This is a genomic window from Nocardioides hungaricus, assembly GCF_054782915.1.
Genome location: NZ_BAAGRO010000064.1, coordinates 1 through 56,885 on the forward strand (window position 1 = coordinate 1; position 56,885 = coordinate 56,885).

50 protein-coding genes, 2 tRNA genes and 1 rRNA gene (1 of these 53 running past the window's edge) are annotated in these 56,885 nt (G+C 72.9%); 19 read left to right on the top strand and 34 right to left on the bottom strand.

The window, feature by feature from the left end:
• From ACYVKX_RS21655 to tyrS, 3 genes are all read right to left on the bottom strand, one after another.
• Nucleotides 1-59 (bottom strand): 16S ribosomal RNA (locus ACYVKX_RS21655); the annotation flags it as partial.
• A 461-nt stretch (nt 60-520) separates the two neighbouring features.
• Nucleotides 521-1,567: an alpha-hydroxy acid oxidase gene (locus tag ACYVKX_RS21660; protein ID WP_460835770.1), complete on the bottom strand. Its 1,047-nt coding sequence runs from the start codon at nt 1,565-1,567 to the stop codon at nt 521-523.
• The gene (tyrS, locus tag ACYVKX_RS21665; RefSeq protein WP_460835771.1) at nt 1,564-2,835 is read right to left on the bottom strand and encodes a tyrosine--tRNA ligase; all 1,272 of its coding nucleotides are present in this window, start codon (nt 2,833-2,835) and stop codon (nt 1,564-1,566) included. Before tyrS ends, ACYVKX_RS21660 begins: the two co-directional genes overlap by 4 nt.
• A 62-nt stretch (nt 2,836-2,897) precedes the next feature.
• On the opposite strand from tyrS, the gene ACYVKX_RS21670 reads away from it, so the two are divergent.
• From ACYVKX_RS21670 to ACYVKX_RS21680, 3 genes are read left to right on the top strand one after another with little or no spacing between them, the layout of a single operon-like run.
• Nucleotides 2,898-4,253, top strand: a complete 1,356-nt coding sequence (locus ACYVKX_RS21670; RefSeq protein WP_460835772.1) for a serine/threonine-protein kinase — start codon at nt 2,898-2,900, stop codon at nt 4,251-4,253.
• A 46-nt stretch (nt 4,254-4,299) separates the two neighbouring features.
• Nucleotides 4,300-7,512, top strand: a complete 3,213-nt coding sequence (locus tag ACYVKX_RS21675) for a response regulator (RefSeq protein WP_460835773.1) — start codon at nt 4,300-4,302, stop codon at nt 7,510-7,512.
• Nucleotides 7,509-7,718: a hypothetical protein gene (locus tag ACYVKX_RS21680; protein ID WP_460835774.1), complete on the top strand. Its 210-nt coding sequence runs from the start codon at nt 7,509-7,511 to the stop codon at nt 7,716-7,718. Before ACYVKX_RS21675 ends, ACYVKX_RS21680 begins: the two co-directional genes overlap by 4 nt.
• A 31-nt stretch (nt 7,719-7,749) precedes the next feature.
• On the opposite strand, the gene ACYVKX_RS21685 is transcribed toward ACYVKX_RS21680, so the two are convergent.
• From ACYVKX_RS21685 to ACYVKX_RS21755, 15 genes are all read right to left on the bottom strand, one after another.
• Nucleotides 7,750-9,384 (bottom strand): PucR family transcriptional regulator, encoded by a 1,635-nt coding sequence (locus ACYVKX_RS21685; protein WP_460835775.1) that lies wholly within the window; start codon nt 9,382-9,384, stop codon nt 7,750-7,752.
• 119 nt (nt 9,385-9,503) lie between these two features.
• Nucleotides 9,504-10,610, bottom strand: a complete 1,107-nt coding sequence (menC, locus tag ACYVKX_RS21690) for an o-succinylbenzoate synthase (RefSeq protein ID WP_460835776.1) — start codon at nt 10,608-10,610, stop codon at nt 9,504-9,506.
• Entirely contained in the window at nt 10,607-11,512 is a 906-nt protein-coding gene (locus tag ACYVKX_RS21695; RefSeq protein ID WP_460835777.1) for a GNAT family N-acetyltransferase, read from the bottom strand. The genes menC and ACYVKX_RS21695 overlap by 4 nt, the downstream gene beginning before the upstream one ends.
• Complete coding sequence (locus tag ACYVKX_RS21700; protein WP_460835778.1) at nt 11,509-12,627, bottom strand: M20/M25/M40 family metallo-hydrolase; 1,119 nt, start codon at nt 12,625-12,627, stop codon at nt 11,509-11,511. Before ACYVKX_RS21700 ends, ACYVKX_RS21695 begins: the two co-directional genes overlap by 4 nt.
• Nucleotides 12,627-15,929 (bottom strand): serine hydrolase, encoded by a 3,303-nt coding sequence (locus tag ACYVKX_RS21705; RefSeq protein ID WP_460835779.1) that lies wholly within the window; start codon nt 15,927-15,929, stop codon nt 12,627-12,629. Before ACYVKX_RS21705 ends, ACYVKX_RS21700 begins: the two co-directional genes overlap by 1 nt.
• Entirely contained in the window at nt 15,926-16,678 is a 753-nt protein-coding gene (locus tag ACYVKX_RS21710; protein WP_460835780.1) for an ABC transporter ATP-binding protein, read from the bottom strand. Before ACYVKX_RS21710 ends, ACYVKX_RS21705 begins: the two co-directional genes overlap by 4 nt.
• On the bottom strand, nt 16,675-18,603 hold the full coding sequence (locus ACYVKX_RS21715) for a dipeptide/oligopeptide/nickel ABC transporter permease/ATP-binding protein (protein WP_460835781.1): 1,929 nt from the start codon (nt 18,601-18,603) through the stop codon (nt 16,675-16,677). The genes ACYVKX_RS21710 and ACYVKX_RS21715 overlap by 4 nt, the downstream gene beginning before the upstream one ends.
• A 6-nt stretch (nt 18,604-18,609) precedes the next feature.
• Nucleotides 18,610-19,611, bottom strand: a complete 1,002-nt coding sequence (locus ACYVKX_RS21720) for an ABC transporter permease (protein WP_460835782.1) — start codon at nt 19,609-19,611, stop codon at nt 18,610-18,612.
• Nucleotides 19,611-21,164 (bottom strand): ABC transporter substrate-binding protein, encoded by a 1,554-nt coding sequence (locus ACYVKX_RS21725; protein ID WP_460835783.1) that lies wholly within the window; start codon nt 21,162-21,164, stop codon nt 19,611-19,613. Before ACYVKX_RS21725 ends, ACYVKX_RS21720 begins: the two co-directional genes overlap by 1 nt.
• 20 nt (nt 21,165-21,184) lie before the next feature.
• A complete protein-coding gene (locus tag ACYVKX_RS21730) occupies nt 21,185-22,576 on the bottom strand; it encodes a serine hydrolase domain-containing protein (RefSeq protein ID WP_460835784.1) in 1,392 nt (463 codons plus the stop codon).
• A 186-nt stretch (nt 22,577-22,762) separates the two neighbouring features.
• Nucleotides 22,763-22,836 (bottom strand) — tRNA-Ile (locus ACYVKX_RS21735).
• 30 nt (nt 22,837-22,866) lie between these two features.
• Entirely contained in the window at nt 22,867-23,229 is a 363-nt protein-coding gene (locus tag ACYVKX_RS21740) for an SIP domain-containing protein (RefSeq protein ID WP_460835785.1), read from the bottom strand.
• Nucleotides 23,230-23,286: 57 nt separating this feature from the next.
• Nucleotides 23,287-23,775: a Dps family protein gene (locus ACYVKX_RS21745; RefSeq protein WP_460835786.1), complete on the bottom strand. Its 489-nt coding sequence runs from the start codon at nt 23,773-23,775 to the stop codon at nt 23,287-23,289.
• Nucleotides 23,776-23,896: 121 nt separating this feature from the next.
• Nucleotides 23,897-24,268: a hypothetical protein gene (locus ACYVKX_RS21750; RefSeq protein WP_460835787.1), complete on the bottom strand. Its 372-nt coding sequence runs from the start codon at nt 24,266-24,268 to the stop codon at nt 23,897-23,899.
• A gap of 29 nt (nt 24,269-24,297) precedes the next feature.
• A complete protein-coding gene (locus ACYVKX_RS21755) occupies nt 24,298-25,257 on the bottom strand; it encodes a phosphotransferase (RefSeq protein WP_460835788.1) in 960 nt (319 codons plus the stop codon).
• Between the two features lie 25 nt (nt 25,258-25,282).
• On the opposite strand from ACYVKX_RS21755, the gene ACYVKX_RS21760 reads away from it, so the two are divergent.
• The 6 genes from ACYVKX_RS21760 (at nt 25,283) to ACYVKX_RS21785 (ending at nt 31,117) form a co-directional block, all read left to right on the top strand.
• Nucleotides 25,283-26,017, top strand: a complete 735-nt coding sequence (locus tag ACYVKX_RS21760; protein WP_460835789.1) for a PIG-L deacetylase family protein — start codon at nt 25,283-25,285, stop codon at nt 26,015-26,017.
• 24 nt (nt 26,018-26,041) lie between these two features.
• On the top strand, nt 26,042-26,449 hold the full coding sequence (locus ACYVKX_RS21765; protein WP_460835790.1) for an ArsR/SmtB family transcription factor: 408 nt from the start codon (nt 26,042-26,044) through the stop codon (nt 26,447-26,449).
• Complete coding sequence (locus ACYVKX_RS21770) at nt 26,446-27,459, top strand: cation diffusion facilitator family transporter (protein ID WP_460835791.1); 1,014 nt, start codon at nt 26,446-26,448, stop codon at nt 27,457-27,459. Before ACYVKX_RS21765 ends, ACYVKX_RS21770 begins: the two co-directional genes overlap by 4 nt.
• Nucleotides 27,460-27,617: 158 nt before the next feature.
• Nucleotides 27,618-28,649, top strand: a complete 1,032-nt coding sequence (locus ACYVKX_RS21775; protein WP_460835792.1) for a bile acid:sodium symporter — start codon at nt 27,618-27,620, stop codon at nt 28,647-28,649.
• Nucleotides 28,650-28,778: 129 nt separating this feature from the next.
• Nucleotides 28,779-29,138: a Cd(II)/Pb(II)-sensing metalloregulatory transcriptional regulator CmtR gene (cmtR, locus tag ACYVKX_RS21780; protein WP_460835793.1), complete on the top strand. Its 360-nt coding sequence runs from the start codon at nt 28,779-28,781 to the stop codon at nt 29,136-29,138.
• Nucleotides 29,139-29,167: 29 nt separating this feature from the next.
• The gene (locus ACYVKX_RS21785) at nt 29,168-31,117 is read left to right on the top strand and encodes a heavy metal translocating P-type ATPase (RefSeq protein ID WP_460835794.1); all 1,950 of its coding nucleotides are present in this window, start codon (nt 29,168-29,170) and stop codon (nt 31,115-31,117) included.
• A 677-nt stretch (nt 31,118-31,794) separates the two neighbouring features.
• Here ACYVKX_RS21785 and ACYVKX_RS21790 read toward each other — a convergent pair.
• From ACYVKX_RS21790 to ACYVKX_RS21810, 5 genes are all read right to left on the bottom strand, one after another.
• Nucleotides 31,795-31,870, bottom strand: a tRNA-Asn gene (locus tag ACYVKX_RS21790).
• Between the two features lie 37 nt (nt 31,871-31,907).
• On the bottom strand, nt 31,908-32,396 hold the full coding sequence (locus ACYVKX_RS21795) for a hypothetical protein (RefSeq protein WP_460835795.1): 489 nt from the start codon (nt 32,394-32,396) through the stop codon (nt 31,908-31,910).
• A gap of 20 nt (nt 32,397-32,416) precedes the next feature.
• Nucleotides 32,417-34,264, bottom strand: a complete 1,848-nt coding sequence (gene dnaG, locus ACYVKX_RS21800; protein ID WP_460835796.1) for a DNA primase — start codon at nt 34,262-34,264, stop codon at nt 32,417-32,419.
• 20 nt (nt 34,265-34,284) lie between these two features.
• Nucleotides 34,285-35,199, bottom strand: coding sequence for a 2-hydroxyacid dehydrogenase (locus ACYVKX_RS21805; RefSeq protein ID WP_460835797.1), 915 nt, complete (start codon nt 35,197-35,199; stop codon nt 34,285-34,287).
• A complete protein-coding gene (locus ACYVKX_RS21810) occupies nt 35,196-36,431 on the bottom strand; it encodes a deoxyguanosinetriphosphate triphosphohydrolase (protein ID WP_460835798.1) in 1,236 nt (411 codons plus the stop codon). The genes ACYVKX_RS21805 and ACYVKX_RS21810 overlap by 4 nt, the downstream gene beginning before the upstream one ends.
• A gap of 56 nt (nt 36,432-36,487) precedes the next feature.
• Here ACYVKX_RS21810 and ACYVKX_RS21815 point away from each other — a divergent pair, with 56 nt between their 5' ends.
• From ACYVKX_RS21815 to ACYVKX_RS21835, 5 genes are all read left to right on the top strand, one after another.
• Entirely contained in the window at nt 36,488-36,991 is a 504-nt protein-coding gene (locus ACYVKX_RS21815) for a SigE family RNA polymerase sigma factor (protein ID WP_460835799.1), read from the top strand.
• Nucleotides 36,988-38,196, top strand: coding sequence for a PASTA domain-containing protein (locus tag ACYVKX_RS21820; RefSeq protein WP_460835800.1), 1,209 nt, complete (start codon nt 36,988-36,990; stop codon nt 38,194-38,196). The genes ACYVKX_RS21815 and ACYVKX_RS21820 overlap by 4 nt, the downstream gene beginning before the upstream one ends.
• 45 nt (nt 38,197-38,241) lie before the next feature.
• On the top strand, nt 38,242-38,688 hold the full coding sequence (locus tag ACYVKX_RS21825) for a protein-tyrosine phosphatase family protein (RefSeq protein WP_460835801.1): 447 nt from the start codon (nt 38,242-38,244) through the stop codon (nt 38,686-38,688).
• Between the two features lie 142 nt (nt 38,689-38,830).
• The gene (locus tag ACYVKX_RS21830) at nt 38,831-39,331 is read left to right on the top strand and encodes a SigE family RNA polymerase sigma factor (protein ID WP_460835802.1); all 501 of its coding nucleotides are present in this window, start codon (nt 38,831-38,833) and stop codon (nt 39,329-39,331) included.
• Entirely contained in the window at nt 39,328-40,416 is a 1,089-nt protein-coding gene (locus tag ACYVKX_RS21835) for a hypothetical protein (protein WP_460835803.1), read from the top strand. The genes ACYVKX_RS21830 and ACYVKX_RS21835 overlap by 4 nt, the downstream gene beginning before the upstream one ends.
• Before the next feature lie 312 nt (nt 40,417-40,728).
• On the opposite strand, the gene ACYVKX_RS21840 is transcribed toward ACYVKX_RS21835, so the two are convergent.
• On the bottom strand, nt 40,729-41,652 hold the full coding sequence (locus tag ACYVKX_RS21840) for a hypothetical protein (RefSeq protein WP_460835804.1): 924 nt from the start codon (nt 41,650-41,652) through the stop codon (nt 40,729-40,731).
• The gene (locus ACYVKX_RS21845) at nt 41,649-42,176 is read right to left on the bottom strand and encodes a SigE family RNA polymerase sigma factor (RefSeq protein ID WP_460835805.1); all 528 of its coding nucleotides are present in this window, start codon (nt 42,174-42,176) and stop codon (nt 41,649-41,651) included. The genes ACYVKX_RS21840 and ACYVKX_RS21845 overlap by 4 nt, the downstream gene beginning before the upstream one ends.
• 296 nt (nt 42,177-42,472) lie before the next feature.
• Between ACYVKX_RS21845 and ACYVKX_RS21850 the strand changes: the two genes are divergently transcribed.
• Nucleotides 42,473-43,285 carry a hypothetical protein gene (locus ACYVKX_RS21850; protein ID WP_460835806.1) on the top strand — a complete coding sequence of 271 codons (813 nt, stop codon included), beginning with the start codon at nt 42,473-42,475 and terminating at the stop codon, nt 43,283-43,285.
• Nucleotides 43,285-43,806: an RNA polymerase sigma factor gene (locus ACYVKX_RS21855; RefSeq protein ID WP_460835807.1), complete on the top strand. Its 522-nt coding sequence runs from the start codon at nt 43,285-43,287 to the stop codon at nt 43,804-43,806. Before ACYVKX_RS21850 ends, ACYVKX_RS21855 begins: the two co-directional genes overlap by 1 nt.
• Nucleotides 43,807-43,869: 63 nt before the next feature.
• On the opposite strand, the gene ACYVKX_RS21860 is transcribed toward ACYVKX_RS21855, so the two are convergent.
• The 7 genes from ACYVKX_RS21860 to recO all read right to left on the bottom strand — a co-directional run bounded on the left by ACYVKX_RS21860 (nt 43,870) and on the right by recO (nt 50,225).
• Nucleotides 43,870-44,748 (bottom strand): hypothetical protein, encoded by an 879-nt coding sequence (locus ACYVKX_RS21860; RefSeq protein ID WP_460835808.1) that lies wholly within the window; start codon nt 44,746-44,748, stop codon nt 43,870-43,872.
• Nucleotides 44,749-44,895: 147 nt separating this feature from the next.
• A complete protein-coding gene (dusB, locus tag ACYVKX_RS21865; RefSeq protein WP_460835809.1) occupies nt 44,896-46,074 on the bottom strand; it encodes a tRNA dihydrouridine synthase DusB in 1,179 nt (392 codons plus the stop codon).
• Between the two features lie 95 nt (nt 46,075-46,169).
• Complete coding sequence (locus ACYVKX_RS21870; protein WP_460835810.1) at nt 46,170-46,817, bottom strand: hypothetical protein; 648 nt, start codon at nt 46,815-46,817, stop codon at nt 46,170-46,172.
• Between the two features lie 26 nt (nt 46,818-46,843).
• A complete protein-coding gene (locus tag ACYVKX_RS21875; RefSeq protein WP_460835811.1) occupies nt 46,844-48,256 on the bottom strand; it encodes a glycine--tRNA ligase in 1,413 nt (470 codons plus the stop codon).
• Between the two features lie 40 nt (nt 48,257-48,296).
• Nucleotides 48,297-48,617 carry an antibiotic biosynthesis monooxygenase family protein gene (locus tag ACYVKX_RS21880; RefSeq protein ID WP_460835812.1) on the bottom strand — a complete coding sequence of 107 codons (321 nt, stop codon included), beginning with the start codon at nt 48,615-48,617 and terminating at the stop codon, nt 48,297-48,299.
• A 109-nt stretch (nt 48,618-48,726) separates the two neighbouring features.
• Nucleotides 48,727-49,491 (bottom strand): isoprenyl transferase, encoded by a 765-nt coding sequence (locus tag ACYVKX_RS21885; protein ID WP_460835813.1) that lies wholly within the window; start codon nt 49,489-49,491, stop codon nt 48,727-48,729.
• Nucleotides 49,491-50,225, bottom strand: a complete 735-nt coding sequence (recO, locus tag ACYVKX_RS21890) for a DNA repair protein RecO (protein ID WP_460835814.1) — start codon at nt 50,223-50,225, stop codon at nt 49,491-49,493. Before recO ends, ACYVKX_RS21885 begins: the two co-directional genes overlap by 1 nt.
• A 165-nt stretch (nt 50,226-50,390) precedes the next feature.
• On the opposite strand from recO, the gene ACYVKX_RS21895 reads away from it, so the two are divergent.
• Nucleotides 50,391-53,138 (top strand): ATP-binding protein, encoded by a 2,748-nt coding sequence (locus tag ACYVKX_RS21895; RefSeq protein ID WP_460835815.1) that lies wholly within the window; start codon nt 50,391-50,393, stop codon nt 53,136-53,138.
• Here the strand turns inward: ACYVKX_RS21895 and leuA are convergent.
• A complete protein-coding gene (gene leuA, locus ACYVKX_RS21900; RefSeq protein WP_460835816.1) occupies nt 53,127-54,872 on the bottom strand; it encodes a 2-isopropylmalate synthase in 1,746 nt (581 codons plus the stop codon). The genes ACYVKX_RS21895 and leuA overlap by 12 nt on opposite strands.
• Before the next feature lie 156 nt (nt 54,873-55,028).
• Between leuA and ACYVKX_RS21905 the strand changes: the two genes are divergently transcribed.
• Nucleotides 55,029-55,514 carry a flavodoxin family protein gene (locus ACYVKX_RS21905; protein ID WP_460835817.1) on the top strand — a complete coding sequence of 162 codons (486 nt, stop codon included), beginning with the start codon at nt 55,029-55,031 and terminating at the stop codon, nt 55,512-55,514.
• A gap of 18 nt (nt 55,515-55,532) precedes the next feature.
• On the opposite strand, the gene ACYVKX_RS21910 is transcribed toward ACYVKX_RS21905, so the two are convergent.
• A complete protein-coding gene (locus tag ACYVKX_RS21910) occupies nt 55,533-56,753 on the bottom strand; it encodes a glucose-1-phosphate adenylyltransferase family protein (RefSeq protein WP_460835818.1) in 1,221 nt (406 codons plus the stop codon).
• A 95-nt stretch (nt 56,754-56,848) separates the two neighbouring features.
• On the opposite strand from ACYVKX_RS21910, the gene ACYVKX_RS21915 reads away from it, so the two are divergent.
• Nucleotides 56,849-56,885: the 5' portion of a septum formation family protein gene (locus ACYVKX_RS21915; protein ID WP_460835819.1), read on the top strand. 743 nt of this gene lie beyond the right edge of the window; 37 of the gene's 780 nt are visible here — the first part of the coding sequence; the start codon lies at nt 56,849-56,851; the stop codon falls past the right edge of the window.

Genomic DNA, 56,885 nt, shown 5'->3' on the forward strand with positions numbered 1-56,885 from the left:
TGCATGTGTTAAGCACGCCGCCAGCGTTCGTCCTGAGCCAGGATCAAACTCTCCATCAAAAAACCAAAAGAGCCATTCCCCAACAAGACAACACTAACAAAAAATGTCAGAATCATTGCCAAAGAAACCCATCAACCAACCCCCACAAACAAAAGGGACCAGCCAACAGGACATACAAACCAATTCATCGACTATTGACACACTGTTGAGTTCTCAAAAATCAGACACACGCGAAGTCTCGCATTTCTGCGACCCATCCGGGCGACTCGTAAAACTTAGCGGTTGAATACCGGCGGTGCAAATCCGCCCGTAACCGCTCCCGTGCACACGAAGAACGACCGAATTCTCGGCGATCCGATGTGAGCGGGTGGCCGCTTCGGGGCCGGAGGCCCGACCTGACCGGCCTTGCCTCCCGCCGCACCCTGGCGACCCGGAGAACAGTAGGGGACCGGACGCACGAGTTCAAATCGACTCGACGCGACCCTCGGCGCGACCCGGGGCCCGACCGCGTCTGCGCTGGTCAGGGCAGGTGCCGGGCGTCTGTGGGAGCGCGGCATCCGGCGAGTCGCAGCGCCTCGACGGTCTGCGCGAGGAGCTCGCGATGGAGGGCGGCGACACCGTCGGCCCCCTCGGCCAGCGCGAGGAGCGGCAGCCGCCCGAGGAAGACGGCGTCCGCGCCGAGGGCCAGCGCGGCCAGCACGTCGAGTCCGGAGCGGATGCCGCCGTCGACGTACACCTGGGCACGGTCTCCGACCGCCGCGACCACGTCGGGCAGACACGCGGCGGTGGACGCCGCGCGGTCGAGCTGGCGGCCGCCGTGGTTGGACACCCACACCGCGGCCGCGCCGGCCTGGACGCTGCGCTCGGCGTCCTCGCCGCGCAGCACGCCCTTGACGACGACCGGCAGCCCCGTGCGGGCGGCGAGCCAGCCCAGGTCGTGGGGCCCGAGGTCGAGCGCCTTCTCGGCGCCGGGCTGGTCGTCGTACCCGGGGGCGAAGTTCACGCGGAGCAGGTCGGGGTCGGCGGTGTCCCAGACGAGGGGGACGTCGGGGCTGGCGTACTTGGTGCCGACGACCGGGGTGTCGACGGTGAGGACGACGGCGCTCGCGCCCGCCGCGACCGCGGCCTCGAGCAGCGGCTCGGCGAGGGTCCGGTCGGCGGGCAGGTAGGCCTGGAGCCACCAGCGGACCCCGGTCGCCGCGATCTCGGCGAAGGAGGTGCCCGCGTTGCTGGAGACCACCAGCACTCCCCCGGCCTCGGCGGTGGCGCGAGCCATCGCGACCTCGCCCTCGGGGTGCACCGCACGCTGGAGGGTGGTGGGCGCGACGCCGAACGGCAGCTCGGAGCGGTGGCCGAGCAGCGTCACGCCCGGGTCGACGTGGGTGACGTCGTGCAGCACCCGCGGCCGGAACCGCACCGAGCGCCAGGCGGCGACGGCCTCGCCGGTGGTGACGCCCTCGCGGGCGCCCTGCAGGAGGTACTCGAGGACGGAGGCGGCGAGCGACTCGCGGGCGCGCTCCTCCAGGGCAGCGAGCCAGCGCGCCTCTGCCGTCCTCGGAGCCGTCATCGGACCTCGACGCCGGCGAAGCTCTTCTTGCCGCGACGCAGCACCAGCAGCCGGTCCTCGATCAGGTCGGCGTCGCCGGGGACGTACTCGGGGTCCTCGACCCGCTCGTTGTTGAGGTAGGCGCCGCCCTCGGCGACGGCCCGCCGGGCCTCGCCCTTGCTCCTCACCAGCTCGGCCTCGACCAGCAGGTCGACGATCGTCGGGACGTCGTCGGCCGGGACGGTGACCAGCGGCCGCGCGGTGGCGAGCGCGGCGTGCAGGGTGCGCCACCCGACCGACCGGAGGTCGCCGGTGCCGAAGAGCGCGGCCGACGCCTCCCTGATCCGCTCGGTCTCGTCGGCACCGTGCACGAGCGCGGTGACGTGCTCGGCCAGCGCGCGCTGCGCCGCCCGGAGGAACGGCTTCTCGGCGTGCCGCGCCTCGAGCTCCTCGATCTCCGTGCGCGACAGGAACGTGAACACCCGCAGCAGCTCGCCGACCTTCTCGTCCTCGACGTTGAGCCAGAACTGGTAGAAGGCGTACGGCGACATCATCTCCGGGTCGAGCCAGAGCGCGCCGCCCTCGGTCTTGCCGTACTTGGTGCCGTCGGCCTTGGTCAGCAGCGGTGTCGCGAACGCGTGCGCCCTGCCGCCGTCCGAGCGGCGAATCAGCTCGACACCGGCCGTGAGGTTGCCCCATTGGTCGGAGCCGCCGAACTGCAGCGTCACGCCGTGGTCGCGGTACAGGTTGAGGAAGTCCAGCGACTGGAGCAGCACGTAGCTGAACTCGGTGTAGCTGATGCCGCTCTCGAGGCGACGGCTGACGACGTCGCGGGCCAGCATCCGGTTCACGGGGAAGTGCTTGCCGATGTCGCGCAGGAAGTCGATCGTCGACAGGCTCGCAGTCCAGTCGTAGTTGTCGACCATGGTCGCGGCGTTCTCGCCCTCGAAGGACAGGAACGGCTCGATCTGGCCGCGCACGCGCTCGACCCACTCCTTGACGGTGTCCAGGGAGTTCAGCGTGCGCTCGCCGGACTCGCGCGGGTCGCCGATCATGCCGGTGGCGCCGCCGACGAGGGCGTACGGGGTGTGCCCGGCAAGCTGCAGCCGCCGGGCCGTCAGCACCTGGACCAGATGACCCATGTGCAGGCTCGGCGCGGTCGGGTCGAAGCCGACATAGAACCGGACGCTCCCGGACGCCAGGGCCTCGCGCAGGGCGTCGAGGTCCGTCGAGTGCGCGATCAGGCCGCGCCACTCGAGGTCGTCGAGGAGGTTCGGGTCGACGGTCACGGGCCCAAGACTGCCATGTGCGTCACTGACTAGGCTCGTCGGATTGTGGGAAGGGGCGCGGAGTGATCGCAGGCAGGTACGCGCTCGACCGGGAGATCGGGCGCGGCGGCATGGGCGCGGTGTGGCTCGGCCGCGATGAGGTACTCGGGCGCGACGTCGCGCTCAAGCGGCTCGGGCTCGCGCCCGGGGGCACGACGCCCGACCTCGCCCGCGCCGAGCGGGAGGCGCGACTGGCCGCCCGGCTCAACCACCCGCACGTGGTCGCGGTCTACGACCTGGTGACCGAGGCCGACGAGCAGTGGCTCGTCATGGAGTACGTCGAGGGCACGACTCTCGCCGCGCTGGTGCAGCGCGAGGGGGCGCTGCCGCCCGAGGCCGCGGCGCGCATCCTCCAGCAGGCGGCGGACGCGCTCGCCGCCGCCCACGGCGCCGGGATCGTGCACCGCGACGTGAAGCCGTCGAACATCCTGGTCACGCCCGACGGGCAGGTGAAGCTCTCCGACTTCGGCATCGCCCGCGCCGAGGCCGACGCGTCGCTCACCCGGACCGGGCTGGTGACGGGCTCGCCGGCGTACCTCTCCCCCGAGGTCGCCTCCGGCCAGCAGGCGACGCCGGCCAGCGACGTCTGGTCGCTCGGCGCGACGCTCTTCTTCACGCTGGCCGGGCACCCGCCGTACGACACCCGCGACAACGTGCTCGGCGCGCTCTACCGGATCGTGCACGAGGACCCGCCGCGGCTCCCGAACGCCGGCTGGCTGGCGCCGCTGCTCGCGGCGACGATGACGCCGGAACCGGCCGACCGCTGGCCGATGGCGCGGGTGCGCGACTTCCTCGCGGGCGGCCCGCGGCTCGAGGAGACGCGCACGCTGGCCGCCGTACCGCCGCCGCCCCCGGCGCCTGCGGCCGTGCAGGCACAAGCACCCGCGCCTGCGCGCCGCTCCCGCGGCGGCCCGCTGGCCGTGGCGCTCGCGGTGGCCGCGATCGTCGTGCTCGCCGTGGTCGCCTGGAGGCTCGGGATGACCGGCGACGGCGAGCCGGGCGCGGACCCGGGCCCGTCGCGAACCGGCGGGCAGCAGTCCTCGCCACCGCCCACCTCGCAGACTCCGCGGGAGGTGACCGCGGACGGGATGGAGGGCTTCGTCGAGCAGTACCTGGCGACGGTCACGACCGACCAGCAGGCGTCCTGGGAGATGCTGACGCCGGAGTTCCAGGACACGAGCGGTGGGTTCGGGCGGTACCAGAGGTTCTGGCGCGGCTTCTCGACCGCCGACCTGCTGGCGGCGGAGGCCGATCCGGGGAGCATGACGATCGGCTACACGGTCGAGTACCAGCGCACGGACGGCTCGAAGTTCCAGGACGACGTGACGCTCACGCTCGAGGGCACCGACGACGCGTTCCTGATCGCGGGCGAGAGCTGACGTCCGAAATCCCGCCGGAGCCCTATCGTGGGGCTCGGGAGGTCAGATGGAGCTGGCGACGCTGTACCGGGACATCGTCGAGACGTCACCGGACGCGATCTGGGTGTTCGACCTGGACGGCCGCATCCGGTACGCGAACCCAGCGCTGCGCGTGCTCTTCGGCGCCGCCGAGCCCGCGACCGTCTTCGACACCCTCGACGAGGTCGGGAAGGCGCAGTTCGCCGAGCACCTCGACGTGCTCCGGTCGGGGGTCACCAACGATGCCGACGTCGAGATCCAGTTCGTCCGCCATGACGGCAGCGTGGCGTGGGTGATCACGAGCGAGAGCCTCCTGCACGACGCCGACGGCGAGCTCGTCGGCGTACTGCACCGGATGTCCGACTACAGCGAGCGGCGCCGGGCGGTCGACGAGCTCACCGTCGGCCAGGCTCGGCTCTCCGAGGCGCAGCGGATCGCCCGGATCGGCAGCTGGGAGTGGGACCTCGGCGCCAACAGGATCTCGGCGTCCGACGAGCTGCGCGAGCTGTTCCGGCTGCCGGACGACATGGAGACCGGGACGTTCGAGGAGTTCCTCGAGGGCGTCCACGAGGACGACCGCGACGCGGTCGACTCGGCCGTGCGCGGGGCGCTCGAGACCGGTGGCAGCTTCGTCTTCGTGGCCCAGGTGCTGCGCGCGGACGGCACCTGGATGTGGACCCGCGGCCGCGGCGTCGCCCACCTCGACGACGCCGGCCGGGTCACCCACATGTACGGCACCCACCAGGACGTCACCGAGACCAAGCTCGCCGAGATCGCGCTCGAGGACCAGGTCCGGCAGAACACCCTGATGCAGGCGGTGGCCAGCGCCGCGAACGAGGCGGCGACGCTGGCCGACGTGCTCGGCCAGGCGCGCCTGCTGGTGCTGCTCCACGACGACTGGGAGCGGGGCCGCGCGTTCCTGCCGAACGACGAGCGCACCGGCGTCGTGCCCCTCTACATCACCGACGCAGACCGCGCCGACGACCTCGCGACCCCCGAGGTCACGGCGATGGAGCTGGCCCTGGCCGACCGGGCGTTCCGCGAGCGGAGGTCGGTGTGGGACGACGCCCACCTGACGATCGCGTTCACCGTCGAGTACGCCGGCGAGGTGGTCGCCGTCCTGACGATCACCTCGGCGCCGCCGCTCTACCGCTTCGAGATGATCGAGTCGATGGTGGAGCAGGTCGCGGTGCAGCTCGGCCGGGTCGCCGAGCGCGAGCGGGCGCAGCGCGAGCTGGCCGACGCGCGCGACGGCGCCCTCGCGGCGTCCCGGCAGAAGTCGGAGTTCCTCGCGACGATGAGCCACGAGATCCGCACCCCGCTCAACGGCGTGATCGGGCTCAACGACCTGCTGCTGCGCTCCGAGCTGGACGCCGACCAGCTGCGCCTGGCCTCGGGGGTGCAGGTCGCGAGCCGGGCACTGCTGGCCGTGATCAACGACGTCCTCGACTTCTCCAAGATCGAGGCCGGGAAGCTGGAGCTGGAGCGGCTCGACTTCGAGGTGCGCCCGGTCTTCGAGCAGGTCGCGAGCGTGCTGGGCGAGATGGCGCGCGCCAAGGACCTGGAGTTGATGGTCTCCTGCCACCCCGACGTACCCGAGGTGCTCGCCGGCGACCCCACCCGGCTCGCGCAGGTGCTCACCAACCTCGGGTCGAACGCGGTGAAGTTCACCGCCGAGGGCCAGGTCGTGGTGCGCGCGACCGCGGAGCCGGCGCCGGACGGCGACACCGTGCTGCGCGTCGCCGTCTCCGACACCGGCGTGGGCGTGCCCGAGGTCGACGTCGACATGCTCTTCGAGGCGTTCACGCAGGCCGACGCCTCGACCACGCGGCGCTTCGGCGGCACCGGCCTGGGCCTGGCGATCTCGAAGGAGATCGTGGAGGCGCTGGGCGGCGAGATCGGCCTGGACGCGAACCCCGGCGGCGGCAGCGTCTTCTGGTTCACCGCCCGCTTCGGTGCGCCGGCCGGGCCGAGCGTGGACGCGGACGACGAGTACGCCCGCAGCTGGCTGGCCGGCCGGCGGGTGCTGGTCGTCGACGACAACGACCACAACCGGCTGATCCTCGAGGAGCAGCTGGCCTGGTGGAGGCTGCGCACCGCGGCCGCGGTCGACGCCGACTCCGCGGAGTCGGCGATCGCCGGGGCGCTCGCGGCCGGGGACCCGTTCGAGGGCGTGCTCATGGACCTGTCGATGCCGGACCGCGACGGGCTCGACCTGGCTCGCGCACTGGCCCGTACGCCGGCGTACGACTCGATCCTGCGGCTGATGCTCACCTCGGCGACGTCGCCCGAGGCCGAGGACCTCGAGGCGTGCCGGATCGCGGAGTGCCTCACGAAGCCGGTGCTGGCCGGGGACCTCCGGCGGTCGCTGCTGCGCCACCTGGCCGGCGTCGAGCCGCGTGCCCTGGCCGAGCCGCCGGCGTCCGGGGACGGGCCCCGGCTGCGCGTGCTCGTCGTCGAGGACAACCCGGTGAACCAGCTGGTCGCCGTGGGGCTGCTCGAGGCGCTCGGCTATGTGGCGCGGACCGCGGACGACGGCGTGGTCGCGCTGGAGGTGCTGCGGGACGCCGCCTTCGACCTGGTGCTGATGGACGTGCAGATGCCGCGGCTGGACGGCTACGAGACCACCCGCGCGATCCGCGCGGTCGAGCCGCCCGGGGTGCGGGTGCCGGTGATCGCGATGACCGCGGCGGCCGTCGAGGGCGAGCGGGAGCGCTGCCTCGAGGCGGGCATGGACGACTTCCTCACCAAGCCCGTCGACCCGGCCGCGCTGGCGGGTGTCCTGGACCTCTGGGCCGGAGGCGCCGGGCCCCGCGAGCGGGGTAGCGTGCGGGCCGTGACCGAGGATCGCGACGCCGCCCTGGCCGGGCTGGAGCTGGATCGTCTCGACGAGCTGCGCGACCTGGACCCGGGCAACACCGCCTACCTGGACCGGGCGATCGGCAACTTCGTCGGCAGCACCCCGGGGACCTACGCGGCCATCGCCGCCGCCGTCGAGGCCGGTGACGCGCCCGCCCTGAAGCAGGTCGTGCACAAGCTCGCCGGCGGCGCCCTCAACCTCGGCGTGGTCGGGGCGGGTCGGCTCGCGCAGGAGATCGAGCTGGTCGCCGACACCGGCAGCACCGAGGCCGCGGAGGAGCTGATCCCGCGCCTCGGAGAGGAGCTGGAGAAGGGGCGTACGGCGCTGCTGGCCTACCAGGCGGCGTACTCGGGTTCCGGAACGGGTATGACGCCGGCATGAAGACCATCATCGGCCTCGTGGTCGTGCTCTGGCTGGTCATCGGCGCGGCGGCGGCGTGGCAGCGCGGCTACTTCGGCGATAACCGCGAGGTCAGCTGCAAGACCGCCGGCGACACCGGGCTCACGATCCTCGCCGGACCGCTCAACTATCTCGGCGCGAACCCCACGGTGGACTGCAAGGTGAAGGTGCCGCAGCCCTCGAAGTGACGCCTGCCGGCATCCCGGGTCCGGCGGCCGGTCAGCGCGGGCCGAGCACCCGCAGCTGGAGCATCGCGACGAACCGCTGGTCCGGGTCGGTCAGGTCGATCTCGCCGACCTCGGCGAGCCGGCGCAGCCGGTAGCGGAACGTGTTGGGGTGGACGTAGAGCGCCTCGGCGGCGGCGGTGACGTCGCCGAACGCGTCCAGCCACGCCTGGAGGGTCTCGACCAGGGTGGCGTGGTGGCGCTCGTCGTAGGCCAGCAGCTTCGCGAGCGAGCCGGTGGGGCGATCGCCGCGGGCGGCGGCCAGGTCGCGCAGCTCGAGCATCAGCGCCTCGACCTGGATGTCGTCGAGGCGGGCGACCCGGCGCTCGCCACGGCCGTCGCGGAGCACTCGCAGGATCCGGTCGGTCGAGGAGCGGGCGTTGGCGAGGCCGGCCAGGTCGCCGGCGACCGGGCCGACGCCGATCAGCGGGCGGGTGCGGTCGCCCACCCGGTCCAGGAAGTCGTGGGCGATGCGGACCGCCCGCTCCTCCCCCTCCTCGGCCGCGCCGGAGAGGGGCACCAGGCCGTAGGTGACGCCGCCGACGAGGGCGGCCGCGGAGCGCGGGTGGACGGCGGAGAGGTGCAGCGCGAACGCGTCGCTGAGCCGCTGCCGCTCGTGGACGGCGGTGGCGGCGTCCTCCTCCCCCGACGACGCGCCGGACGTCGCGACGCCGAGCACCATCAGCGACCGGCCGGCGAGGCCGAGCCGGTCGAGCGCCTCGCGGGCACCGGCGCCGCCCTCGAGCGCCGAGCTGAGCAGGTCGGCGCGCAGCCGACGCTGGACGTCGGCGCCCGCGCGGACGCGGAGCAGGTGGAGGGCGACCAGCTTGGCGGCGTCCCGAAGAGCCTGGTCGCGCTCCTCGCTGAGCGGACCGGGTACGGCGGCCCAGATCGACCCGAGCACCTCGTCGCCCGCCCGCACGGCGATGGCCACGCGGGGCATCGAGAAGTCGTCGGGCCCGTCGGCGACCGGGCTGATGAAGACCGGCCGGTCGCTGCGGTGCAGCTCGCGGAAGACGCCGCGCTCGTTGAGGATCCGCCAGTAGCGCTCGGGCACCTGGCGGCCCAGGATGGTCTCGACGCGGGACGGGTCCGCCTCGTCCTGACGGCCGGAGAACGCGAGCACGCGCGAGCTGCGGTCCTCGATGGTGATGGGGGCGTCGAGCAGCGACGCGACGGCGTTGGCGACCGCGAACAGGTCGCCGGACGGCAGCCCGCCGAGCGACTCCTGCTCCGTGACGCCGACGTCGCCCTCGGCGAGCAGCGAGCGCAGCATCGCGGCCAGGTGCGCCCACGGGGCGCCGCGGCTCAGGCCGAGCAGCGCGACGCCGGCGGCGTCGGCGGCGGCGCGGACCTCGGGCGTGGCGGGCACCGGAGCCCGCAGCACGAGTCCCTCGGTGCCGGCGGCGCCGAGCTCCTTCAGCAGCGCGACGACGTCGTCCGGCTCCTCCACGCCGACGCCCAGCACGAGCGCATGCGGCGGCAGCACCGGGGTGTCGACCGGGTCGTGGATGACCACGCCGCCGATCTCGTCCGCGCGCTCGGCGTCGCCGTGCACCAGGTCGAGCAGGGTCGCGCCGAGGTCGTCGAGGACTCGGCCGAGGCTGGCGCGCGGGCGTGGGCTGGTCATGGCGGGCGCCAGCCTACGACTCGGTCTCGATACGCCGGTCGCGAGCTCGTGCCTCGCTCGTGCGGCTACTCGACCTGGCTGCTGGTTCCCGGTCCTCACGAGTTCGGCCCCGGGGCAGCTCACACGGGCAGCCACTCGGACGCGGTCGTGACGGCGGCCAGCTCGTCCTCCAGCGGCACCACGCCCAGGCCCGGGCCGCTCGGCACCGCGAGGTGGCCGTCGTCGAGCACGAACGGCGGGGTGATGTCGGTGCGGTAGTAGCGCCCCGACCCGCTCGTGTCGCCCGGCAGCGCGAACCCCGGGAGCGCGGCGAGCGCCACGTTCGCGGCCCGGCCGAGGCCGGTCTCGAGCATGCCGCCGCACCACACCGGGACGCCGCTCGCGACGCACACGTCGTGGATCCGGCGCGCCTCGAGGTAGCCGCCGACCCGGCCCGGCTTGATGTTCACGATCGCGGCCGCGCCCAGCCGGATCGCCGCCGCGGCGGACCGCGCCGACACGATCGACTCATCGAGGCAGACCGGCGTCCGGATCAGCTTCGCGAGGTCGGCATGGCCCAGCACGTCCTCCTCCTCGAGCGGCTGCTCGATGAGCAGCAGGTCGAAGGGGTCGAGCCGCGCGAGGTGGCGGGCGTCGGCGAGGGTGTACGCCGTGTTGGCGTCGACCTGGAGGAGCACGTCGTCGCCGTACCTCTCCCGGACGGCGCGGACCGGCTCGACGTCCCAGCCCGGCTCGATCTTGAGCTTGATCCGGACGTAGCCCTCGTCGAGGTAGCCGCCGACGGCGTCCAGCAGCGCCGCGACACTGTCCATGATCCCGACCGAGACGCCGCACGGCACCCGGTCGCGGACGGCGCCGAGCTCGCGCGCGAACGAGCGGCCCTGGCTGCGCAGCTCGGCGTCGAGGACGCCCATCTCCAGCGCGGCCTTGGCCATCCGGTGGCCCTTGAAGGGCTCCAGCACGCGCGCGACCGCGTGGGCGTCGAGCGGTCCGGACGCGGCGAGCGCGGGCACCAGGAACCGGCGCAGCACGTCGGCGGCGGCCTCGTTGTACTCCGAGGAGTAGAGCGGGTCGGCCATCGCCACGCACTCGCCCCAGCCCTCGGCCTCGTCGGTGACGACGCGCAGCAGCATCAACTCGCGGGCGGTCTGGGTCCCGAACGACGTGCGGAACGGCGCCACCAGCGGCATCGTCACGCGCCGCAGCTCGACTCCGGTCAGCTTCACTGCTCTCTCCTCACGACGTACCACCCGTTGCGGTCGAACCCGGTCACCCGCCCGCCGTCCGCGACCAGCGCGGTGAGCGCCTCGCGGACCGCGACGCGCCAGCGCTGGGCGAGTGCCGGGTCGGCGAGGCGCAGCGCCTCGATGTCGTGGGGTACGGCGACGAGCACGATCGGGCCGGCCAGCCGGCCGGCCTCCGGCCCCCCGTCGGCGCCGACGCCGACGCCGACCACGGCACCGGCCGCGACCTCCTCGTCGACCAGCGCCGGCGCCGTACGACCGGAGCAGGCGGCGACGACGTCCGGGGCGCGCAGGTCCCAGCGGACGAGCAGCCGGTCCGACTCGTCGTCGCCGTTGAGATCGTCGAGCATCGGGCCGTAGAAGTTCGGGAGGTACTCGACCGGGCGGGCGGACAGCTTGACCAGGTTGAAGTAGGCGTTGCGGCTCACGAGCGGGTCGAAGGTCCACGCGATCGTCGAGACGCCGCGCAGCATCGCCCACGCGCGCTGGTGCAGCTTGAGCGCGAAGCCGACGTGCCGGCCGCCGACGTCGGCGTGCACGCCCGCGATGTGGCTGTGCAGCGCGTCCTCGGACGGCGCGTGGAAGAAGCCGACGCAGGCGCCGACCAGCCGCTCGCCGTCGAACGCGCCGCCGACGTAGTTGCCGGCCTTGCCGAGCGCGCGGAGCAGCTCCACCGAGAGCGGCGGGCTGTCGGCGCGGCCCCAGATGCTCGCGTAGAGGTCCACGGCCGCAGCCAGCTCGGCCAGGTCGCCGATCTCGCGCACCGACACGCCCGCGGCGAGCGCGGCGGCGTCGGCCGCCTGCACGGCGCGGTCCAGGTCGGCGTCGATCGCGGCCAGGTTCGTCACGACGCCCATGCTGCTGCGGTTCTCCGGGCTCGTCATGGTCGGTCTGCACCAGTCGCGAGCAGGTCGTTCGTCGGCAGCGCCAGCAGGTCGGCGACCAGGGCGCCGAGCAGTTGCGTGCGACCGGGCAACTCGTCGACGAGCACGTGCTCGTCGTCGGCGTGCGCCCCTCCCCCGACGGCGCCGAGGCCGTCGAGCGTGGGGCAGCCGACGCCCGCGGTGAGGTTGCCGTCGGACGCGCCGCCGACCGCGGCCGCGGGCGGCACCGGCAGCCCGAGACGTACGGCGAGCGAGCGGGCCCGCTCGTAGAGCGCCTGTGACGAGGCGGCGTCGAGCGGCGGGCGGTTCGGCCCGCCGGTCACCTCGATCACGGCGCCCGGCAGCACGGGTCGCAGCGCGCGCATCGCGGCGTCCACCCGGTCCTGCTCCTCGATCGTGCGCACCCGCACGTCGACGGCGAACGAGCCCTCGGCGGGCACGGTGTTCGTCGTGGTGCCGGCGGTCGCCGCCGTCGGGGTGACGGTGGTGCCGAGGCCGGGGCGGGCCAGCCCGGCGACGGCGAGCGCCTGGTGGGCGAGCTCGAGCGTGGCGTTGACCCCGCGCTCCGGCTCCAGGCCGGCGTGCGCGGCCCGGCCGACCACCCGCACGCCGTACAGGGAGACGCCCTTGCGCTCGGTCTTGAGCGCGCCGCCGTCGGCGGACGCCTCCAGCACGAGCGCCGCCTCGGCCAGGCGCGCCTCCTGCTCGATCAGCCCGCGCGAGCTCGGCGAGCCGAGCTCCTCGTCGCCGGTGACCAGGATGGTGACGCCGTCCTTCCCCGCCGCCGCGTGGAGCATCATCGCGACCCCGGCCAGCATGTCGAAGCAGCCGGGGCCGCGCAGCACGCCGTCCTCGATCGAGAACGGGTGCGTCGCGAGCGAGCCGATCGGCCACACCGTGTCGTGGTGGCCGAGCAGCAGCACCCGCGACGGCCCGTCGCCCAGCCGCCAGCGCAGGTGGGTGCGGCCGTCGATCACGATCCGCTCGGGCGGTACGCCGAGACGGCGCTCGCCCACGCGGGCGACGACGTCCGCGGACCGGGCGACGGCCGCCAGGTCCGCGGACGGCGACTCGCACTCGACCAGCTCGCGGATGTCGGCGAGAAGCTGCTCCATCAGTCCACCCGCGGGGTCGCGCGCACGCCGAAGTGCACGTAGCGCTCGCCGGTCGGCAGCTCGTAGAAGGTCACCGGCGCCCAGGTGTCGGCCTCGGGCGGCTTGACCGCGAACAGCGCGGGGCCGACCGGCACCATCGGGTACTCCTCCACCGGGTCCGGCACCATCTCGGCCAGCGGGCCGAGGATGGTGGTGCGCAGGGTCGGCCCCGCTGCCGATCCCTGGGCGAGCACCTCCATCCGCACCGACGAGCGCGCGTAGGTGCCGACGTACGGCGCGATGTCGACCTCGACCGGCTCGGCCGGCGGCGCGAACGGGGTGGACATCTCGACACCGGCCACCTCGCGGAAGATCTCGCGGTAGAGGTCCTCGTAGAGGTCGCGGGTGTTGCCGCCGTTGGCGAGCAGCGCGACGGCCATCCCCGGCCGATCGGCGGCAGCGGGCAGCAGTCGCAGGAAGCCGGCCTGGCCGAGGGTGTTGCCGTCGTGGCCGATCAGCCGCGCGCCGTTCCAGCCGAAGCGGATCCAGCCCAGGCCCCAGGAGTCGCCGAGGACGAGCTTGTCGGGCAGGTCGGCCTCGTGGCGGGTCATCGCCTCGGTCGACGCGGGCGAGAGCACCTGCGTGCCGTCGGGTGCGCGTCCTCCGGAGAGGTGCATCCGGGCGAAGCCGAGCACGTCGCGGACCGTCGACTTGATCAGGCCGGCCGGACCGACCGAGCGCGGCAGATCCCAGACGGGCGTGGGCTCCTGGCCGCTCTCGCCGTCCACGTGGCCGACGGCGGCGGCGAACAGGATCGCCTCCTCGGCCAGCGTGCAGGTGTGGTCGAGGCCGAGCGGGGTGAACAGCCGCTCCTTCATCGCCTGGTCCCACGTCTGGTCGGTGAGCCTCTCGATCACGCGGCCGAGCAGCGACCAGCCGGAGTTGCAGTAGGACCAGGTCGCGCCGAGCGGGTGGTTCTGGGCGACGTCGGCGAGCAGCTCGGTGTACCTCTCCAGGCAGTCGTCGCCCCGGCCGGTGTCGGTGAAGACGTCGCCGTCGATGCCGCTGGTGTGCGTGAGCAGGTGCCGGATCGTCAGCCGCTTGGTCACGTCCGGGTCGGAGAGCCGGAGCTCCGGGACCACCTCGACGACCGGGGTGTCGAGCGCGACCTTCCCCTCGTCGACGAGCTGCATGACGACCGTGGCCGTCCACACCTTGCTGATCGAGCCGATCTGGAAGACCGAGTCGGTGGTGGCCGGCTGGCCGGTGCGGCTGTTGAGGACGCCGTACGCCGCCTCGACCACGTCGCCATCGGGGCCGGCCCCGTCGAGGATGCCGAGCTGGGCGCCGGGCACCCGGTGCCTGCGCGCGAGCACCTCCAGGCGGCGCTGCCAGTGGGCGGCGTCGACGCGCGGGCGGCCGCCGCGCTCGACGTACTGCTCGAGCCAGGCGACCACGCGGCGGCTGTAGTCCATCCGCTGCGACGGCCTGCCGAGCAGGACGAAGACGTGCGAGGCGTCGGGATAGAGGACCAGCTCGGTCGGGACGCCGCGCTCGCGCAGCGAGGTGTGCCACTGCTGGGCCTGGCCGACCGGGCAGGTCAGGTCGTCCCGGCCGTGCAGCACCAGCGTCGGGGTGGTGACCTTGTCGACGCGGGTGAGCGGCGACATCGCGGCGTACCGCTCGACCTCGGCCCACGGGGTGCCGCCGAGCTCGTAGCGGCCCAGGAGCGCGCCGTCGTCGCTGTGGCCGTACATGCTGACCAGGTCGCTGACGACGCCGCCCGCGACGGCCGCACGGAACCGGTCGGTGTGGCCGGTGAGCCAGCAGGTCATGAACCCGCCGTAGCTGTAGCCGGTCACGGCGAGCCGCTCGGGGTCGGCGAGCCCCTCGGCGACGAGCGCGTCGACGGGCTCGAGGAAGTCGTCGACGTCGGCGACGCCCCAGGCGCCCTGCACGCCATCGTGGAACGCCGCGCCGTAGCCGTCGCTGCCGCGCGGGTTGACCAGCAGCACCGCCCAGCCCCGCGCGGCGAGCGCCTGGTGGTAGACGTGCATCTCGTCGGCGGCGGCGTTCCACGCGTTGTGCGGGCCGCCGTGGATGTCGAGCAGCAGCGGCAGCGGACCGTCGACGGCGGGGTCGCGGACCAGCCAGGCCTGCACCTCGGTGCCGTCGGAGATCGCGAACGTGCGCTCCTCGCGGACGAACAGCTCGATGCCATCAGGGTCGCCGGCGCCGTGGTCGGTCAGCACGGTCTCGGCGCCGCTCGCGAGGTCGACGGCGACGATCTCGCCGTACGACGTGGGCGTGGCGAGCGCGACGACGGCCGTGCCGCCGGCGACCGAGAGGCCCGAGACGACGCGGCCGGCGCCGGCGAGGACCGGGCCGTTCGCATCGTAGAGGTGGCTGCAGCCGCGGTCGCGGACCGCGAACAGCACCCGGCCGTCGGCGGTCTCGACCGGCAGCGCGCCGGGGTAGGCCGGGCCGCCGGGCATCACGTTGCGGTCCAGATGACCGGAGAGGTCGGTGGGCGCACCGCCGTCGAGCGGGACGCGGAGCAGGTGCGCGTGGCCGAGCGCGAGCCCCTCATGGCCGACGACCAGCAGGCTGGCGCCGTCGCTGCCGAACGACACGGTGGCGGCGATGCCGTCCTCCAGCGCGACCACCCGCGGCCGCGCCTTGGGGTCGTCGACGTCGAGCAGGTGCACGGCGGTGCGGAGCGTGAGGTCGCTGTCGTCGCCGACCTTGCGGGTGAACGCGAGCGTGCGGCCGTCGGCCGACCAGTCGGGCCGGCCGGCGTGGTCGCCGTCGGTGAGCTGACGGATGTCCCTCGAGGCGAGGTCGACGACGTGCAGCTGGCTGCGGACCGCGCCGAACATGCCGGCGCCGTCGGCCTGGTAGTCCACCCGCCTCGTGACCAGCGGGCCGGTCCCGCCCTCGTCACCGGCCGGGTCGACCGGCGCGGTGAACGCGAGCCGCGCGCCGTCCGGGCACCACACCGGGGCGCCCGCGCCGAGCGCGAGGTCGGTGACCCGCTCCGGCTCGCCGCCGTCGGCCGCCAGCACGTGCACCTGGCCGTCGCGCAGGAACGCCAGCCGCGTGCCGTCCGGCGACCAGGCCGGGGCGGTGTCGGTGGTCCCGGACGTCAGGCGGCGCGGCGTACCGCCGGTGGCCGGGACGGTCCAGAGCCGGTCCACGTTGCGGTCGTCCTCCTCGTCGAGCGTGCGGAGCACGTAGACGACGCGGCTGCCGTCGGGCGAGAGCGCGGGCTGGGACGGGACCGCGATCGCGGTGAGGTCGTCGATCGTCATGCGGCGGGTCATCGGGAGTTCCTGCTTCCTGGTACGGCGGCGAGCAGCTCGCGCGTGTAGTCGTGGTCGGGCGCGGCCAGCACCTCGGCCGTGGGGCCCTGCTCGACGATCCGGCCGCGGTGCATGACCGCGACGTGGGTCGCGACGTAGCGGACGACAGCGAGGTTGTGGGAGATGAACAGCATCGAGAGGCCGAGCTCGCGCTGGAGCTCGCGCACCAGGTTGAGCACGGCGCCCTGGATGGAGACGTCGAGCGCGGAGGTGATCTCGTCGGCGATCACGACGCTCGGTCGGCCGGCGAGCGCGCGAGCCAGCGCGACCCGCTGGCGTTGGCCGCCGGAGAGCTCGGAGGGCCGGGCGCCCGCGCGGCTCGGGTCGAGGTGAACCAGCTCGAGCAGCCGCCCCACCTCGGTCCGGCGCTCGGCGCGGCCCCTCCCCGAGGACAGGGCGCCACGCGGGAGCGCCTCGGCCACGCTCTCGCCGATGCTCATCCGCGGGTCGAGCGAGGAGTACGGGTCCTGGAAGACCATCTGCAGCGGGCGGTTGCGGCCCCTGGTCGACACCGGCTCCCCGTCGAGCAGGATCCGCCCCCCGTGCACCGGCGCGAGGCCGACCGCGGCGCGGGCGAGGGTGGACTTGCCGGAGCCGGACTCCCCCACCAGGCCGACGACCTGACCGGCCGGCACGGTGAGGCTGACGGCGTCGACCGCGGTCAGGTGGCCGTAGCGGACGGTCACCGCGTCGAAGACCAGCGCGCTCACGGGACCTCCACCTCCTCGAGGTCGCGGTCCTCGACTTCCAGGCGCAGCCGCTCGCCGGCATGCCAGCAGGCGACCCGGCGGCCGGCCGGGTCGTCGGGGTCGGCGAGCAGCGGCGGCTGCTCGGCGCGGCACCGCTCGGTGGCGAGCGGGCAGCGGGCGGCGTACGCGCACCCGGGCGGTACGTCGGCGGGGTCGACCGGCCGGCCGGGGATGACCGCGAGCGGCCGGTCGAGGTCGGTGTCCATGTCGGGGACGGCCGCGACCAGCGCCCGGGTGTAGGGGTGCCGCGCGGCGGTGGCCAGGTCGGCGGCGGGCAGGTCCTCGACGATCGTGCCGGCGTACATGACGAGCACTCGGTCGCAGACCTCGCCGACGACGGTGACGTCGTGGCTGATCAGCACCAGTGCGACGTCCTCGGCCGCGCGGATCGCCGCGAGCAGGTCGAGCACCTGCTGCTGGACGGTGACGTCGAGCGCGGTGGTCGGCTCGTCGGCGACGATGAGCGACGGCGTGCCCATCAGGCCCATGCCGATCATCGCGCGCTGGCGCATGCCGCCCGAGAACTCGTGCGGGTACTGGTGCGCCCGCCTCTCCGGCTCGGCGATCCGGACCGCGCCCAGCCGGTCGATCGCCCGCGCGAGAGCCGCCTTGCGGCTCATGCCCTGATGATGGCGGGCCGACTCGGCGAGCTGGCCGCCCATCCGCTGCGTCGGGTTGAACGAGGTCATCGGGTCCTGGAACACCATCGACAGCGAGGTGCCGAGCAGCCGTCGCTGGGCCTTCGTGTGGGGCTCGCGCAGGTCGGTGCCGAGCAGCTCGAGCCGGCTCGCCTCGACCCGGCCCGGGTCGCCGACCAGGCGTGAGATCGCCAGCGCGGTCAGGGACTTGCCGGAGCCGGACTCGCCGACGACGCCGACCGCCTCGCCCCGCCGTACGGCGAAGGAGATGCCGCGCACCGGGCGGATCGGCCCGGCCGGACCGGGGAACGTGACGACGAGGTCCCGGACGTCGAGCACCACGTCGCCGGCCGTCGTGCCGGGCACCTCGTCGGCCGGCTCCTCGGCCGCGAGGGCCGTCTCGGCCGGCGGCAGCTTCACGCCACCGACGACGCCGACACCGAGGGCCTTGGCGACGGACTCGCCGAACAGGTTGAACGCGAGGCCGGCCACCAGCACCGCGGCGCCCGGCCCGAGCGCCGCGGCGGGGTTGACGTAGATCGAGGCGACGCCGTCCATGAGCAGCCGGCCCCAGTCGTAGCGGGGCTGCTGGACGCCGAGGCCGAGGAACGACAGGCCCGCGAACGCCAGCAGCGCCCCACCGGCGCCGATGGTGGCGTTGACGACGAGCGGCTCCGAGATGTTGGGCAGCACGTGCCGCAGGAGGATGCGGAGCCGGCCGACACCGGCGACGCGGGCGGCCGCGACGTAGTCACGGGCGGCCACGCCGGCCACGAGGGTCTGGGTGAGGCGGCCGAACCCGGGTGCGCCCGCGAGACCGATCGCCAGGACGGCGCCCTTGGCTCCCACGCCGAAGATCACCGCGAAGAACAGCGCGAGCAGGATGCCCGGGAACGCCACGGCGATGTTGATGCCGGCGTTGACCAGCCGGCCGGACCGGCGGCCGAGCAGGAACGACGCCGTCCCGAGGACCAGCCCGGCGACGACGGCGATCAGCGTCGCCGTCAGGGCCAGGGACACCGACAGGCGGGTGGCGACGAGCGTCCGGTAGAAGATGTCGCGGCCGAGGTTGTCCGTGCCCGCCCAGTGCTCCGCGGACGGGCCGGCGAGGATGTCGGCGGTGTCGACGGCGTTCGCCTCGTCGGTCCAGAGGATCGGCGCCACGACCGCGAGCACCAGGACCGCGACCGTCAGGGCCGCCGCGGTCAGGCCCAGCGGCGTCCGGAGGACGCTCAGCCAGCGCTTCATCGGGTCTCAGTCCTCCCGGATCATGGATCGGGGGTCGAGGAGGGCGAGCGCCACGTCGACGACGGTGTTGACGAGCAGCACCCCGGCGCCGTACACGAGCACCACGGCCTGCACGACCTGGTAGTCCTTGTTGAGGATCGACGACACGATGGTGCTGCCCAGCCCGGGCCAGGCGAAGACGTTCTCGACCAGCACCGTGCCGGCGACCATCGCGCTCAGGATCAGCCCGCCCAGGGTGAGTGAGGCGGTGAGCGCGTTGGGCAGCGCGTGGCGCAGGTAGACGGTGCGGTCCGGCACCCGCTTCGAGCGGGCCGTACGGACGAAGTCGGCCTCGAGCACGGCGACCATCTCGACCCGGACGATCCGGGACAGGATCGCGGCCGGGCCGACCGCCAGGGCGATCACCGGCAGGACGTACGCCGAGGGCGTGTCGTTGCCCGCCACGGGCAGCCAGCCGAGGTCGACGCCGAAGACGTAGACGAGGCCGACGGCGACGAGGAAGTCGGGGATGGTCCCGAGGATCACGCTGGTGGTGGTGAAGGCGAGCTCGGTGCGCCGGCCGTGGCCGCGGCGGGTGAGCACGCCCATGGTGACGCCGAGCGGCACCGCGACCGCCACCGCGACCAGGAACGCCAGGAGCGCGAGCTGGAGCGTGGCCGGCAGCCGCTGGGCGACGATCTCCGACACTGGCAGCTGGGAGACCAGCGAGGTGCCGAAGTCACCGGTGAACAGGTTCTGCAGGTAGTGCCAGTACTGCACGAGCGGCGGGTCGTCGAGGCCCATCTCCTCGCGCTTCGCGGCGACCAGTGCGGCCGGCGCGGTCGGTCCGAGGGCCGCCCGCACCGGGTCGCCCGGGATCAGGTGGATCATGAGGAACGACGCCGTCACCAGCACCCACAGGGAGACCAGCAGGCGGCCGAGACGCCGTACCGCGAACCGGACCCACGGGTGGGAGGCGACTCCCACCCGTGCGGCCGGCGGCGGGGCGACCGAGCTCGCCAGGGACATCAGTTCGCGAGCATCCGGATACTGGTGGGCATCAGGGTGCCGGGGTAGTCGAACTCCGCGCCGTTGCCGTAGGTCTTCACCGCGTTGTTGGCGAAGGGCACGATGTCGGCGGCGGCCACGAGCTTCGACTCGGCGTCGAGCCAGGTCGAGCAGCCCTCGGTGCCGTTCGTCTTGGCGGCCGCGGCGACGCCGTCGGCGTACTCCTGGTTGTCGATGCCGGAGAAGTTGGTGCCGCCATCGGCCAGGCCCGGGCCGGACAGGAACGGGACCAGCTGGTCGGGGCTGCTCACGTTGAGCGGGACCCAGGCGACGTCCCAGTCGCCGGTGCCGAAGATCGCGCCCTGGAGCGCGGTCTCGTCGACGCCCTTGGCGGTCACGGTGGCGCCCGCGGCCTCCCACTGCTGGACGGCGAGCTCCGCCGCGCCGGCGACGGCCGGCCCGGCGGCGCTGGAGTAGAGGAAGGTGAGCTTCTTGCCCTCGAGGACCGCCTTGGCCGCCTCGACGTCCTGGGCCGGGAGCGCGGGGCCGACGGAGTCGCCCGGGCAGGAGGACGGGTCGAGAGAGGCGAACGTCGTCGCCAGGGTGCCCTCTCCCCCGGTGGCGACCGAGGCGAGCTCCTTGAAGTCGACGGCCTGGGTGAGCGCCATCCGGACGTCGGCGTCGGCGGTCGTGCGGCCGTCGTTGTGGTTGTACCACTGCTCGCCCACCATCGCCGTCGTGCTGACGCTGAACAGGTTGGCGCCCTCGGCCCTCTTGGCGTCCGGGCCCTGGATCGTGGCGGCGTTCACGTCGCCGGAGAGCAGCAGGTTCGCGGCCGTGCCCTCGTTCTGGACGACCTTCATGACGACCGTGTCGGGCATGCCCTTCTCGGCCGTGGTGGCGCCGTCGGGGCCCCAGGTGTAGCCCTCGCGGATCTGGTAGGTGTAGCTGTCGCCCGGCACCGCCTCGGTGAGCTCGTAGGGACCGGTGCCGGCCGTCGAGTCGGCCAGCGACCTGCGGTCCTGCATGCCGGACGCACACACCATCGGGAGGCTGGCGAGCCCGTTGAGCACGAACGGCGCCGGCTGCGCCAGCGTGATCGTCACCGTGCCCGCCGCGTCGTCGGCCTTCGCGGTCGCACCCACCGGCAGGAAGGTGCCGAGGTAGGGGCTCTTGTTCTTCGGGTCGCCCACGTAGGCGATGTTGTCGGCCGCCATCGTCGCGGTGAAGTCGCTGCCGTCGGAGCAGGTGGCGCCCTCGGCGAGGGTGAGGGTGACGGTCGTGCCGTCGACCTGCCAGTCCGTGGCGAGCTGGGACTTGACCTCGCCGGTCTTCCCGTCGATGAAGAGCAGGTTGTCGTAGGCGAGCTGGTTGACGGTGAACAGCTGGGTGCTCGCCGACGACTGCGGGTCGAGCTTGCCCGGGTCACCGGCGATCGACATGGTGAACGTGCCGCCGTCGGCGTACTCGCTGTCACCTCCCCCGCCAGCGGAGTTGTCGCCGCCTCCCCCGCCGCCGCAACCGGCGAGGAGGACGGTGGTCGCGCAGATGGCGAGCGATGCCTTCAGCTTCATGGGCGGATCCTTGCTCTCGGTCAGGCGCCGGCGCGCCGGACGGCGCGACCGATGTGGAGGTACCGGGCGTGTCCGTCGCCGTCGTCGCCGACGAAGGCGTGCGGGATGTGGACGCCCTGCTGGGGCTCCACGTTGATCAGGCTGTCGCCGCGGAAGTGCACCAGCTCGCGGCGCTCCGGCTGCTCGCCGAGCTCCTCGAAGAGGCCCTTGGGGCGCTGGTCGATCCAGATCCGGCCGTCCTCGTCCTGGCTGACGACCAGGTCGGCGACCTGCGAGGAGTAGGTGCCGACGTACCGGCTCGCGTCGATCCTCTCCGGGTCGGCGGGCGGCTTCGGGAGCGCCGGCAGCTCGGTGTCGCTGAGCTCGGCGATCACGTGGCCGGCGACGTCGTGGTAGAGGGAGAGGGTGTCGCCGCCGTTGGTGAGGAGTACGACGACCAGGCCCGCGTCGGGGACCATCCGCAGGAACGCGTTCTGGCCGATGGTGCTGCCGTCGTGGCCGATGATCTCGCCGTTGGCGGTGTCGAAGCGCTCGAAGCCCAGGCCCCACGAGTCGCCCATCACGCCGAGGTAGGGCAGCTCGACCTGCTTGGCGTGCATCCGCGCGGCGGTGCCGGGCGCGAGCACCGCGGTGCCGTCGGCGGCCCGGCCGTCGTCGAGGTGCATCTTCGCGAAGGCGACCAGGTCGCGCGGACGCATCGCGAGCATCGCGCCGGCGGGCGCGTTGGAGCGGGCCAGCGCCCAGACCGGGGCGGGGTGGTAGCCGGCGCCCGGCTCGAGCTCGATGTGGCCCTGCGCGACGCGGAACATGATCGCGTCGTACGGGCTGGTCGCGGCATGGGTGAGGCCGAGCGGCGCGAAGAGATGCTCGCGCAGGCACTCGTCGTAGGTCTTCTCGCGCAGCACCTCGACGAGGCGGCCCAGCACGCAGTAGCCGGCGTTGTTGTAGGAGAACTGCTCCCCCACCGGGAACAGCTGCGGCACGTCGTGGAGCACGCCGAGGTACTTCTCGACGCAGTCGTCGCCGACCCCGGTGTCGGTGAAGATGTCGCCCTCGAAGCCGCTGGTGTGGTCGAGCAGCTGGCGGGTGGTGATCGCCGCGGCGGCGTCCTCGTCGCCGATGCGGAACTCCGGCAGGTAGGTGCGGACCGGGACGTCCAGGTCGACCACGCCCTCGTCGACCAGCTGCATCACCAGCGTGGCGGTCCACAGCTTGGTGATCGAGCCGATCTGGAACAGCGAGTCCGTCGTCGCCTCCACGCCGGTGCCCTGGTGCAGGATCCCGGCCGCGGCGTCCACGACCTCGCCGTCCTTCAGGACGGCCACGGCGGCGCCGGGCACGTCGTACTTCTCGATCAGGGCAGGCAACTGCTCGCCGATCCACGTCTGCACCTCGGACAGAGTGCTTCTCATGGCGCCCCACCGTAGGAACCGGCCCGGCCGCTGTGTTCGTCGAGCCGGACAAGGCTCGCCGGTCCGACTGTCCGGGCCGACCAGGGTCGGTCCCGGACGGGTGGCGGTCGCGTCCGGTCGGTCGGTCGACGTACCTGACGCATCTGTCGTGGAGGTCGCCCGATCCACGTTCGAGCGTCAGGTGCGTGGGGCGTGTCGGGCTTGAACCGACGACCGAGCCATTATGAGTGGCTTGCTCTAACCGACTGAGCTAACGCCCCGGGGCGCCGGTGAGCCTAGCCGCCACGGTTTCAGAGTCGCTCGAGCAGGCCCGAGACCGGGGCGGCGTCCCAGCGGACCGTGGCGCCGACCCACACGGACACCTCGCGCGTGGGGTCGGGCTCGGCCACCATCCACTCCTCGGCCCAGGTCGCGACGGCTGCGCTGAGCCGCGCTCCGGGCCGGTCCGCCTCGTCGGGCACCAGCACGGTGAGCGCGACACGGGCCGGCCGGGGCAGGTCCGGGAGTGCGGCGTCCGTGTCGGCCTCGACGTACACCTGGCCGTAGGCGTCCTCCGGGAGCAGGCAGAGCAGCGCGCGGACGGCCTCGATCTCGGAGGCGTCGACGGCGACCAGGACGTGGGCGAGCGGGCCGGTACGGCGGCGGGACCTCATGGAGCGAGTATAAGGCTAGCCTTACCTACATCCCAACGGCAGGTCCGCCGATCGGGATCAGCCGGCGACGTGCGCCTGGAGCAGCCAGCGGTCCTTGGTCAGGCCGCGCTCGATCTCGATCGCGACGTCCTGGCTGCTCAGGTCGATCTCGTCGAGGCCGGTGACGGCGGCACGGACGGTGACCAGGGCGGCGTCGATCTGGGCGACCACGGCGGCCACCGTCTCGGGCCACTGCTGGAAGCCGTCGGCCAGCTCGGGGAGCGTGCTCTTCGCCGCGACGGTCGCGAGCCGCGAGTCCAGGGGCAGCCCGAGCGCCACAACGCGCTCGGCCGCGGTGTCGGCGTACTCCTGGGCATGGTCGACCACGCTGTCGAGCAGCTCGTGGACGCCGATGAAGCTGCCGCCCCGGACGTGCCAGTGGGCCTGCTTGCCGTTCACCACCAGCGCCTCGAGATCGATCACCACCGGGGTGAGGAACTGGGCGGCGGCCGCGGCGACCTCGGGGGTCGTCGCGAGGTCGGAGGGCGTGTGGATGGCCGAGCTCATCAGCATCTCCTTCGGATCGGGGTGTGCTTACTTGAATGATTCAAGTCAACGCCGATTCTTGCGCGCTGCCTCCCGCCGCGCAACGAAGCCGAGGCTCCCCTAAACGAGTCCGAAGCGGACCTCACCCATCGGCCCGGCGGCTGTCGATCGCCAGGGCGAGCGCGTTGAGGCCGGCCCAGCCGAGCGTGATCGCGGCGACCTTCTGTCGCACCCCGTCGTCGTCGGCCTTCGCCGTCAGCAGCGCGCAGTCGCCGAGGTCCATCGCGATCCGCAGCAGCATCGCGGTCCGCACCGTCCCGGGCCGGCGGCCGAGCATGCCGAGGCCGCCGATGGCCAGGTCGCGCACGCCGTAGGTCCGGGCGAGCAGCTCGAGCCCCTCGCGGTCCTTGCGGTCGGCCCGCAGCGCCTGCCAGAGGTGCGCGGGCTGGGCCAGGGCGTAGCCGCCGTAGGCGGCGGTCGCGGCGGACAGGAGCCGGCTCAGGGGGTAGCTCATGGCGATGTCGTACCCGCGCCGGACCGACCTCACGCGCCGGGCGCCGGCTCCCCCAGCGAGGCGAGCCAGGCCGCGGCGGAGCCGCCCCACTCCGCGCGCTCGGCGTCGTCCATCGCCGCGGTGCAGCGGACCCACGACTCGACCCGGGCCAGCCGTGCCAGCTGCAGCGCGGCGGGCAGTACGGCGCGCAGCTCGGTCGTCGGCGCGTAGTCGCTCCAGACCTCGAGGCCGGCGTCGGCCACCCGGCGCAGCCGCGGGTCGCCGGGCGCGCAGTCGAGCTGGTGGCGCAGCACGGTGAGCGGCACCAGGAGCGCCGCCAGCGGCTCGGCGACCAGCGCGTCGGCGAAGTCGAAGAACCGGAGCTCGCCGGCGCGGTCGAAGACGTTCCGGCCGTGCAGGTCGTTGTGGCACAGCGTGAGCGGCAGCCCGAGCGCGCCGACCCGGTCGGCCCAGCGCTCGACGTCGACGAGCGTGGCCCGGGGCTGCTCGGGCGGCGCCAGCTCGGCGAGCCGCCGCGCGGCATACTCCGGGCAGTCGGCCGGCGCGAGCACGGTGAGGCCGGCGTCGACCAGGCGGCCGGCGTACCGCGACACCTCGAGCTGGAGCTGGGCGCCGGCCGCGACCACCCGGCACCAGTCGTCGATCGTGCCGTCGCCGAGCGGCTCGCCCTGGTCGGGCGTGAGGAACTGCCCGCGGCCGAGGTCGACCGCGGCCAGCGGGACGACGTGGCGGGCAGCGAGGTCGTTGAGCGCGACGACGAGCGCCGCCTCGTGGGCCTGGGTCGCGCAGTTCTGCTTGGCGTAGAACACGCCGCTCGCGGTCTCCGTCCGCCAGACCGTCGCCCACGCCCGCACCTTGACCGGGTCGAGCGCGGTCGGCTCCCCCGCCACGCCCGCGACCCAGCGCCAGAGCTCCTCGCGGAAGGCGGCGCCGCGCCAGCGCGCACTCGCCGACGGGAGACGGAGCCCGGCGTCGGCGTACCCAACCATGCCCGCACCCTGCCATGCTCGGGACATGGAGCCGCTCGAAGTGCTGCCGGAGGACTGGGAACGGGCGCTGTGCGTGGTCGCGCACCCCGACGACATGGAGTTCGGCGCCGCGGCCGCGGTCGCACGCTGGACCGGCCAGGGCAAGGAGGTCGTCTACTGCATGGTGACCAGCGGCGAGGCCGGCATCGACGCGCTCGACCCCGACGAGTGCCGTCGCGTCCGCGAGGCCGAGCAGGTCGAGTCCGCGCGCATCGTCGGGGTGCCGGCGGTGGAGTTCCTGCGCCAGCCCGACGGCGTGCTGGAGTACGGCGTGCCGCTGCGTCGCGCGATCGCCGAGGTCGTCCGCCGGCACCGTCCCGAGGTCGTCGTCACCGGCAACTTCCGCGACACCTGGGGCGGGGTGAGCCTCAACCAGGCCGACCACGTCGCGACCGGCCGGGCCGTCGTCGACGCGGTCCGCGACGCCGGGAACCGCTGGGTCTTCCGCGAGCAGCTCGTCGACGGGCTGGAGCCGTGGGGCGGCGTACGCGCGGTGTGGGCGTTCGGGTCGCCGCAGGCCACGCACGCGGTCGACACCACCGCCACCTTCGGCGCCGGCGTCGACTCCCTCGAGGCGCACCGCGCCTACATCGACGGGCTGGGCTGGGAGAACTGGGACGCCCGCGAGTTCCTCGAGGGCTCCGCCCGGCAGACCGGGCAGCGCCTGGGCGTCGCGTTCGCGGCGGCGTTCGAGGTCTTCCCGATGGGCTGGGGCGAGTAGCGCGACGGCAGGTATCGTATGCGCATGCGCGCAGATACGAATGTGGCAGGTACGAATGTGGTGGCGCCTCCGCCGGACGAGCAGGTCGACCTCGCGGTCGAGGTCTTCCGGATGCTGGCCGATGCGACCCGGATCAAGCTGCTGCACCAGCTGCTGCACGAAGAGCGGTCGGTCAACGAGCTCGCCGATGCGGTAGGCAAGGCCCAGGCGGGGGTGTCCCAGCACCTGGCCAAGCTCCGCATGGCCCGGCTGGTGCAGAGCCGTCGACAGGGCAACCAGGTGTTCTACCGGATCGAGTCCGACCACATCCGTCAGCTCGTCGAGGACGCCCTCCACAACGCCGAGCACGCCTCGGGCGGCGTCCCGGCACACCACCGGGGCAGCAGCGACCAGGGCGCGGTCGTCCCGCTCGCCGGAGGGCGCGACCGATGAACCACGGGCACGGGCACCCGCACCGGTCCGGCATCTCCGGGCTCCTGCACGCCGTCGTCCGGCCGCACAGCCACGACGCGGCCGACTCGGTCGACTCGGCCCTGGAGTCGAGCAGGGAGGGCATCCGGGCGCTCAAGATCAGCCTGGTGGCACTCGGCGTCACCGCACTCGCCCAGCTCGGCGTCGTCCTCGTCACCGGATCCGTGGCGCTGCTCGCCGACACCGTCCACAACTTCTCCGACGCCCTCACGGCGGTGCCGCTGTGGATCGCCTTCGCCCTCGCCCGACGCTCCCCGACCCGGCGGTACACCTACGGCTACGGCCGCGCCGAGGACCTCGCCGGCGTGTTCATCGTCGCCATGATCGCGCTCTCCGCGGTCGTGGCCGGCTGGCAGTCGGTACGCCGGCTGCTCGACCCGCAGCCGCTCGACAACGTCTGGGTCGTGTTCGCCGCCGGCCTCATCGGCTTCCTCGGCAACGAGGCCGTCGCGGTCTACCGCGTCCGTGTCGGCCGCCGGATCGGCTCCGCGGCACTCGTCGCGGACGGCATCCACGCCCGGACCGACGGGTTCACCTCGCTGGCCGTCGCCGGCGGAGCCGTCGGCGTCGCACTCGGCTACCCCGTGGCCGACCCGATCGTCGGGCTGCTCATCACCGTGGCGATCCTGGTGGTCCTGCGCGGCGCCGCGCGCGACATCTACCGGCGGCTGATGGACGCGATCGAGCCCGACCTGGTGGACCGCGCTCACGGCGTACTCGCCCAGGTGCCGGGGGTGGTCGCCGTCGACGGCGTCAGGATGCGCTGGGTCGGCCACCGCATCCGCGCCGAGGCCGACCTCACCGTCGACCACGCGCTCACCGTCGCCGCGGCCCACGACGTCGCCGTGACCGCCGAGCACGACCTCATCCATCGGGTCCCGAAGCTGGCGGCCGTGACCGTCCACGTGAACCCCACACCCGTCGAGGGCATCGACCCCCATGCCGTGCTCAGCGGACACGGTGGACGGTAGGCCCGAACCCGGGCACCGGATACCAGGTGCTCGGTGCCGATCGCACCTCGAAGCCACTCGAATGTCTAGTGTCTCGACATGCGCATCTCGCACGTCGTCGCCCGGGATCGCCTCGACGAGGTCGATCGACGTCTGACGTGCCCCGGCAGCGGCGACTCGTGCCGCGGCGAGTGAGCGGGCCGGTCGGCACGATGCGGGTGGGGAGGTTGGTCGAGCGGTGGGACCGCTACCAGGTTCCGCTGTACCTCGCCGCGATCCTGGCCGGTGCCCTCGTCGGGCTGGGAGCGCCCGGCACAGCACCGGCGCTGGAGCACGCCATCAACCCCGCCCTGGCCCTGCTGCTGTTCGCGACCTTCCTCGGCGTTCCGCTGGCCGAGCTCGGCCATGCCGTCCGGGACGTGCGATTCCTGCTGACGGTGGTGGTCGGCAACTTCGTGGTCGTCCCGGTCGTCGCCTTCGCGCTGTCTCGGTTCGTCGTCGACGACCGCGGCCTGCTGCTCGGAGTGCTCCTGGTGCTGCTCACGCCGTGCATCGACTACGTCATCGTGTTCACCGGACTCGCCGGCGGCGCCCGGGCTCGTCTGCTGGCGGCAGCACCGCTGCTCATGCTTGCGCAGATGCTCCTCCTGCCGCTCTACCTGTACCTGTTCGTCGGCAGGCAGGTGCTGGACATCGTCGACACCGGACCCTTCGTCGAGGCGTTCCTGGTGCTCATCGTCGCGCCGCTGAGCCTCGCCGCGATCGTGCAGGCGGTGGGACGCCGGCACCGGTCTGGTCGTCTCGTCGAGACCGCGATGGCCGGTGCGATGGTGCCACTGATGATGGCGACCCTGGCTGTGGTGATCGGCTCCCAGATCGCCGCAGTCGGCTCGCAGGTGACGGACCTGGCGCGGCTGGTCCCGATCTACGCGGCCTTCGTCGTGCTGGCTGTCCTCATCGGCAGGCTCGCCGGGCGGGTGGTGCGCCTCGACCCACCGGCCACCCGGGCCGTCATGTTCTCGGTCGCGACGCGCAACTCCCTGGTCGTGCTTCCCCTCGCGCTCGCGCTCCCCGGCGCCCTCGGCATCGCGCCGCTGGCGGTGGTCACCCAGACCATGGTCGAGCTGGTCGCCATGGTCATCCTGGTACGCCTGGCACCCGTGCTGGCGCCCGGTGCCGCCGAGGGCCAGCCCCGAGACGGGCTGGTGTGAACGAGGGGCAGCGGGTGACCGCCGTACCGGACTCGGCTCCAGCCGGTCCTGGGCGAGACGATCCGGGGCCGTCCTGCCCCACGTCGACCCTCGACCCGAGAGGTCAGCCGTCGCTGTACAGTTCAGCGCATGCTGACCATTCCGTCGCGGGTCGACGTCATGAACCGGCTCGGCCGGGCACTGGCCGACCCGACCCGGGCCCGCATCCTGCTGAGCCTGCTGGAGACCCCGGGCTATCCGGCGCGGCTGGCCGACGACCTCGGCCTGACCCGCACCAACGTCTCCAACCACCTCGCCTGCCTGCGCGGCTGCGGCGTCGTCGTCGCCGTGCCCGAGGGTCGCCAGACCCGCTACGAGATCGCGGACCCGCACCTGACCCGGGCGCTGGACGTCCTGGTCGACGTGGTGCTGACCGTCGACGACGGCGTGCCGTGCGACGACGCGGACTGCGACGTACCCCTGTGCTGCGGCCCCGGGGCAGCCCGGTGAGCCGGGAGTGTTGCGGTCCGGACGAGCCGGTGACACTGACCCTCGGTCCGCCGCGGGTCGCCGTGGCCGAGCGCGCGGAGGTCGACGACTGCTGCGGACCCAGGCCGGTCGACCCGGCCGCCGACCTGGTGCTCGAGCCGATGGCGCCGTGGTGGCGGGACCGAGCACTCCTGCTGCCGGCGGTCTCGGGGCTCCTGCTGGCGGTCGGCTTCGTGTTGACCCCGACCGGTGCCGATCGGCCCGCGCTGGTGGCCGAGACGGGCGCCCTGCTCACCGGCGCCTGGACGTTCGTGCCCGGCGCGCTGCGACGACTCGCCCACGGCCGGCTGGGTGTCGGCCTGCTGATGACGATCGCCGCGATCGGGGCGGTGCTGCTCGGCAAGGTCGGCGAGGCGGCCGCGCTGGCGTTCCTCTTCTCGATCGCCGAGGCGCTCGAGGAGCGGGCGATGGACCGGGCCCAGCACGGCCTGCGGTCGCTGCTCTCGCTGATCCCGGCCACGGCGCGGATCTCCCGCGACGGCGTGGACCTGACCGTCCCGGCCACCGAGGTCCGGGCCGGAGACGTCCTGGTGGTCGGCGCGGGCGAACGGCTCGCGACGGACGGCACCGTGACGACCGGCCGCTCCAGCGTCGACAACTCCGCGGTGACCGGGGAGTCGATCCCGGTCGAGGTCGGCCCGGGAGACCGGGTCCTGGCCGGGTCGGTCAACGGCTCGGCGACCCTGCGCCTGGAGGCCACGGCCGATGGCCGGGACAACTCGCTCACCCAGATCGTGCGCCTCGTCGAGGAGGCGCACGCCCGCAAGGGCGAGCGCGCCCGCCTCGCCGACCGGATCGCCCGGCCGATGGTGCCCGCGGTCCTGCTGCTCGCCGGGTTCGTCGCGCTGGTCGGCTCGCTCGTCGGCGATCCGGGCCTGTGGATCGAGCGCGCGCTGGTCGTGCTCGTGGCGGCCTCACCGTGCGCGATGGCGATCGCGGTCCCGGTGACGGTCATCTCCGCGATCGGGGCGGCCAGCCGCCTCGGCGTGGTCATCAAGTCGGGGATCGCCTTCGAGGAGCTCGGCACGATCCGTCGGGTCGCGTTCGACAAGACGGGCACGCTCACCCGCAACCGACCCGAGGTCGTCGAGGTGCACGTCGCCGAGGGGCGCACCGACGCCGAGGTGCTCGGCCTCGCCGCGGCGCTCGAGGCCACGAGCACCCACCCGCTCGCGGAGGCGATCGTCGCCGCAGCAGGTCCCGCACCCGCCGCAGCGCAGGTCGAGGAGCATGCGGGGTACGGCGTGAGCGGTGTCGTGTCCGGCGAGCCGGTGCGTCTCGGCAGTCCCCGGTGGGTGCCGGCCACGGCCCTGGCCGACCAGGTGGACGCCATGACAGATCGCGGCATGAGCGTAGTCGTGGTCGAGGCCGACGACGCGGTCGTCGGCGCCATCGGCGTACGCGACGAGCCGCGGGCGGAGGCCGCCGAGACCGTTCGTCTGCTGGGCTCACGGGGTATCGCGACGATGATGCTGACCGGCGACAACGCCCGAACCGCAGCCGCGGTGGCGGCCGAGGTCGGCATCGCCGACGTACGCCCCGAGCAGCTGCCCGCGGACAAGGCGGCGGCCGTCGGCGCCTCGTCTCGGATGGCACCGACGGCGATGATCGGCGACGGCATCAACGACGCGCCGGCGCTGGCCGCCGCGACCGTCGGGATCGCCATGGGCGCGACCGGCTCGGCGGCGGCCGTCGAGTCCGCCGACGTGGCGTTCACCGGCAGCGACCTGCGCCTGCTCCCCCGCGCCCTCGACCATGCCCGTCGCGGCCGCCGGCTGATGACCGTCAACATCGGCCTGGCCCTGGCGATCGTCGTCGTCCTGGTCCCGCTCGCGATCCTCGGCGTGCTCTCGCTCGCCGAGGTGGTGCTGGTCCACGAGGTCGCCGAGGTCGTCGTGATCCTCAACGGCATCCGGGCGGCGCGGGTGCCCCGGACCTGAGGAACGCCAGGCAGTCGTTCTGTGGCCACTCGTCACTGTCTTCGCAGGACCCGGCGAGACCACACGAACAGGCATCATCGAGATGCGCTCGGACGGACCGGTCCGGTTGATATCGAACCAAGACGGGTGGCGCCTCCTGGGTGCTCAACGCGCTCAAACGGTCGTCGAGGTCGCGGCGAGTGAGCAGGGAAGCCAGATCCGTGGACGCACTCCGACTGAAGTCGTCTGGACGCAAACCATGTCGGGCACCGTCTCTTGGATCGTACCCGGCGTACCGCTTCGCTGATCCGGGAGTGTGCAGTGAGCAGATCGGCGGGAGTGCTTCGACGGACCATCTCCGCCGCGGCCTGGCCGCCGCAGACAGCAAGCGGTAGACCGATCTGCGCCACCACAAGCTGAACCGTCCTCGGACCGTCGGCCTGGCTCATCCGACGACTCAGCAGCCGGACCAGTGCACACGACTCCAAGCGGCACAGAATGTCGGCTGGCAGGACGAGGCCGTCCCACAGGTCGACAAGCAGAGTTCCGTCGACGTACCCGAGCATGTCTTCGGGACCACCCTCGCGCAGCACGATCTCGTAGACCCTGGCCCGTTGACGACGACCTCACGGAACTCGACAGGCTCGAATGGCAGAGGGCCGCTGACCTACGTTCCCGCAGGTCAGCGGCCCTCTTGCTGGCTCCCCCGGTTGGACTCGAACCAACAACCCTCCGGTTAACAGCCGAATGCTCTGCCAGTTGAGCTACAGGGGATCGGGTGCAGCCCGCACAGGCTAGCAATCACCGTCCGTCAGGAAAAATCGAGCCCCACCTCGGCCTGCGCGGCGGCGAGCGCCTCCTCGGCGGCGTGCTGGACGGCCGGGTCGGCGGGATCGACGCCGGCGTCGTACTCGTAGATCCAGCGCACCGGCTGGTCGCCGCGTGGGGCCCGGCGGGCGATCACGCGCACCCCTTGGCGGCCGCGGATCGGCACGTGCCGCTGGAGGACGACGCTGGCCGTGACGCGCTCGCGGACGAGCTCGAGGAGGCGGCCCGGCTCGGGCAGCGTGAAGGCGTGCTCGGGGCGCTGCTCGCCCCAGGTGCCGACCTCGCTGACCCGCAGCGTCGAGGCGTCGGCGTCCCAGTCGGCGGCCTGGACGTCCTCCCACGGGATCCGCAGCGTCTCCTCCAGCGCGAGCGCGGTGCCGAGCGGGCGCACGACGTAGAGCGCGTCACGGGTGCCGCCGAGGTGCGCCCCCTCGGCGGCCGCGTCGGCGAGCAGCCGCTCGCCGCGCTCCACGCGGACCGGGGTACGCCGCCTCACTGGATCGCCCCCGTGAGCTGGTCGAGCAGCCCGCGGCGGTGGGCCTCGAGCGCGGCCAGCTCCCCGAACATCTTGTTGAAGGCGTCCGGCTCGTCGACCGGGTTGGTGCGCTGGAGCCTGGACTTGATGCCCGCGATCCGGCGGGTGGCGGTGAGCTCCTGCAGGCGCAGCAGGTACTCGGTGAAGTAGGCGGCGTCCGGCTGCCGCTTCAGCGGCTCGACCGCCAGGGCGCTGATCGCCGAGGAGACCGCCGGGTCCTGGGCGGCGTCGCGGAGCCGGGTGGCCCAGCCGGCGTCCCCCACGCCGGCCCCGACCCCGCCGGCCGCGGCGACCAGCTCGAACACCGCGCGGAAGACCGGGTGCGTGAAGTCCTCGGCGCCGAGGTCCGCGCTGAGCCGCCCGATCGTCATCGGGTGCTGGATCACCAGCATCAGCGCCTCGCGCTCGATCGCGAACCGCGGATCCGACAGGCTCGGCAGGGCGCTCCGGGGTCCGGCCGCCGCGGGCTCCTGCCCCGGGCGCCGGCGCTGCGCCCGCCGGACCTCCGCCCGGGCGTCGTCGACGTCGAGCCCCACCATGCCGGCGAGCTCGCGGGAGAACGCGTCGACCTTGGACCGGTCGCGGATGCTCGACACCAGCCGGGCGCCCTCGCGGAGCGCGTCGACGCGGCCGTCGGCGCGGTCCAGGTCGTACTTGGCGACGACGTTGCCGAGCACGAACCGGTAGAGCGGCACCCGGCGGGCGACCAGCTCGCGCACGGCGGCATCGCCCTTCTCGATCCGCAGGTCGCAGGGGTCGAGGCCGTCCGGCTCGACGGCGACGTACGTCTGGGACACGAAGTTCTGGTCGCCGCCGAAGGCGCGCAGCGCGGCCTTCTGCCCGGCCGCGTCGCCGTCGAAGGTGAAGACGACCTCGCCGCGGAACTCCTCGTGGTCGTTGAGGAAGCGCCGCAGCACCCGGGCGTGGTCGTCGCCGAACGCGGTGCCGCACGTGGCGACCGCAGTGCCGACGCCGGAGAGGTGGCAGGCCATCACGTCGGTGTAGCCCTCGACGATGACCGCCTGCGAGGAGCGGCCGATCTCGCGGCGGGCCAGGTCGATGCCGTAGAGGACGTGGCTCTTCTTGTAGATCGGCGTCTCGGAGGTGTTGAGGTACTTGGCCTCGATCCGGTCGTCGTCGAAGAGCCGGCGGGCGCCGAAGCCGATCGTCTCGCCGCTGGACTCGCGGATCGGCCAGAGCAGCCGGCCGCGGAAGCGGTCGTAGCCCGACGGTCCGATCAGGCCGCCGACGGTCATCTCCTCGGTGCTGAAGCCCCTGCCGCGCAGCACCTGGTTGAGCGCTCGGCCCTCGGCCGGCGCGAAGCCGATGCCGAACGTCTCGGCGGCTCCCTGGTCGAACCCGCGCTCGGCCAGGAACTGCCGAGCGACCAGCGCCTCCGGCGTACCGAGCGCGTCGGCGTAGAACTCCTGCGCGACCTTGTGCGCCTCGAGCAGCCGGCGGCGCGACGGGCCCTTGGGCTTGTCGGCCGCGAAGCCGTCGTCGTCGCGGCGCAGCACGACGCCGACCTTGTCGGCGAGCCGCTCGACGGCCTCGCCGAAGCTGAGCCCGTCGATCTTCATCAGGAAGGTGATGACGTCGCCACCCTCGGAGCAGCCGAAACAGTGGAAGAAGCCCCGGGAGGGGTTCACGTTGAACGACGGCGACTTCTCGTCGTGGAACGGGCAGAGTCCCTTCTGGGAGCCGCCGCCGGCGTTGCGGAGGGTGACGTACTGCGAGACGACGTCGTCGATGCGCGCCTTCTCGCGCACCTCGGCGATGTCCTCCTCGCGGATCCGTCCGGCCACGCGGCGATCCTATGCGGCGGTCAGTACTCGCCGGACATGACGTTCACAAGCTCCTCGCCGGCGGCGTAGCGGCGCAACTGGTCGCGGACCAGCCGGTACGCGCGCGGCCACATCGCGCTGCTCGCGCCGCCGACGTGCGGGGAGACCAGGAGGTTGGGCGCGTCCCAGAGCGGATGGTCCTCGGGCAGCGGCTCGACCTCGGCGACGTCGGTGGCGTAGTGCAGCCGTCCGGCGTGCAGCGCGGCGACGACCGCGGAGGTGTCGACGACCGCGCCGCGGGCGACGTTGACCAGCAGGGCGCCGTCCTTCATCGCCGCCAGGAAGCCGGCGTCGACCAGGCCGCGCGTCTCCGCCGTGAGAGGTACGACGAGCACGACGACGTCCGCGTCGGGCAGGAGCCGTGGGAGGTCGGCGATCGGGTGGACGCCGTCGCGGGCGCGGCGAGCCACCCGCACCACCTCGGCCTCGAACGGGAGCAGTCGCCGCTCGACGGCCTCGCCGACCGCGCCGTACCCGACGATCAGCACCCGCCGATCGGCCAGCGCCGGGTGCCAGCCGGGGCGCCAGCGGCGCCGGTCCTGGTCGCGGACGAAGCCGGGCACGCCGCGCAGGCTCGCCAGGATCAGGGTCAGCGCGAGCTCGGCGGTCGAGGCGTCGTGGATGCCGCGCCCGTTGCAGAGCAGCACGCCGTCGGGGAGGTGGCCACGGAGGTTGTCGACCCCGGCGGTCAGCGTCTGCACGACCTCGAGGCTCGCCATCTGCGGCAGCACCTCGGAGACGGCCGGACCGACCTGGTAGGGCGGGACGTAGAACCGCACCTCGCCCACGCTGCCGGGCACCCGCTCGGTCGGGTCGACCACCTCGTAGCGCAGACCCTCGGGCGGATCCCCCAGCTCGGCCGGGTCGAACGGCAGCCAGACAAGGCGATCGGTCATCGCGCTCCCTCCAGTGCGGCGTGCCGGGCGACGGCGCCGCTGTCGGTGAGGGAGGCGACCTGGTCGATCACCACGCGCAGCCGGGCGGCGTCGTGGGCCGCGGCCGCCCAGTCGTCGCGGAACGGGCGGTCCATGGCCTCCGGCCGGTCCAGCAGGACGGCCACGAGCTCGGCGAGCAGCTCGCGCTGCTCCTCCATGATGGCCACCCGGTCGTCGGCCCGCATCACGTAGTGGGCGGCGATGCCCTTGAGCACCGCGATCTCCAGCCGGGTCGTCTCCGGGACGACCAGGTCGGCGGCGTACCGCACGAACGGCCCGTCGCTGGCCGCGAACGTCGCATGCTGCACGGCCCCGCAGAACCGGCCGATCACGTCGCTGGTGAGGTTCTTCAGCGCCGCGAGCGAGCCCCGGCTCCCGTCGTACGGCGCGGCCGGCCAGCTGTCGACCGACCGGAGCTCGGCCAGGGTGGCGTCGAGGACGTCGTCGGTGGCGTCGGGCAGGTACCACTCGCGGACGGTCTGCCAGACCGCCGCGTGATCGATGGCGGTGAGGTCGACCCGGCCGGCCACGACGCCGTCCTCGACGTCGTGCACGGAGTAGGCGACGTCGTCGGCGAGGTCCATGACCTGCGCCTCGAGACACTGCCGACTGCCGACCGCGCCGGTGCGCATCCAGGTGAAGACCGGAAGGTCGTCGGCGTACACCCCGAACTTCGCGCCGGCCGCGGCGTCGGTGCGCAGCCACGGGTACTTCGTGCACGCGTCGAGGGTCGCCCGGGTGAGGTTGAGCCCGACCGAGGCACCATCGGCGTCGACGGTCTTGGCTTCGAGGCGCGTGAGCAGCCGCAGGGTCTGGGCGTTGCCCTCGAAGCCGCCACAGGCCTCCCCCACCTCGGCCAGCACCCGCTCGCCGTTGTGGCCGAACGGCGGGTGTCCGAGATCGTGGGCCAGCGCGGCGGTCTCGGCGATGTCGGGCTGGCTGCCGAGGGCACGGGAGAGGTCGCGCGCGACCTGGGCGACCTCGAGGCTGTGCGTGAGCCGGTTGCGCACGAAGTCGTGGCTCTGCGGCCCGACCACCTGCGTCTTGTCGGCGAGCCGGCGGGACGCGGCCGCGTGCACCAGCCGGGCCCGGTCGCGCTCGAACGCGGTGCGCTCCGGCGCGTCCACCCGCTTGGGCGGCTCGGCGACGAGGCGCTCGCGCGCGGCGTCGTCGTAGAGGTCCTGGGCAGTCATCGCAGCAGAACTCTAGGACGTGGAACCCCGGGCCCGTCCCGAGGCGTCTATCGGGCGTGGAGACGCGCGACGGCGAGTTCAGCGAGTACGTCGCCGCGTCCTGGCCGCGGCTGGTCCGGACGGCCGTCCTGCTCGGCTGCTCTCCCACCGAGGCCGAGGACGTCGTGCAGTCGGCCCTGGTCCGCTGCCTCGTCAACTGGTCGAAGGTGTCGCGCGCCGACGACCGGGACGCCTACGTGCACCGGGTGCTCATCAACACCTTCACCTCCGCGCGACGGCGGCACTGGACGCGGGAGCGGCCCGTGGCCGAGCCGCCCGACGGGCACCACGACGACGCGACGGCGGCGTACGACGACGCCGACGCGGTGCTCCGCTCGCTGCGACGCCTGACGCCGGAGCACCGGATCGCGGTCGTGCTGCGCTACTACACGAACCTCGACGAGCGGCAGATGGCCGCCGTGCTCGGGGTCGCTCCCGGCACCGTCAAGTCCCGGCTGTCCCGGGCGCTGCGGCTCCTCGCCGACGACCCCCACCTCTCCGACCTGCGAGGCACCCGATGACCGATCGAGACCTGACCGAGCTGCTGGAGCGCACCGCCGACCGCGTCCCGGTCGGCGCGCCGCCGCTGTCCGAGCTGAGGACCGGTGCAGACCGGCTGCGCCGGCGTCGCGGCCGGCTGCGCGCCGCGGCCGCCGCGCTCGGTGTGGTCGCCGTGGTCGGCGGTCTCGCCTCCGTCGCGGCGCTCGTCCCGGGCCCGGCACCCGAGCAGGCGGACGCCGGCCCCACGGGCACCACCGCATCCGATCCCGTGCCGGCCGATCGCCGGCTGGTCGGCGTCGGCAGCACGGCCATCGCCGTACCGCAGGGCTGGGCGACCAACGCGCTGCGCTGCGGCACCGCGACCGAGCCCACGGTGGTCGTCGACGTCGCGGTCATCGAGACCTGTGGCTGGATCGGGGCTCCGGTGTTCGAGAGCGTGTGGATCGAGCGGGGCGTGAACCGGCGGATGTTCCAGCCCGTCGAGAGCATCGAGATCGACGGTGTCCCCGCGCAGCGGGACGAGACGACCTGCACGGCCGAGACGAGCGGGGACACCCGGTGCGCCGGGACGGTGGTCATCCCGTCCGCGAACGCGTCGTACCGGGCCGAGGCGGCCAGCGCGGAGCGCGTCGACGAGATCCTGTCGTGGATCCGGGTCGTCCCGGACCTGGTCGCCGTGCCCGGCTTCGAGGACGCGAACATCCGCCACCAGGACGACGACGCCGGCGAGTCCTACCGGACGGCGCTCGAGGCCGCCGGCCTCCGGGTCGAGGTGCGCACCGAGTCGCGTCCCGGGTCCAAGGCCGGCTACGTGCTCGGCGTCAGCCCGGGCCCGGGCACCATGCTCGAGCCCGGCGACACGGTGACGATGACCGAGGTCGCGGAGCCCCGCGGGCCGGCGGACGAGGTGAGCGTCGAGGTCAACTCCGTCGGGCCCGGCGACAGCATGGACTACCGGGGCCTCGGCGACGCCGAGCTGCGGGCCGGCGGCGAGCTCACCGTCGACCTCGGCTCGACCGTCTGGGTCTACGGGAACGGTCCGCGGATCGGCACCCTGGCCGGCGAGGTCTCGGGCACCGCACTGACCCTCGACGGCTGGGAGCAGGGGCCCAACTACGGGCGCTCGTGGGAGGCCGTCGAGCGCGGCACCAGCACCATCACGGTCACCATCACCGCCGACGGCGAGCCGATCACCATCGGCACGGTGCGGGTCACGGTGCGCTGATCGGCGCGCCGTGCCGCCGGGGCCGGGAGCGGCTAGCGTCGAAGGGTGGCCGGGTGGACCGACGAGCAGGGTGTGGTGGAGCTGCCGGACGGGCGTCGCATCCGCGGCGCTGCCGCGCGCCGGCCGCGCGGCGATGTGCCCGCCCCGGACTTCGCGGTCTACCTGCTCGGCCGCGACCCGGAGGTGCCGGGGTGGCCCTATCGCTGGGTCCGGTGGCGCGACCTCCGACTGCCCGACCCCGCCGACGATGCGGTGGACGCGTTGCGCGAGGCGTACGAGCGCGCCGGCGAGCAGCGCGTCGAGGTCGCCTGCGGCGGCGGGATCGGTCGCACCGGCACGGCCCTCGCCCTGATGGCGACCATGGGCGGCGTCGTACCCGAGGAGGCGGTGGCATGGGTCCGCGCCCACTACCACCGACGCGCCGTCGAGACCCGCAGGCAACGACGCTGGGTCGAGACGACGGCGACCTCGCTCCGCAGGAGAGGCGAATGAGCCCGCGAGCCGCAGCAGTTGCTCTTGCTCCGGACCGGCATCCGAACCACGGGGATGCCCGGGAGACCAGGGCGCAGACCCCCACCCGTGGGATGACAACCATCCGCGAGTCCCACCTCGTTGTCCGACCAGGAGGTCGTGGATGGGTGAGGCTGTGGTCATGGAGGCGGCGCCGACGTTCGAGGAGTACGTCGCGACACGCGGCCGTGCCCTGTGGCGAAGCGCATGGCTCCTGACCGGAGACGCCCAGAGGGCCGAGGACCTGGTGCAGACGGCACTCGTGAAGTGCTGGCGACGCTGGGATCAGATCGCGGCCGACGGCGCCGTCGATGGGTACGTCCGTCGGGCGGTGATGTCGACCTACACGGACTGGCGCAGGCGCCGATGGTCCGCCGAGGTGCCGACGGACGCACTGCCCGATGACTGGAATCGGGATGTCGACCTGGCCGTTCGACAAGACGTCCTGTCGGCGTTGGCCCAGTTGCCGCGCGGGCAGAGAGCGGTGATCGTGCTCCGGTTCTACGACGACCTCACCGAGGTCCAGACCGCAGCCGCGCTCGGCGTCAGCGTCGGGACCGTCAAGAGCCAGACCGCTCGTGCGCTCAAGGCGCTGCGGGTGTCGGAACTCCTGGAGGACTCGTGAGTGAGCAGCGGCTGCGAGACCTGCTGCGGCAGGCTGTCCCCGAGGCTCCGGACCCGGATCCGGCCGCGATCGGGCGCCGGGCGGTCAGAGAACGACGAAATAGAGCGTCGGTCGCGGCCGGTGGCGCGGCGGCGTTGGCAATCGTGGTCGGAACGCTGGCACTTGCCGGACTCACCGGCGATGACGGTACGCGTCCGTCCCCCAACGACGTCGCGACCCGGCCCTCCGCCAACGACAAGCCGGACGGTCCGCTGTCGCCGTACGACCCCAGGCCATGCCCGGCGCGGCTGCCGGACCCCGAGACCGCGAACCGTGCCGTGACCGACCTCGACGGTGTCGTGGCGGTGCGCCTGTGCCCCGATCTGAACCCGAGAGGAGAGACGGCTTGGCAGCCGACGCCCGATGACCTCGCGCAGCTCGAGGACGCCGACGCACTGGTCCGTGGCCTGGCCGGCTTTGCTGCCGACCTACGCGGCCTTCCCACCGGGCTCCCCGCGTACTGCGCCACCGACGAGGGGCCGTACATCGGGCAGGCGTTCGCGTTCTACCGCTCGGACGGAACACGGGTGTTGGTGGCAGCGCCCGGCTGTCAGCTGGTGACGGTCGAGGGACGTCGGATCGACAGCGAAGCAGTCCGACAGCTCTATCTGGCGGCACTGGATCGGCAGCGCGACAGCCTCTCGTACGACCGACCGTTCGACGACGAGCTCGCGTGCACCTCCGAGGAACGCGGGGATACGGTCCGTCCCGGACGTGAGCGACTGGTCGCCGCCGTGGCATGCGAGCTGCCGCCAGGGGCCGAGTCCGTTCCCATGGATCTCGAGCCGATCCGGCTCGACGCCACCCAGCTCGCCGAGCTCGACGATGCGTGGGCCCGGCCGGGTGACCCGATCATCCGTGGCGCAAGCGGGGAGAACGAGTGCATCGATCTGAAAGAGCCACCTTCGTACATCCTTGCGGCGACCGACCGCAGTGACGTCGTCCAGTTGATCGACAGCCCCTGCGGCTTCCTGGTGTGGAACGGATGGGAGAACAGCCAGGGCGCCACCATCCCCACAACCCTGGGTGAGCTCGGCGTCCGGTAGCACCCGGTCGTGGAGCGCACGGTTCGCTACCTGGTTGGGCCCGCAGCAGCCCTGCGCGAGGTGGCATCGCTTCTCCCGCGGTCGCCATCACGCACAGCAAACGCCGGGCAGCACGATTCGCCATGACCCCGTGACTTCGGACAAACCGTTCAAGACTGGCTCGCCTGAGACTTCCGTGGGTGCTCGGTCGGCGCGACAAGGTTGACCTGCGCTCACGCTGCCTTCGGAACGGACTCGCTAGATGGCACACCCTCAGGTGTGTGGCAGCGCCCCGGTCTCTTGACGTGCGGGGCCGGGGCTCTGGAGGCCGGGTCAGCGCCCTGGGAAGGTGAGCAGCGGGCTGGCCGCGAGGGTGAGCAGCTCGTCGACGCCCGGCAGGTCGGTGGCCGGCGGAGAGCCGGGAGGCATGTTGTTGCCCCACGTGCCGGCGGTGGTGACGGCGATGGTGAGCCCGTCGGTGCGTTCGACGACGACGGTGTTGCCGCCTCCGTCGGAGCCGTGTTCGGCGACTCGGGCCTTGGTGACGCCGTCTGGCAACCGGCCCTCGTAGGCGCTCCATCGCTCCTCGGCCGAGGTGGGTTTCTCCTCCTCGTCTGTCAGGGCCACCTCCACGTCGATCAATCCGAGCGCGTCCCCGCTCTCCCAGCCGATCTTGGTGCCGGTGCCGGTCAGCCGGGGACCCGTCGCCGGGTCACAGGTCCAACTTCCGTCCCCTCCGAGGATCTTGTTGAACTTGCTGGTGAGGTCGATGTGTTCCCCGGTCGGGTCCAGGATGGTCGCGGCCGCCTGCTGGTAGGCACGCTGCGCAGCGATGATCTCGGGGTCGTTCTCGAAGGGCAGCTCGGGCACCTCACCCTCTGTGGATGCGATCCCTTCGCCATTCTCATTCAGGGTCAGGCCGCCAGTGGCACTCGGGCTGGGGGCTTCGATCGTGCACGGATCCTTCTCGGCCGGCGATGGTGACGCTGTCGGCGTCGAGGACGCGACGTCGGACGGGGAACCGGCGGGAGCGATAGCCGTGTCGCCACCACCCCCGGGCCAGTGCAGGGTCGGTACGTTCGTTGCGACGGCACCGACGGCGACGAGGGCCGTGGTGACGCCCGCCGCACCGCGGGCGTGGCGGCGACGCAGTGCCGCCCGGCCACGGCGGATGTCGTGGAGCGGGTCGGCGGCCGGCACGGGCGCGCGTCGTCCGAGCTCGTGCAGGCGGTCGGTGAGTACGTCGAGGTCGTTCATCGGTTCTCTCCTGGGATGTCGCGGGCGTTGGTCGCCGAGGTCGTGGCCGGTTCGGGATGGAGGAGGCGTCGCAGCGATGCGAGCGCGGCCGAGGTCTGGCTCTTGACGGTGCCGATTCCGATGCCGAGGTCGTTGGCGGTCTCGTCGACGGACAGGCCCCAGTAGTGACGCAGGACCACCACGCGGCGCTGCCCCACGGGGAGGGCGCCGAGCGCGACCCACAGCTCGTCGGCCTCCTCGCCGGGCCCGGGCGAGGACGGCGCGTCCGGCGGCGCGGCCATCGGGCGTTCTCGCCGCCAGGGTCGGCGGCTGTCGTCGATGTGCCCGTTGACCAGCATCCGACGCACGTAGGCGTCGATGTTCCCGACCCGGGAGACGCGGGGCCAGGCGAGATAGAGCTTGGTGAGCGTCTCCTGAACGAGGTCCTCGGCTCGGTGCGGATCGCCACAGAGCAGCCAGGCGCTTCGGTACAGATGCGGCCGTCTCCCGGCGACGTACGCACCGAAGTCCTCGTCTCGTGACACGCCTCGTCTCCTTCCCTCTCTTCATCCACCTGGACGGAAGTCGGGGTGCGAAAGGTTGGGAGAGCCGCGGACTTCCTCATCGCCTCTGGCCACCGGGTGCGCTGCGGCGTACTCGACCCAGCACGCGGGTGGTGGCGCGCAGCAGGCGGGGATCGGTGAACCCAGGCTCATGACGGCGACATCGGATGATCGAACTCTCGGAATGGTCTCATGGTGGTCAGGTAGGCGGCGAGAACCCGGCGGCGTGTAACGCCCTGGCGCTACATGGGTGAGACCCACTACTCGATGGAGGAACCATGAAGGCTGGGGATTGGAGCGAGGCACACAGCGCACTGATGGAGGCTGCGGCCGCTGATGCCGCATCCGGCGAGGTCGACCTGGACGCGACGTGGGACCGGATCGCTCGCCGGATCGACACCGCGCCGAGGCGCCGCAAGCACGGGCGCGCGGTGGCGATCGTGGCGGCGTCGGCGGTGTTGGTCGGAGGCGGCGCGGCCACCGCCGCAGCAACCGGCCTGTTCAGCTCTCGCACCGGCGAGTTCGTCAGCAAGCAGGACGTCCGGAAGGCCGGCCCCGGCGAGTACCTCGACCCCAAGGGCGAGGACTTCCCCCAGGTGACGCTGGAGGAGACGGCGGACATCCCGTTCCCGTCCGAGAAGGCTCGGGCGATCTCGGCTCAGTACCACATCGAGGAGGGGAGGATCCCGGTAAAGTTCGGCGGTGCTCGGGTGACGACCGGTGCCCTGCGCGGGTTCGTCGCCGACGACGCGATCTGCTCGTGGTCCAATGCCTGGGCGGCGGCGATCGCCGATGGCGACGACGCGGCCGCCAAGACCGCCGCGTCAACCCTGCAGGCAGCCGGCGACTGGTCGGCCGTGCGCGCGCTCGACACCGAGCTCTCCACGCGAACCACCGAGGTCCGCTTGACCGATGGGACGGTGCACAAGGTCGACGACCCCAGCCGGTTCTACTACCTCACGTTGGTCCAGAAGGCCGTCAGGGCTGGCGACGTCGACGCACTGGGTGCCGCATTGAATGGGAACGTCTTCTGCTACCCCGCGCTGATGCCGGACCTGCCGCAGGCGATCCCGACGGGGCGGCGGCCCTGATGGGACGTGGGTCCGTCACGCCGGCGGCCTTCGAGGCGCTCTATCGCCGTACGTCGCCGGAGATGCTGTCGTTCCTGCGGCGGCGTGTCGGCGACGAGGCGCCGGACCTGTTGGCGGAGGTCTATGTGGTGGCGTGGGAGAAGCGCGACGGGCTTCCTGCGGAGTGGCTGCGACGTGCGTGGCTGTTCGGGGTAGCACGGCGTCTGCTGCTCAGTCACGGCCGCCGGACGTCTCGTGATGCTGCCGCCGAAGTGGAGGCAGCCCGGCTGGCGACTCAGCCGGCCCACGAGGCCGACCAGAGTGTCGGAAGCGCTGTTCGCGCCGCACTGGCACGGTTGCCTGAGATCGACCGCGAACTGATCCAGCTCACCGAGTGGGAGCAGCTCTCGGTTGCCGAGGCGGCGGTGGCGACGGGACTGAGGCCAGGAACGGCCCGGGTCCGTCTGCATCGGGCTCGCGCGCGGTTGGCGCAGGATCCTGAGCTGGCTGCGCTCGTCGCGGCCACCGCGATTCCTCGGTAGGTCTCAGCTTGCGACTAACCTCGGCTGCTTGAGTGAGTCGTACGTTAGATGCGACTTCCGACATCAGGCGTAGGCCGTGACGTGCACGTGGTCGTAGTGGTTCTGGGTGACCGAGCCGCGATCCTCCATGCCGCGCCAGCCCTCGCTGCCACGCTGGACCGACCAGATGTTGCGCGAGTAGATGACGTACTCGACACCGAGCGCGGCGGCGTTCTCCCGCACGAAGTTGGCGACCTGCCAGCCGCGCTCGCCGGAGACCATGATGTCCACCTCGCGCCAGGAGCTGCCGTCGCTGGAGCGGATGGTGCCGTAGGTGGTGATCTCCGGGAAGTTGGCGCAGACCGCGGCGTGGACCTTCTTGATGCCCTCGGCCACCCCCGACGGCACCGAGGTGCCGTTCGCGCAGGTGCCGCCGAGGGTGAGCGGCTCCTCCTCGGAGAGATAGCCGGCGCTCACCCAGCGGGACTCGCCGTCGACGACGATCTCGACGCGGTCAGCGGCCTTGCGGCCGGTCACCAGGACCCGCTTGCCGGCGTCGATCTCGCCGAGCTTGTCGGCCTGCGGGGTCTCGTCGGACCAGAGGTCGAGGGCCGTCGTGGTCCACAGCCGCTGCTCGGCGTTCGCCACCGCTCGGGTCGTCGCCGCGCGTTCGGCGCGGGCGGCGCGTGCCGCCCGGCGCTCGACCCGCTGCCGGAGCTCCTGCTGGAGCGGTGTCACCGCGACGCGGGGCGCGCTGCGGGAGAGGACATCGTCTCGCGTGACGGCGGCACCGAGGTCGGCCGCGCTCCCCTGCGCGATCAGGTTCGGGATCTCGGGCTCCGCGGCCGCGACGCCGAGCGTGACGGCGGAGGCGGTCGCGAGGACGGCGAGCGGAGCGGCCACGAGGACGGCACGGGGCATGCGGCGGGCATCGGTGTCCCGCTTGTGGCGGTGCTCTGCCACAGCGCTGATCCTTTGCTGGTTGCTGACGGGGGTCTGACGTCGCCAGTGACTCCCGAGACAGGTCACGAAACGGCAACGACCCGGCCGAGTCAACCACAGCGGGAGTGGAGTGTCCCAATCTCGCCGGAAAATCCGCCGTACTCCGGCTCACCCGCCGGTGGTCTCGCCGGCGTCCTCGCGCAGGTGGCAGCCGCTGCCGTCGGCCTCGTCGAGCCAGCCCTCGGGCAGCGCCACCCGGCCTCGCGGGGAGCCCTGGCGGCCGCGCGGCGCGCCCAGCTCGGAGGCCGGGAACGGCTCGTTCGGGTCCAGGTCGGCCAGCAGCCGGTCCAGCGCGGCGAGGCTGTCGACCAGGCCCAGCGAGCGGCGCAGCTCGCCGCCCGCGCGGAAGCCCTTGAGGTACCAGGACACGTGCTTGCGGAGCTCCTTGCAGCCCCGCTCCTCCCCCAGGTGCTGGCACAGCAGCTCAGCGTGGCGGCGCATCATCGCGGCCACCTCACCGAGCGTCGGGAGCGCCGTGGGCTCGACCGGCTCGACCGACTCGACCGGCGAGGGGGCCGCGAACGCGGCGGCGAGGTCGCGGAAGAGCCACGGACGGCCCAAGCAGCCGCGCCCGACGACCACGCCCGCGGCCCCGGTCTGCGCCACCATCCGGATCGCGTCGGCGGCCTCCCAGATGTCGCCGTTGCCGAGCACCGGGATGTCCACCTGCTCGACCAGGGTCGCGATCGCGTCCCAGTCGGCGGCCCCGGAGTAGGCCTGCGCCACGGTCCGCCCGTGCAGGGCGATCGCGGCGACCCCGCTCTCCTGGGCGATCCGGCCGGCGTCGAGGTAGGTCAGGTGGTCCTCGTCGATGCCCTTGCGGGTCTTCATCGTCACCGGCACGCCGTACGGCATGGCCGCGGCGACCGCGTGCTCGAGGATCTCGGCGAGCAGGCCGCGCTTCCACGGCAGCGCGCCGCCGCCGCCCTTGCGGGTCACCTTGGGCACCGGGCAGCCGAAGTTGAGGTCGATGTGCGCGACGCCGTACTCCGCGCAGAGGATCTCCGCGGCCTTGCCGACGTAGACCGGGTCGGTGCCGTAGAGCTGCACCGAGCGCACCGTCTCCAGCTCGTCGAAGACCAGCATGTCCCGGGTGTGCTGGTCGCCCTCCACCAGCCCGCGGCTGGTGATCATCTCGCAGACGTAGAGGCCGGCGCCCTGCTCGGCGCACAGGCGGCGGTACGCCGCGTTGGTGATGCCCGCCATCGGCGCGAGCACGACCGGCGTGTCGACGCGCAGCGACCCCAGGGTCAGACCCGGGATCGGTGCGGTGGGCAGGGCGGACATGCCTCCATTGTCCGGCGAGGCGACCGGCGGGCCCAAATCGCCTGCGCGGGTGGTTTCGAGGCTCGTCGCTGGCGCTCCTCGCACCTCAACCACCGTCAGCCCTTCTTGCCCTTGCCCTTCTTCGGCTTCTGGGGCTTCTCGATGTCGCCGGTCCAGGTGATCGGGTTGAAGGTCTCGTCGGGGCGGAAGCTCACCGCGACCAGTCGGCCCTTGTCGGGGGCGAGGAAGACCAGGCAGGAGCGGACCGAGGCGCCCGGCTTGAACCTCTTCGGGAACGGCGTGCTCGGGCAGGGCTTGAACGAGCTCGCGAACGGCGTGGGCTCCACGAGCACGTTGTCGTCGTTGACGATGTAGAGCGGCACCTCGCGGCCGCCGAGGTCGGTGTCGCCGACGTTCTCGATCCTCGCGCTGACGTAGTACGGCGTGGACTTCTGCTGCGCGGCGCTGAGCTGCCAGGCGGACAGGTCGCCGATCGGGACCCGCTCGAGCCTGCGGACCTGGATGTCGAGCGCGCCGATCAGGCCCTGGCGCGGCTGGTAGGCGACGACCGCGTGGTCGCCGACCGCGAGCTGGCTGCCGGGCGCGGTGAGCTCGACCCCGTCCGGGACGTCGAGATACTCCGCGGTGTCGGACGGCGTGCCGGGTGCGCCGGAGGCGCCGGACCCCGGATCGCCGTCGTCGGAGGAGCAGCCCGCCAGCGTCACCGCCAGGACGGCCAGTCCGGCCAGGAGCGCCCTCGTCATTCGGCCATTCTGCACGCGGGAACCGCTCAGCAGCCGACGAAACGCGCGGCGAAGTACGGCGTCACCGCATCCAGCGAGACCCGCTCCTGCTGCATGGTGTCGCGCTCGCGGATCGTGACCGCCCGGTCGTCGAGGGTCTCGAAGTCGACGGTCACGCAGTACGGCGTACCGATCTCGTCCTGGCGGCGGTAGCGCCGGCCGATCGCGCCGGAGTCGTCGAAGTCGACGTTCCAGCCCGCCCGGCGCAGCTCCGTCGCGAGGTCCCGGGCCTTCGGCGAGAGGTCGGCGTTGCGCGAGAGCGGCAGCACGGCGACCTTGACCGGCGCCAGCCGTGGGTCGAGGCGCAGCACGGTGCGCTTGTCGACGCCGCCCTTGGTGTTCGGCGCCTCGTCCTCGGTGTAGGCGTCCACGAGGAAGGTCATCAGGCTGCGCGAGAGGCCGGCGGCCGGCTCGATGACGTACGGCGTGTAGCGCTCGTCGTTGGCCTGGTCGAAGTACGAGAGGTCCTGGCCGGAGTGCTCGGCGTGCGTGCCGAGGTCGAAGTCGGTGCGGTTCGCGATGCCCTCGAGCTCGCCCCACTCCGAGCCGGCGAAGCGGAAGCGGTACTCGATGTCGACGGTGCGCTTGGAGTAGTGGCTGAGCTTCTCCTGCGGGTGCTCGTAGTGGCGCAGGTGGTCGGGGTCGATGCCCAGGTCGACGTACCAGCGGGTGCGCTCGTCGATCCAGTACTGGTGCCACTCCTCGTCCTCGCCCGGCTTGACGAAGAACTCCATCTCCATCTGCTCGAACTCGCGGGTGCGGAAGATGAAGTTGCCCGGCGTGATCTCGTTGCGGAAGCTCTTGCCGATCTGGGCGATGCCGAACGGCGGCTTCTGCCGGCTCGAGGTCACCACGTTGGCGAAGTTGACGAAGATGCCCTGCGCGGTCTCCGGGCGCAGGTAGTGCAGGCCCTCCTCGTTCTCGACGACGCCGAGGTAGGTCTTGAGCAGGCCGGAGAACTGGCGCGGCTCGGTCCACGCGCCGCGGGTGCCGCAGTTGGGGCAGGCGATCTCACGGAGGTCGACGTCGTCGGGGTTCACCTCCTCGCCCTGGCGCGCCTTCCGCTCCGCGACCTCCTCCTGGAGGTGGTCGGCGCGGAACCGCCGGTGGCACGACTGGCACTCGGTCAGCGGGTCGGTGAACGTGTCGACGTGGCCGCTGGCCTCCCACACCTGGCGGGGCAGGATGATCGAGGAGTCGAGGCCGACGATGTCGTCGCGCATGGTGACCATCGACTTCCACCACTGGCGCTTGATGTTCTCCTTGAGCTCCACGCCGAGCGGGCCGTAGTCCCACGCGGAGCGGGTGCCGCCGTAGATCTCGCCGCACGGGTAGACGAAGCCCCGGCGCTTGGCGAGCGAGACGACGTGGTCGACGGTGGACGGCGGCGGCTTGGCCACGGCGGTGCTCCTGCGGGTGTGTAAGTGCAACTGAGAGGCGTCAGCCTAACGACCGCGGCGCCTCCTCGTTGAGGGTGGCCCCGGGCTCCGCGTCCTCGTACGCCGAGGGCTCCTCGATCGCCCGCGACAGCACCGCCACCGCGCGCAGCTTCACGTCGTAGGAGGACAGCGCGCGGCGGTAGCTGCCGACGTTCGCCCACCGGGTGGTCAGCACCCACAGCCCGGGGTCGTCGACGTTGCGGCCGATCTCGCCGCCGGCGTACCCCGCGCACGCGGCGAGCGCGTCCCGCGCGGTCGCGAGGTCGGCGCGGAACGCCGCGCCCTCGGGCTCGGGCACCCGGAACCTGCTCACCACCAGCACGGATCGAGGGTAGCGATGGTCGTGCGGGGACTACCGGGCCTGACTCGTCGAGACACCCCGGATCGCCCCTGATGAGCCCGTTCGAGGGCCATTCCGGGTGTCTCGACGGTCAAACCCCGCCGTACCGGCGGTCCCGGCGGGCGTAGATCTCGATCGCCTGCCAGAGGTGGCGCCGGTCCACGTCGGGCCACAGCACGTCGGTGAAGACGAGCTCGGAGTACGCCGCCTGCCACAGCATGAAGTTGGACAGCCGCTGCTCCCCAGACGTGCGCCAGACCAGGTCGGCGTCGCCGACCTCCGGCACGTAGAGGTGCTTGGCGAAGGTGCGCTCGTCGACCCTCTCCGGGTCGAGCCGGCCCGCCGCGACCTCGCGCGCGATCGACCGCGCGGTGTCGGCGAGCTCGGCGCGGCCGCCGTAGTTGACGCACATCGTGAGCGTGAGGACGTCGTTGCGGCGGGTGAGCTCCTCGGCGACCTGGAGCTCCCTGACGACCGACTTCCACAGCCGGGGCGCGCGCCCGGCCCAGCGCACGCGCACGCCGAGCTCGTGCATCTCGTCACGCCGCCGGCGGATCACGTCGCGGTTGAAGCCCATGAGGAACCGGACCTCGTCGGGCGAGCGCGACCAGTTCTCGGTCGAGAACGCGTACGCCGAGATCGCCCGCACGCCGATCTCGATCGCGCCCTCGACCACGTCGAAGAGCGAGTGCTCGCCCTGCTCGTGGCCCCGGGTGCGTGGGAGGCCGCGCTCCTTGGCCCAGCGGCCGTTGCCGTCCATGACGATCGCGACGTGCCTCGGCACCAGGTCCCTCGGGATCGCCGGCGGCCGCGCGCCCGACGGGTGCGGGGTGGGCGGCCGGACGCTGCGTCTCATCAGCGCTCGACGTAGGCGAGGGACTTGAGACCGCGCTCGAGGTGCCAGGCGAGGTACGCCGCCACCAGCGAGCTGGCCTCCTTCAGATGGCGCGGGTGCGCGGCGTCGACGGTCGCCCAGTCGCCGGCGAGCAGCGCGCCGAGCAGCGCGATCGTCTCGGGCGCGGGGCTGGCCGAGCCCGGCACCCGGCAGGTCGCGCACAGCACGCCGCCCATGGACGGGTTGAACCAGCGGTGCGGCACCGAATTGGGCAGAGCGCCGCAGCGGGCGCAGTGCTCGAACGACGGCGCGTAGCCGGCGACCGACAGCGAGCGGAGCAGGTGGGAGTCGAGCACCTGGCCCGGCCCGTGCTCGCCGGCGACCATCGCGCGCAGCCCGCCGACCAGCAGCAGGAACTGCTGCGGCGACGGCTGCCGCTCCTCGGCCACCAGCCGGTCGGCGGTCTCGAGCATCACGGTGCCGGCGGTGTAGCGGTCGTAGTCGAGGCCGAGGCCCTTCGAGTACGGCGCGAGCGTCTCGGCCTGGGTGATCGTGTCCAGGTTGCGGCCCTCCGCGAGCTGCAGGTCGACATGGGTGAACGGCTCGAGCCGCGACCCGAAGCGGGACGTCGTGCGGCGTACCCCCTTGGCGACGGCGCGCACCCGCCCGTGCTGCCGGGTCAGCAGCGTGATGATGCGGTCGGCCTCACCCAGCTTGTGGGTGCGCAGCACGATCGCCTCGTCGCGGTAGAGCACTCCCCTATCCTGCCGGGTCAGGCGCCGGTACGCCGTCTGCGACGCGTGGATCCGGGCCGGGTCTTCCGGCAACCGGCCGCGAGGCGGTCGCGACCGGAGTCCGACGCGACGAAGAACTGGCCGATCCTCTCCGATACCAGCATGACCCCAGCCTAGGCTGCCCCCATGTCGATCTCGGGCCGCGGGCACCTCGCCTGGCCCGTGGCGTCGGTGCTCCTCGGCGGCGTCCTCCTCGCCGGGGTGCTGGCGCTCGCCACCAAGCCCGAGGACGCGCCGGCCGCGACCTGGTGGCCCGCCGCCGGCATCGCCGTCGCGCTGCTCGGCCTCACGCCGAGGCGCTGGTGGTGGTGGCTCGTCCCGGGCGTGGCGGTCGCGACGACCGCGGCGAACCTGATCGGCGACCGCCCCCTCGACCTGGCGGTGTGGTTCGGGGTCGCGAACGCGATCGAGGCGCTGGTGGTCGCCGCACTGCTGCGCCGGGGCCGCGAGACGCTGCCCGAGCTCACGTCGCTCGAGACGCTGCTCCGGCTCGCGGTCTGCGCGGTGGTCGGCGGCGCCGTCTTCGCGACCGTCGCCGCGGCCGGGGTGACCGTCCTGGCCGACGCCGGCTACGTGTCGACCTGGCGCGGCCTGTCGGTCTCGCACACGGCCTCGGTGTTCGTGGTGCTGCCGCTGGTGATGGCGCCGTCGGTGCGCCCGACCCTCCGGGTCGCCTGGGAGCTGCCGCTCCAGGTCGCCACGCTGACGGTGGTCACGCTCGTCGTCTTCGCGCCGGCCCAGACCCTGTCGCTGGACTTCCTGCCGCTGCCGCTGCTGCTGTGGGCCGCGCTCCGGTTCGACGTGCGCACGGTCGCGTGGGAGCTGCTCGGCTTCGCGGTCGTCGCGACCATCACGAGCTCGATGGGCCACGGCCCCTTCGGCTTCGACCTCGAGCGCGGCGAGCTCACCGCGGTCGCGATGGGCGCGGTCGTGCAGGCCTACGTCCTCATCGCCGCCCTGATGTCGCTCCCCCTCGCGATCGGCCTCGACCAGCGGCGCAGCGGCGAGCAGCTGTTCCGCCGCAACTTCACCGAGTCGGTCGTGGGCATGCTGCTGATGCACAGCGCCGACGGCCGGCCGTTCGTCGTCACCGAGATGAACGACGCCGCCGCCCGCCTGCTCGGCGACCCCGAGGCCGTGGTCGGGCGGAGCCTCCACGAGGTCCTCGTCACCGACGCCCCGCTCGAGCTGGCCGCGAGCCGGATGCTGGCCGGCAACCTCGACGGCTGGAAGGGCGAGTGCGGCGTCCGCGCCCGCCCCGGCACACAGGTCGAGGTCGCGGTCTCGCTGCTCTCGACCGATCCCCGGCCGACGTTCGCCGCCCAGCTGCTCGACGTCACCACCGAGTCCGAGGCGCGCCGCCAGCTCGAGGCGGCGGAGAAGCTGACCAGCGCCACGCTCGACACCGCGGCCGCGATGATCCTGGTGACCGACCTGATGGGCGTGGTCGTCCGCGTCAACGGCGCCACGACCACCGTCACCGGCTTCGACGAGGAGGAGCTGCTCGGGGTCGAGATCTGGGACCTGCCGTTCGCTCCCCCGGGCGCCACCGGCTACCCGGCGGGCCTGCCCGACAGCCCGGACGGCCAGGTGAGCCGCGAGAGCGACGTGGTGACCCGCTCGGGCGAGCGCCGGCGGATCCAGTGGAACACCGGCTACGTGCGCGACGAGCGCGACCACCCCACGCACGTCGTGGTCACCGGGACGGACCTCACCGCCGAGCGCCGTACCGCCGGCCTCAACCGACACCTGCTCGAGGCGGCCATCACGACCGCCCTCATCGGCATCGACCCGCAGGGCCGGATCACGGTCTTCAACGCCGGCGCCGTCAACCTGCTCGGGTACGACGGGCAGGACACCGTCGGCACGCCGTTCGTCGACCTCTTCGACCCCGAGCAGCTCGCCGAGCGCTGCGGCGGCGCGACCGGCGACGAGGCGTTCGCCCGGATGGTCGCCGGCATCGACGGCGGCGGCGAGACGGCCTCGCGCGACTGGACCTGGATCGGCGCGGACGGGCGCCGGCACACGGTGTCGATGACGCTCAGCATCGCCGCCGACACCTTCGCCGCGCGGTTCGGCTACCTGTGCGTCGGCCGCGACGTCACCGAGGCCCGCGCCAGCCAGGAGATGCTGATCGCCGCGCTGGAGAAGGAGCGGCTCGCGGTCCAGCGGATGAGGGAGCTCGACGGCGCCAAGAACGAGTTCGTGTCGACGGTCAGCCACGAGCTGCGCACGCCGGTCACCAGCATCGTCGGCTACACCGAGATCCTCGAGGACGGCTCGCTCGTGGCGCCCGCGCCGGAGCAGCTGCCGCTGCTGGAGAGCATCGCCCGCAACGGGCGCCGGCTGATCCTGCTCTGCGACGACCTGCTGACGCTCAGCGGCCTGGACTCCGGCGCCGCGCACTGGGAGCGCGGCGCGGTCGACCTCACCACGATCCTGACCGGCGCCGAGGACTCCGTGCGCGCGCAGCTCGCCGGCCGCGACCTCCAGCTGGTGATGTCGTCGACCGACGCGCCGGTGCCGGTCGTGGGCGATCAGGTCCAGCTCGAGCGCGTGCTCACCAACCTGCTCGGCAACGCGATCAAGTTCACCGAGGACGGCGGCCGGATCGAGGTCGCCGTCGCCGCGTTCGACGGCGAGGCGACCCTGACCGTCTCCGACACCGGCATCGGCATCCCCGAGGCCGAGCAGGGCGGGCTGTTCCAGCGGTTCTTCCGGTCCTCGACCGCGCAGGAGCGCGCCATCCAGGGCACCGGCCTCGGCCTCTCGATCGTGGCCGCGATCGTGGCGGCCCACGGTGGGCGCATCGACGTGCGGTCCGCCCACCTCGCGGGCACCACGTTCACCGTCAGGCTGCCGCTAGCTCGCTGAGCCCGGCGCGCGGTTGACCGCGCTGATCACCGCCTTGAGCGAGGCGGTGACGATGTTCGCGTCGATGCCGACGCCCCAGTGGACCTGGTCGCGGACCAGGCACTCGACGTACGCCGCCGCGACCGCGTCGCCGCCCGCGGAGAGCGCGTGCTCGGCGTAGTCGAGCACCCGGACGTCCCATGCCTGGCCACCATCTCGGGGAGGGAGCTCGTTGATCGCGTTGACGAACGCCGCGATCGGGCCGTTGCCCTCGCCGTGGAGGGAGTGCACGACGCCATCGACGTAGACGTTCACGTCGAGGGCGTCCTTCTCCCCCGCCGCGGACGAGGTGTGCACGGAGTTGAGCTTCAGCGGCGTCTCGCGGTCGAGGTACTCGGCGCGGAACATCGACCAGATCGCCTCGGGCCGGACCTCGCCGCCCTCGGTGTCGGTGTGCTGCTGGACGACGCGGCTGAACTCGATCTGCGCGCGGCGCGGCAGGTCGAGCTTGTGCTCGGCCTTGAGGACGTAGGCCACGCCGCCCTTGCCGGACTGGCTGTTGACCCGGATCACGGCCTCGTAGGTGCGGCCGACGTCCTGCGGGTCGATCGGCAGGTACGGCGCCTCCCACGGGAGCGTGCCGACCGGCACGCCCTGCTCGGCGGCCTGCCGGTCGAGGTCCTCCAGACCCTTCTTGATCGCGTCCTGGTGCGAGCCGGAGAACGCCGTGTAGACCAGGTCGCCGGCGTACGGATGGCGCGGGTGCACCGGCAGGTTGGTGCAGTACTCGACCGTGCGCCGGATCTCGTCGATGCCCCCGTTGCCTGCGAAGTCGATCATCGGGTCGACGCCCTGGCTGAACAGGTTCATCCCGAGCGTGACCAGGCAGACGTTGCCGGTGCGCTCGCCGTGGCCGAACAGGCAGCCCTCGACCCGGTCCGCGCCGGCCATGATGGCGAGCTCGGTCGCGGCGACCGCCGTACCGCGGTCGTTGTGCGGGTGCAGCGAGATCACCGTGTTCTCGCGCCGGGTGAGCTGGCGGCCGAACCACTCGATCTGGTCGGCGTACACGTTCGGGGTCGCGACCTCGATCGTCGCCGGAAGGTTGAGGATGATCTCGCGGCCGTCCTCGGGCTGCCAGACGTCGCTGACCGCCTCGCACACCTCGACCGAGAACGGCAGCTCGGTGCTGGTGAAGATCTCCGGGCTGTACTCGTAGCCGATCACGGTCATGTCGAGGTTGGCCTCGCCGTGCTTCACGACCAGCTCGGTGCCACGGACCGCGATGTCCTTGATCTCGTCGGTGCTGGCTCGGAACACGACGCGGCGGAACAGCGGCGCCAGCGCGTTGTAGAGGTGGATGTTCGCCCGCGGTACGCCGACCAGCGACTGCACGCTGCGCTCGATCAGGTCCTCGCGGGCCTGGGTGAGCACCGAGATCGTCACGTCGTCGGGGATGTGGTCGCCCTCGATGAGCTGGCGCACGAACGCGAAGTCGGTCTCGCTGGCGCTCGGGAAGCCGACCTCGATCTCCTTGTAGCCCATCTGCACGAGGAGGTTGAACATGGTCATCTTGCGCGCGGGGTTCATCGGGTCGATGAGCGCCTGGTTGCCGTCGCGCAGGTCGGTGGAGAGCCACCGCGGCGCCTCGGTGATGACCGCCGAGGGCCAGGTGCGGTCCGGCAGGTCGATCGGCGGGAACGGGCGGTAGCGGTCGAACGGCATGCCGCTCGACTTCTGCTGGGGAATCGTCATGGGGTCCTCGCTGGTGACTGGTGTGGCGGGGCCGGCGCACGCGATCACTCCGCAGCGAGGGGGTCCGGCTCTGGCTCAGGCCCCGCTGCGGCAGCGAAGGAGGAGGCTGCGCAACATGACCCGGCCACCATAGCGGATCCCCGCTAGCGTCGGGGCATGTCCCGGCTGCTGGTCGTCCACCACTCGCCGACCCCGACGGTGCGGGCGCTCACCGACGCCGTCGTGGCCGGGGCGCACGACGACGAGATCGAGGGCGTCGAGGTGGAGGTGCGGGAGGCGCTGTCGGCGACCGCGGAGGACGTCTTGGCGGCCGACGGCTACCTGCTCGGGACCACCGCGAACTTCGGCTACATGAGCGGCGCGCTCAAGCACTTCCTCGACACGATCTTCCTCGAGGCCGGCGGGGCACTGACCGACGACGGCTCGGCTGGCTCGGCGGGCGGCGCCGGGAGGAAGCCGTTCGGGCTGTGGGTGCACGGCCGGTACGACACCACCGGCGCGGTCCGGTCGGTGCTGTCGATCGTGGGCGCCCTGCCCTGGGTGCAGGCGGCCGACGTGCTGGAGGTGCTCGGCGACGTCGGGGACGACGAGCGGGCGGCGGCGTACGAGCTCGGCGGGACGCTGGCCGCGCTGCTCGGCTGAGTACGTGTGCTGAGGGGGTCACGTCGTGGTGCCGGGCTCCAGCCGGGCGCCCTGGTCGAGGATGGTGCCGGGAGCGATGCGGGAGCCGGGGCCGATCAGCACGATCGCGTCCGGATCGTCGGGATCGGTGTCGGGCGAGCCGACCTCGGCGTTCCTCCCGACGACGCAGTCGCGGTCGACGATCGCCCAGTCCAGGCGGGCGCCCTCGGCGACGACGGTGTCCTCGAAGACCACGCTGTCGCGGACCAGCGCGCCTGGCTCGACGACGACGCCGGGGCCGACGACGCTGCGGATCACGGTGCCGCGGACGCTCGCGCCCGGGCTGAGCAGGCTGTCGGCGACGCGGGCGCCGTCGAGCACCCGCGCGGCGGGCCGCTGGTGCTGGTGGCCGACGATCGGCCAGTCCGGGTCGTCGAGGACGCCGAGGTCGCCGTGGAGGACGTCGTGGTGGGCGGCGAGGTACTTGTGCGGCTGGCCGAGGTCCTTCCAGTAGCCGGCCATCGGGTGCGCGACGACCGCGCCCTGCTCGATCAGCCGCGGCACCAGGTGCTCGCCGTAGTCGCCCAGGCCGGTGTCGCCCGCGCCGGCGCCGAGCTCGCGATGGAGCTCCTCGAGGACGTCGACCAGGACACGTACGCCGTACACGAAGATCTCGGCGGCCACCGTCTCGGTCGTCGGCTCCTCGGGCTTGTAGGCGAACGCCGTGACCCGGCCGTCGCCGTCCGCCTCGACGGTGGCGTGGTCGGACGCCTCGGCGAGCGGGGCCGTGGCGGTGACGACGGTGCAGTCCGCCCGGGCGCGGCGATGGGTCGCGACGGCGTCCATGACGTCGAAGCGGTAGACGTGGTCGGCGCTGCACACGACGAGCAGCTCGGCGCCGGTCGCGAGCACCTGGTCGCGGATCCGGTAGAGCTCGTCGGCGTTGCCCCGCGCGAACCCCTCCTCGTCGGTGCCGCCGGTGCCCTCCTCGGGCATGAGCAGCCGCAGGCCGCCGCGGTTGCGGTCGAGGTCCCACGGGCGGCCGTTCGCGACCTGCTCGCCGAGCGACGCCCCGTGGTACTGCACCGAGAGCCACACGTCGTCCACGCCGGCGTTGGCGAGGTTGGACAGCGGGAAGTCGATCAGCCGGAAGACGCCCGCGAACGGCAGCGTGGGCTTCGCGCGCTCCCGCGTGAGCACGTCCATGCGGCCGCCGGAGCCGCCGGCCTGCACGAGGGCGAGGATGCGTGGAGCGGGCATGCGTCCACCGTGCCCGGACGGCGCTCCGCCCACACTCGGGGCACACCCCGCAGGGGTACGATCGCGCGGACCGCCGAGGGGAGAGAGGAGTTCGCGTGCGCCGGCTCGCCGTGCTCGTGGCCGTGACCGCGC

Excerpts from the sequence above, each read along its gene's own strand:
- ACYVKX_RS21660 (WP_460835770.1), bottom strand. The coding sequence starts at position 1,567 with ATGACGGCTCCGAGGACGGCAGAGGCGCGCTGGCTCGCTGCCCTGGAG.
- ACYVKX_RS21675 (WP_460835773.1), top strand. The coding sequence starts at position 4,300 with ATGGAGCTGGCGACGCTGTACCGGGACATCGTCGAGACGTCACCGGAC.
- ACYVKX_RS21680 (WP_460835774.1), top strand. The coding sequence starts at position 7,509 with ATGAAGACCATCATCGGCCTCGTGGTCGTGCTCTGGCTGGTCATCGGC.
- ACYVKX_RS21685 (WP_460835775.1), bottom strand. The coding sequence starts at position 9,384 with ATGACCAGCCCACGCCCGCGCGCCAGCCTCGGCCGAGTCCTCGACGAC.
- ACYVKX_RS21695 (WP_460835777.1), bottom strand. The coding sequence starts at position 11,512 with ATGACGAGCCCGGAGAACCGCAGCAGCATGGGCGTCGTGACGAACCTG.
- ACYVKX_RS21700 (WP_460835778.1), bottom strand. The coding sequence starts at position 12,627 with ATGGAGCAGCTTCTCGCCGACATCCGCGAGCTGGTCGAGTGCGAGTCG.
- ACYVKX_RS21705 (WP_460835779.1), bottom strand. The coding sequence starts at position 15,929 with ATGACCCGCCGCATGACGATCGACGACCTCACCGCGATCGCGGTCCCG.
- ACYVKX_RS21715 (WP_460835781.1), bottom strand. The coding sequence starts at position 18,603 with ATGAAGCGCTGGCTGAGCGTCCTCCGGACGCCGCTGGGCCTGACCGCG.
- ACYVKX_RS21720 (WP_460835782.1), bottom strand. The coding sequence starts at position 19,611 with ATGTCCCTGGCGAGCTCGGTCGCCCCGCCGCCGGCCGCACGGGTGGGA.
- ACYVKX_RS21725 (WP_460835783.1), bottom strand. The coding sequence starts at position 21,164 with ATGAAGCTGAAGGCATCGCTCGCCATCTGCGCGACCACCGTCCTCCTC.
- ACYVKX_RS21730 (WP_460835784.1), bottom strand. The coding sequence starts at position 22,576 with ATGAGAAGCACTCTGTCCGAGGTGCAGACGTGGATCGGCGAGCAGTTG.
- ACYVKX_RS21740 (WP_460835785.1), bottom strand. The coding sequence starts at position 23,229 with ATGAGGTCCCGCCGCCGTACCGGCCCGCTCGCCCACGTCCTGGTCGCC.
- ACYVKX_RS21745 (WP_460835786.1), bottom strand. The coding sequence starts at position 23,775 with ATGAGCTCGGCCATCCACACGCCCTCCGACCTCGCGACGACCCCCGAG.
- ACYVKX_RS21750 (WP_460835787.1), bottom strand. The coding sequence starts at position 24,268 with ATGAGCTACCCCCTGAGCCGGCTCCTGTCCGCCGCGACCGCCGCCTAC.
- ACYVKX_RS21755 (WP_460835788.1), bottom strand. The coding sequence starts at position 25,257 with ATGGTTGGGTACGCCGACGCCGGGCTCCGTCTCCCGTCGGCGAGTGCG.
- ACYVKX_RS21760 (WP_460835789.1), top strand. The coding sequence starts at position 25,283 with ATGGAGCCGCTCGAAGTGCTGCCGGAGGACTGGGAACGGGCGCTGTGC.
- ACYVKX_RS21765 (WP_460835790.1), top strand. The coding sequence starts at position 26,042 with ATGCGCGCAGATACGAATGTGGCAGGTACGAATGTGGTGGCGCCTCCG.
- ACYVKX_RS21770 (WP_460835791.1), top strand. The coding sequence starts at position 26,446 with ATGAACCACGGGCACGGGCACCCGCACCGGTCCGGCATCTCCGGGCTC.
- cmtR (WP_460835793.1), top strand. The coding sequence starts at position 28,779 with ATGCTGACCATTCCGTCGCGGGTCGACGTCATGAACCGGCTCGGCCGG.
- ACYVKX_RS21805 (WP_460835797.1), bottom strand. The coding sequence starts at position 35,199 with ATGACCGATCGCCTTGTCTGGCTGCCGTTCGACCCGGCCGAGCTGGGG.
- ACYVKX_RS21810 (WP_460835798.1), bottom strand. The coding sequence starts at position 36,431 with ATGACTGCCCAGGACCTCTACGACGACGCCGCGCGCGAGCGCCTCGTC.
- ACYVKX_RS21820 (WP_460835800.1), top strand. The coding sequence starts at position 36,988 with ATGACCGATCGAGACCTGACCGAGCTGCTGGAGCGCACCGCCGACCGC.
- ACYVKX_RS21830 (WP_460835802.1), top strand. The coding sequence starts at position 38,831 with ATGGGTGAGGCTGTGGTCATGGAGGCGGCGCCGACGTTCGAGGAGTAC.
- ACYVKX_RS21840 (WP_460835804.1), bottom strand. The coding sequence starts at position 41,652 with ATGAACGACCTCGACGTACTCACCGACCGCCTGCACGAGCTCGGACGA.
- ACYVKX_RS21850 (WP_460835806.1), top strand. The coding sequence starts at position 42,473 with ATGAAGGCTGGGGATTGGAGCGAGGCACACAGCGCACTGATGGAGGCT.
- ACYVKX_RS21855 (WP_460835807.1), top strand. The coding sequence starts at position 43,285 with ATGGGACGTGGGTCCGTCACGCCGGCGGCCTTCGAGGCGCTCTATCGC.
- dusB (WP_460835809.1), bottom strand. The coding sequence starts at position 46,074 with ATGTCCGCCCTGCCCACCGCACCGATCCCGGGTCTGACCCTGGGGTCG.
- ACYVKX_RS21870 (WP_460835810.1), bottom strand. The coding sequence starts at position 46,817 with ATGACGAGGGCGCTCCTGGCCGGACTGGCCGTCCTGGCGGTGACGCTG.
- ACYVKX_RS21885 (WP_460835813.1), bottom strand. The coding sequence starts at position 49,491 with ATGAGACGCAGCGTCCGGCCGCCCACCCCGCACCCGTCGGGCGCGCGG.
- ACYVKX_RS21895 (WP_460835815.1), top strand. The coding sequence starts at position 50,391 with ATGTCGATCTCGGGCCGCGGGCACCTCGCCTGGCCCGTGGCGTCGGTG.
- leuA (WP_460835816.1), bottom strand. The coding sequence starts at position 54,872 with ATGACGATTCCCCAGCAGAAGTCGAGCGGCATGCCGTTCGACCGCTAC.
- ACYVKX_RS21905 (WP_460835817.1), top strand. The coding sequence starts at position 55,029 with ATGTCCCGGCTGCTGGTCGTCCACCACTCGCCGACCCCGACGGTGCGG.
- ACYVKX_RS21910 (WP_460835818.1), bottom strand. The coding sequence starts at position 56,753 with ATGCCCGCTCCACGCATCCTCGCCCTCGTGCAGGCCGGCGGCTCCGGC.